Annotated in this window: 53 protein-coding genes, 1 tRNA gene and 1 riboswitch (2 of these 55 only partly in view); of the genes, 31 read left to right on the top strand and 23 right to left on the bottom strand. The window is 70.5% G+C overall.

All coding sequences use genetic code 11. From position 1 onward, the window contains the following. On the top strand, window positions 1–214 hold the 3' portion of the coding sequence (locus BLW82_RS21895; RefSeq protein ID WP_093500979.1) for an ATP-binding protein. The gene continues 425 nt to the left of window position 1, outside the view; the window shows 214 of its 639 coding nt (coding positions 426–639); the start codon falls outside the window, past its left edge; the stop codon is at window positions 212–214. A gap of 230 nt (window positions 215–444) precedes the next feature. Beyond that, entirely contained in the window at window positions 445–1,434 is a 990-nt protein-coding gene (locus BLW82_RS21890; RefSeq protein ID WP_093500977.1) for a DUF5926 family protein, read from the top strand. A gap of 260 nt (window positions 1,435–1,694) precedes the next feature. On the opposite strand, the gene BLW82_RS21885 is transcribed toward BLW82_RS21890, so the two are convergent. Beyond that, the gene (locus tag BLW82_RS21885; protein ID WP_093500975.1) at window positions 1,695–2,243 is read right to left on the bottom strand and encodes a hypothetical protein; all 549 of its coding nucleotides are present in this window, start codon (window positions 2,241–2,243) and stop codon (window positions 1,695–1,697) included. Between the two features lie 54 nt (window positions 2,244–2,297). Beyond that, entirely contained in the window at window positions 2,298–2,972 is a 675-nt protein-coding gene (locus tag BLW82_RS21880) for a bifunctional DNA primase/polymerase (protein ID WP_093500973.1), read from the bottom strand. Window positions 2,973–3,665: 693 nt separating this feature from the next. Here BLW82_RS21880 and BLW82_RS21875 point away from each other — a divergent pair. Beyond that, entirely contained in the window at window positions 3,666–5,051 is a 1,386-nt protein-coding gene (locus tag BLW82_RS21875; RefSeq protein WP_093500971.1) for a PP2C family protein-serine/threonine phosphatase, read from the top strand. A 133-nt stretch (window positions 5,052–5,184) separates the two neighbouring features. After that, on the top strand, window positions 5,185–6,654 hold the full coding sequence (locus BLW82_RS21870) for an aminopeptidase P family protein (RefSeq protein WP_093500969.1): 1,470 nt from the start codon (window positions 5,185–5,187) through the stop codon (window positions 6,652–6,654). Window positions 6,655–6,905: 251 nt separating this feature from the next. On the opposite strand, the gene BLW82_RS21865 is transcribed toward BLW82_RS21870, so the two are convergent. Next, window positions 6,906–7,481 carry a GNAT family N-acetyltransferase gene (locus BLW82_RS21865; protein ID WP_093500967.1) on the bottom strand — a complete coding sequence of 192 codons (576 nt, stop codon included), beginning with the start codon at window positions 7,479–7,481 and terminating at the stop codon, window positions 6,906–6,908. 38 nt (window positions 7,482–7,519) lie between these two features. Further along, on the bottom strand, window positions 7,520–7,969 hold the full coding sequence (locus tag BLW82_RS21860) for an ATP-binding protein (protein ID WP_093500965.1): 450 nt from the start codon (window positions 7,967–7,969) through the stop codon (window positions 7,520–7,522). A 248-nt stretch (window positions 7,970–8,217) separates the two neighbouring features. Between BLW82_RS21860 and BLW82_RS21850 the strand changes: the two genes are divergently transcribed. The 9 genes from BLW82_RS21850 (at window position 8,218) to BLW82_RS21810 (ending at window position 18,338) form a co-directional block, all read left to right on the top strand. Then, on the top strand, window positions 8,218–9,087 hold the full coding sequence (locus BLW82_RS21850; protein ID WP_093500961.1) for a hypothetical protein: 870 nt from the start codon (window positions 8,218–8,220) through the stop codon (window positions 9,085–9,087). Between the two features lie 233 nt (window positions 9,088–9,320). After that, window positions 9,321–10,061, top strand: a complete 741-nt coding sequence (locus BLW82_RS21845) for a YcnI family copper-binding membrane protein (RefSeq protein ID WP_093508186.1) — start codon at window positions 9,321–9,323, stop codon at window positions 10,059–10,061. Between the two features lie 112 nt (window positions 10,062–10,173). Next, window positions 10,174–10,830, top strand: a complete 657-nt coding sequence (locus BLW82_RS21840; protein ID WP_093500959.1) for an SCO family protein — start codon at window positions 10,174–10,176, stop codon at window positions 10,828–10,830. A 47-nt stretch (window positions 10,831–10,877) separates the two neighbouring features. After that, window positions 10,878–11,324, top strand: a complete 447-nt coding sequence (locus BLW82_RS21835) for a copper chaperone PCu(A)C (RefSeq protein WP_371131501.1) — start codon at window positions 10,878–10,880, stop codon at window positions 11,322–11,324. Window positions 11,325–11,337: 13 nt separating this feature from the next. Next, window positions 11,338–13,359, top strand: coding sequence for a copper resistance CopC/CopD family protein (locus BLW82_RS21830; RefSeq protein WP_093500955.1), 2,022 nt, complete (start codon window positions 11,338–11,340; stop codon window positions 13,357–13,359). An 8-nt stretch (window positions 13,360–13,367) separates the two neighbouring features. Next, window positions 13,368–14,648, top strand: a complete 1,281-nt coding sequence (gene efeB, locus BLW82_RS21825; RefSeq protein ID WP_093500953.1) for an iron uptake transporter deferrochelatase/peroxidase subunit — start codon at window positions 13,368–13,370, stop codon at window positions 14,646–14,648. Between the two features lie 152 nt (window positions 14,649–14,800). Then, window positions 14,801–15,736, top strand: coding sequence for a prephenate dehydratase (pheA, locus tag BLW82_RS21820; protein ID WP_093500951.1), 936 nt, complete (start codon window positions 14,801–14,803; stop codon window positions 15,734–15,736). 530 nt (window positions 15,737–16,266) lie between these two features. Further along, on the top strand, window positions 16,267–17,544 hold the full coding sequence (gene serS / locus BLW82_RS21815; RefSeq protein ID WP_093500948.1) for a serine--tRNA ligase: 1,278 nt from the start codon (window positions 16,267–16,269) through the stop codon (window positions 17,542–17,544). Continuing rightward, window positions 17,541–18,338 carry an HAD family hydrolase gene (locus BLW82_RS21810; protein WP_093500946.1) on the top strand — a complete coding sequence of 266 codons (798 nt, stop codon included), beginning with the start codon at window positions 17,541–17,543 and terminating at the stop codon, window positions 18,336–18,338. The genes serS and BLW82_RS21810 overlap by 4 nt, the downstream gene beginning before the upstream one ends. 36 nt (window positions 18,339–18,374) lie before the next feature. Here BLW82_RS21810 and BLW82_RS21805 read toward each other — a convergent pair. The 6 genes from BLW82_RS21805 to BLW82_RS21780 form a co-directional block, all read right to left on the bottom strand. Next, window positions 18,375–18,462: transfer RNA gene (locus BLW82_RS21805), tRNA-Ser, on the bottom strand. A gap of 279 nt (window positions 18,463–18,741) precedes the next feature. Next, window positions 18,742–18,960, bottom strand: coding sequence for an SGM_3592 family protein (locus BLW82_RS21800; RefSeq protein ID WP_093500944.1), 219 nt, complete (start codon window positions 18,958–18,960; stop codon window positions 18,742–18,744). Window positions 18,961–19,039: 79 nt separating this feature from the next. Next, on the bottom strand, window positions 19,040–19,759 hold the full coding sequence (locus BLW82_RS21795) for an ABC transporter permease subunit (protein WP_093500942.1): 720 nt from the start codon (window positions 19,757–19,759) through the stop codon (window positions 19,040–19,042). 10 nt (window positions 19,760–19,769) lie between these two features. Next, the gene (locus tag BLW82_RS21790) at window positions 19,770–20,681 is read right to left on the bottom strand and encodes an ABC transporter ATP-binding protein (protein ID WP_093500940.1); all 912 of its coding nucleotides are present in this window, start codon (window positions 20,679–20,681) and stop codon (window positions 19,770–19,772) included. After that, entirely contained in the window at window positions 20,678–21,583 is a 906-nt protein-coding gene (locus tag BLW82_RS21785) for an ABC transporter permease subunit (RefSeq protein WP_093500938.1), read from the bottom strand. The genes BLW82_RS21790 and BLW82_RS21785 overlap by 4 nt, the downstream gene beginning before the upstream one ends. Then, window positions 21,573–22,550 carry an ABC transporter ATP-binding protein gene (locus tag BLW82_RS21780; protein WP_093508185.1) on the bottom strand — a complete coding sequence of 326 codons (978 nt, stop codon included), beginning with the start codon at window positions 22,548–22,550 and terminating at the stop codon, window positions 21,573–21,575. The genes BLW82_RS21785 and BLW82_RS21780 overlap by 11 nt, the downstream gene beginning before the upstream one ends. Before the next feature lie 237 nt (window positions 22,551–22,787). Here BLW82_RS21780 and BLW82_RS21775 point away from each other — a divergent pair, with 237 nt between their 5' ends. From BLW82_RS21775 to BLW82_RS21750, 6 genes are all read left to right on the top strand, one after another. Then, the gene (locus tag BLW82_RS21775) at window positions 22,788–23,648 is read left to right on the top strand and encodes a M24 family metallopeptidase (protein ID WP_093500937.1); all 861 of its coding nucleotides are present in this window, start codon (window positions 22,788–22,790) and stop codon (window positions 23,646–23,648) included. Then, window positions 23,645–25,405 carry an SDR family oxidoreductase gene (locus tag BLW82_RS21770; RefSeq protein WP_093500935.1) on the top strand — a complete coding sequence of 587 codons (1,761 nt, stop codon included), beginning with the start codon at window positions 23,645–23,647 and terminating at the stop codon, window positions 25,403–25,405. Before BLW82_RS21775 ends, BLW82_RS21770 begins: the two co-directional genes overlap by 4 nt. 226 nt (window positions 25,406–25,631) lie before the next feature. Further along, window positions 25,632–26,591: a MerR family transcriptional regulator gene (locus BLW82_RS21765; protein ID WP_093500934.1), complete on the top strand. Its 960-nt coding sequence runs from the start codon at window positions 25,632–25,634 to the stop codon at window positions 26,589–26,591. 109 nt (window positions 26,592–26,700) lie between these two features. Next, window positions 26,701–27,276, top strand: coding sequence for an RNA 2'-phosphotransferase (locus BLW82_RS21760; RefSeq protein WP_093500933.1), 576 nt, complete (start codon window positions 26,701–26,703; stop codon window positions 27,274–27,276). A gap of 142 nt (window positions 27,277–27,418) precedes the next feature. Further along, window positions 27,419–28,321, top strand: a complete 903-nt coding sequence (locus BLW82_RS21755; RefSeq protein WP_093500931.1) for an LLM class flavin-dependent oxidoreductase — start codon at window positions 27,419–27,421, stop codon at window positions 28,319–28,321. 90 nt (window positions 28,322–28,411) lie between these two features. Further along, window positions 28,412–29,299 (top strand): HAD-IIB family hydrolase, encoded by an 888-nt coding sequence (locus BLW82_RS21750; protein WP_177233027.1) that lies wholly within the window; start codon window positions 28,412–28,414, stop codon window positions 29,297–29,299. Window positions 29,300–29,318: 19 nt separating this feature from the next. On the opposite strand, the gene cydD is transcribed toward BLW82_RS21750, so the two are convergent. From cydD to hisC, 4 genes are all read right to left on the bottom strand, one after another. Next, entirely contained in the window at window positions 29,319–33,080 is a 3,762-nt protein-coding gene (cydD, locus tag BLW82_RS21745) for a thiol reductant ABC exporter subunit CydD (protein ID WP_093500927.1), read from the bottom strand. Window positions 33,081–33,130: 50 nt separating this feature from the next. Further along, window positions 33,131–34,138, bottom strand: coding sequence for a cytochrome d ubiquinol oxidase subunit II (gene cydB, locus BLW82_RS21740; RefSeq protein WP_093500925.1), 1,008 nt, complete (start codon window positions 34,136–34,138; stop codon window positions 33,131–33,133). A gap of 18 nt (window positions 34,139–34,156) precedes the next feature. Then, the gene (locus tag BLW82_RS21735) at window positions 34,157–35,665 is read right to left on the bottom strand and encodes a cytochrome ubiquinol oxidase subunit I (RefSeq protein WP_093500923.1); all 1,509 of its coding nucleotides are present in this window, start codon (window positions 35,663–35,665) and stop codon (window positions 34,157–34,159) included. A 272-nt stretch (window positions 35,666–35,937) separates the two neighbouring features. Next, complete coding sequence (hisC, locus tag BLW82_RS21730; RefSeq protein ID WP_093500921.1) at window positions 35,938–37,017, bottom strand: histidinol-phosphate transaminase; 1,080 nt, start codon at window positions 37,015–37,017, stop codon at window positions 35,938–35,940. A gap of 470 nt (window positions 37,018–37,487) precedes the next feature. Between hisC and BLW82_RS21725 the strand changes: the two genes are divergently transcribed. From BLW82_RS21725 to BLW82_RS21715, 3 genes are all read left to right on the top strand, one after another. Beyond that, window positions 37,488–38,600 carry a LacI family DNA-binding transcriptional regulator gene (locus BLW82_RS21725; protein ID WP_093500919.1) on the top strand — a complete coding sequence of 371 codons (1,113 nt, stop codon included), beginning with the start codon at window positions 37,488–37,490 and terminating at the stop codon, window positions 38,598–38,600. 255 nt (window positions 38,601–38,855) lie between these two features. Then, window positions 38,856–39,944: a metallophosphoesterase gene (locus BLW82_RS21720; RefSeq protein ID WP_093500917.1), complete on the top strand. Its 1,089-nt coding sequence runs from the start codon at window positions 38,856–38,858 to the stop codon at window positions 39,942–39,944. Window positions 39,945–40,125: 181 nt separating this feature from the next. Next, on the top strand, window positions 40,126–40,995 hold the full coding sequence (locus BLW82_RS21715) for a hypothetical protein (protein ID WP_093500915.1): 870 nt from the start codon (window positions 40,126–40,128) through the stop codon (window positions 40,993–40,995). A 92-nt stretch (window positions 40,996–41,087) separates the two neighbouring features. Here BLW82_RS21715 and thiC read toward each other — a convergent pair whose 3' ends face one another. Next, window positions 41,088–42,890 carry a phosphomethylpyrimidine synthase ThiC gene (thiC, locus tag BLW82_RS21710; RefSeq protein WP_093500913.1) on the bottom strand — a complete coding sequence of 601 codons (1,803 nt, stop codon included), beginning with the start codon at window positions 42,888–42,890 and terminating at the stop codon, window positions 41,088–41,090. Beyond that, window positions 42,883–43,060, bottom strand: a riboswitch (TPP riboswitch). Its footprint overlaps the gene before it by 8 nt. Before the next feature lie 71 nt (window positions 43,061–43,131). Here thiC and BLW82_RS21705 point away from each other — a divergent pair. Then, a complete protein-coding gene (locus BLW82_RS21705) occupies window positions 43,132–44,736 on the top strand; it encodes a YibE/F family protein (RefSeq protein ID WP_093500911.1) in 1,605 nt (534 codons plus the stop codon). A 180-nt stretch (window positions 44,737–44,916) separates the two neighbouring features. On the opposite strand, the gene BLW82_RS21700 is transcribed toward BLW82_RS21705, so the two are convergent. From BLW82_RS21700 to BLW82_RS21685, 4 genes are all read right to left on the bottom strand, one after another. After that, window positions 44,917–45,354 carry an SsgA family sporulation/cell division regulator gene (locus tag BLW82_RS21700; protein ID WP_093500910.1) on the bottom strand — a complete coding sequence of 146 codons (438 nt, stop codon included), beginning with the start codon at window positions 45,352–45,354 and terminating at the stop codon, window positions 44,917–44,919. Window positions 45,355–45,452: 98 nt separating this feature from the next. After that, on the bottom strand, window positions 45,453–46,241 hold the full coding sequence (locus tag BLW82_RS21695) for an IclR family transcriptional regulator (RefSeq protein WP_256215905.1): 789 nt from the start codon (window positions 46,239–46,241) through the stop codon (window positions 45,453–45,455). Between the two features lie 211 nt (window positions 46,242–46,452). After that, window positions 46,453–46,665, bottom strand: coding sequence for a DUF5326 family protein (locus BLW82_RS21690; RefSeq protein ID WP_089100495.1), 213 nt, complete (start codon window positions 46,663–46,665; stop codon window positions 46,453–46,455). A gap of 165 nt (window positions 46,666–46,830) precedes the next feature. Then, window positions 46,831–47,148: a cupin domain-containing protein gene (locus BLW82_RS21685; RefSeq protein ID WP_093500906.1), complete on the bottom strand. Its 318-nt coding sequence runs from the start codon at window positions 47,146–47,148 to the stop codon at window positions 46,831–46,833. Window positions 47,149–47,207: 59 nt separating this feature from the next. Between BLW82_RS21685 and BLW82_RS21680 the strand changes: the two genes are divergently transcribed. From BLW82_RS21680 to BLW82_RS21660, 5 genes are all read left to right on the top strand, one after another. Next, complete coding sequence (locus BLW82_RS21680; RefSeq protein ID WP_093500904.1) at window positions 47,208–47,585, top strand: phage holin family protein; 378 nt, start codon at window positions 47,208–47,210, stop codon at window positions 47,583–47,585. Between the two features lie 7 nt (window positions 47,586–47,592). Next, a complete protein-coding gene (locus tag BLW82_RS21675) occupies window positions 47,593–48,084 on the top strand; it encodes a low molecular weight protein-tyrosine-phosphatase (protein WP_093500902.1) in 492 nt (163 codons plus the stop codon). Beyond that, the gene (locus BLW82_RS21670; protein ID WP_093500900.1) at window positions 48,081–49,211 is read left to right on the top strand and encodes a cystathionine gamma-lyase; all 1,131 of its coding nucleotides are present in this window, start codon (window positions 48,081–48,083) and stop codon (window positions 49,209–49,211) included. The genes BLW82_RS21675 and BLW82_RS21670 overlap by 4 nt, the downstream gene beginning before the upstream one ends. A 227-nt stretch (window positions 49,212–49,438) precedes the next feature. After that, on the top strand, window positions 49,439–50,344 hold the full coding sequence (locus BLW82_RS21665; protein ID WP_093500898.1) for a LysR family transcriptional regulator: 906 nt from the start codon (window positions 49,439–49,441) through the stop codon (window positions 50,342–50,344). Between the two features lie 86 nt (window positions 50,345–50,430). Continuing rightward, a complete protein-coding gene (locus BLW82_RS21660; RefSeq protein ID WP_093500896.1) occupies window positions 50,431–50,913 on the top strand; it encodes an NUDIX domain-containing protein in 483 nt (160 codons plus the stop codon). A gap of 4 nt (window positions 50,914–50,917) precedes the next feature. Here BLW82_RS21660 and BLW82_RS21655 read toward each other — a convergent pair whose 3' ends face one another. After that, window positions 50,918–52,375, bottom strand: coding sequence for a globin domain-containing protein (locus tag BLW82_RS21655; protein ID WP_093500894.1), 1,458 nt, complete (start codon window positions 52,373–52,375; stop codon window positions 50,918–50,920). 308 nt (window positions 52,376–52,683) lie between these two features. Next, a complete protein-coding gene (locus BLW82_RS21650) occupies window positions 52,684–53,316 on the bottom strand; it encodes an HAD family hydrolase (RefSeq protein ID WP_093500893.1) in 633 nt (210 codons plus the stop codon). Window positions 53,317–53,509: 193 nt separating this feature from the next. Between BLW82_RS21650 and BLW82_RS21645 the strand changes: the two genes are divergently transcribed. After that, the gene (locus BLW82_RS21645) at window positions 53,510–54,376 is read left to right on the top strand and encodes a GNAT family N-acetyltransferase (RefSeq protein ID WP_256215904.1); all 867 of its coding nucleotides are present in this window, start codon (window positions 53,510–53,512) and stop codon (window positions 54,374–54,376) included. Window positions 54,377–54,445: 69 nt separating this feature from the next. Here BLW82_RS21645 and BLW82_RS21640 read toward each other — a convergent pair whose 3' ends face one another. Together BLW82_RS21640 and BLW82_RS21635 are read right to left on the bottom strand one after the other, a co-directional pair. Next, a complete protein-coding gene (locus BLW82_RS21640) occupies window positions 54,446–54,865 on the bottom strand; it encodes a GlcG/HbpS family heme-binding protein (protein WP_093500890.1) in 420 nt (139 codons plus the stop codon). A gap of 43 nt (window positions 54,866–54,908) precedes the next feature. Further along, on the bottom strand, window positions 54,909–56,117 hold the full coding sequence (locus BLW82_RS21635; protein ID WP_093500888.1) for an MFS transporter: 1,209 nt from the start codon (window positions 56,115–56,117) through the stop codon (window positions 54,909–54,911). Window positions 56,118–56,258: 141 nt separating this feature from the next. On the opposite strand from BLW82_RS21635, the gene BLW82_RS21630 reads away from it, so the two are divergent. After that, the gene (locus BLW82_RS21630; RefSeq protein WP_093500886.1) at window positions 56,259–56,717 is read left to right on the top strand and encodes a MarR family winged helix-turn-helix transcriptional regulator; all 459 of its coding nucleotides are present in this window, start codon (window positions 56,259–56,261) and stop codon (window positions 56,715–56,717) included. A 9-nt stretch (window positions 56,718–56,726) separates the two neighbouring features. Further along, window positions 56,727–57,099: the 5' portion of a GNAT family N-acetyltransferase gene (locus BLW82_RS21625; protein ID WP_093500884.1), read on the top strand. It continues 80 nt past the right edge of the window; only the first 373 of its 453 coding nucleotides appear in the window; its start codon is at window positions 56,727–56,729; its stop codon lies off the right edge, out of view.

Raw genomic sequence — 57,099 nt, 5'->3', positions numbered from 1 at the left:
TCGCGGGCTGAACATCATCACGGCCCTGGCCGACGACTGGGGCGTGCGGGACGATGCCCGGGGCGAGGTGACCGTCTGGGTCGTGGTCCACAAGGACGTGCGCGGACCGGGCACCCCGGACCGCCGCGACGCCTTCGCTACGCGCGTCACGGCACCCCGCGTCCCGGAGATGACCGACCTGGACTTCGCGGACTCCTTCGACGACCTGGACTGAATCGTCGACGACCCGGACCGACGCGGCTCCGTCGACCTGGACCGAGCCCTCGGCGCCCCGGACCGGGCGGATGCGCGACGGTGCCTCCGTCGACAGGGTGACCGGCCGTCCGCAGGGTGACCGGCCGTACGGTCCGTGGCGGCGCCGTCGTCCACAGGTTCCCGTGGTCCGGGGCATGAACGGCTAGGCTCCCGCCCGTACGAGACGAGCCGTAACCGGGAGACACCCAGATGGCCAAGAAGCGACCCCAGACGACGGCCACGCGGCCGCAGCCCGGCGATGCAACCCACGCCGAAGGCGCTGATGTGAACTATCCGGTCGTCGGTGCCCGGGAGCCCTGCCCCTGCGGCAGCGGCCGCCGCTACAAGGCGTGCCACGGCCGGGCGGCGGCGCACGCGGCGACCGAGCTGGTGCACCGCCCGTTCGAGGGGCTGGCCGGCGAGGGCGACTGGGTGGCGCTGCGCGAACTGGTCCCCGCCGCCACCGTCGAGCTGACCCTGAAGGACGGTCTGCCCGAGGGCGTCCCCTCGGTCACGCTCGCCACCGTGCTGCCGATGGCCTGGCCGGCGCTCCGCCGCGACGACGGCACGGTCCTGCTCGGCCTGCAGAACGACACGGCCTCCGGCGACATCAGCCGCGACCTCGCCGACACGCTCCGGCGCGCCCTCACCGCCGAGCCGGGCACCCCGGTACAGGGCCGCCGCGCCCCTGCCGACAGCCCCCGGCTGCAGGACCTGCTCGACCCGAAGGGGCCGTTCGAGCCAGTTGTGCACGACGGCTTCGAGTTCTGGGTGCAGGACGCCGCGAACGCCACCCCGGACGTGACCGCCTCCCTGGAGCGGGCCAACGCGGCGGCCATCCCGACGGTGAAGCTGACCGGCGTCGACTCCGCCTACTGGTGCGAGACGCCCGAGAAGAACCACCTGCGGTGGGTCATGCCGTACCCCGAGGAGCAGCTTCTGGACGCTCTCGCGCGGCTGCACGCGGCGGGCCGGTCCGGCCTGGGCGAGGGGACCCGGCTGGTCGGCTCCTTCCGTGCCCACGGCCTCACCGTGCCGGTCTGGGACCTGCCGAGCGAGGTCGGCGCCGAGGACGTGGAGAAGCCTGCCGCCGAGTTCGCCGAGCGCCTCGCGACCGCGCTGGCCTCGACGGCACCGCTCACCGCGGACGAGCGACGGGCCCGCGGCGGACTCACCAACCGACAGGTCACGCTCAGCTGACGATCGGCGCGGGCACAGGGTCGCGGCTGACCGGTCGGTCAGCCGCCCCAGGCCCGTCGACTCCGGTGACTCCTGTCACAACTTCCCTACACGGCAAGCAAATGCGTGTCCGAATAGCCGAGATCGAATTTGCGAACCGCCGATCTCTTGTTACCGTCTCAGTAGCCCGGTTGCTGGTGCATCCCCCGTCGCCAGCAATCGGGCCTTTTCATGTCCGCGTCCGGTGTACGGACCGCAGTGGTCCGTCAACTCCCGTGCGACTACTGGGAGTTGCTCAGGACGGAGTCCCCGGCACCGCCGTCACCCGAGTTGCTCGCCGAGCGCAGCAGCAGCGGGCCGTCACCGTCGCGCGCCGCGAACTCCGTGACGGCCGTGTAGGCGTCCAGCGCGCCCCGGGTGTGCTCCCGGGGCGTCTCACAGGTGGCCGGCTCGTCGTCGGCGGCGGCGTCGGCGGCGCAGTGCGTCTGCACGGTGCGGCCGTTCGGGCCGAGGAGGCTCAGCACGCCCTCGAGGGCCGCGCCGGTGGCGTTGCGGTAGTAGGTGCGCGCCCAGGTGTCCGCGCCCTGGGCCATCACGCAGGTCTGCGCCTCGACGCCGTCGGGCGAGGTGAGTTCCGGACCGCAGCGGGCGGCCGTGGCGAGACCCAGGCCGAGCACCAGCGGGGACCGGACGGGCACCGGCAGCTTCTCGTCGTCGTGCCGGGCGGCGGGTACGGCGGCGTCGCCCACCTGTCCCGCGGACGCCACGGCCAGCGGCAGCGCTACCGCGCACACCATGACGCCCGCGAGGGCGAGGAGACGCACGTTCATGTGCGGAGGGTAACCAGGCGGACGCGACAAGCCGTGTTCGCGCGCCCGACACCCCTACAACTCGGGTGCGCTCACACCCGTACGGGTGAGGGCGTCGACCACGGCGTCCACCACGGCCTCCACATCGGGCACCCAGGGCTTGGCCGAGCCGGCCAGCGGGGCCCGCTCCCAGCGGATGGCACCCTGGCCGGTCTCGGAGGGCGGCAGGGCGAGATAGCCGCCCTCGCCGTGGAAGCGGAGCGAGCCGGGGACGAAGTCCTTGGCGTAGAGCAGCTCGCCCAGCTGCTCCATGGAGTACGGCTTGACGAGCAGCGCCCAGCGGGTGGGCGCGGCGACCACCGGGCCGAGGCGCATGCCGCGGCGGTCGAGGAGGGCAAGGGCGCGGGAGGCGGCGAGGGCCGGCAGGCTGACCGCGCAGGGTGCCTTGCCGCCGGCGGCGCCGGTGGCGAGGACGATCGGGGCCGTCGGCCGGTTCCCCCACCACCAGCGGACCATGCGCTCGTCCGTGGTGGCGGCGAGCAGGCCGGGGTCGAAGGGGTGTGCACCGGGCACCGTGCACTCGGGGTCGGGACACGCGCACCGGGCCCGCCCCTGAGGGTCGGGAGCCACGCCCGGGAGTACGGGCCACTGCCATTCCGTCGCGAAGGTCAGGGCCGCGCCGAGAAGCTCAGGCCCCTTGTCGTTCCGCCTGGACAGGAGCCTGCGTCGCCTTCCGAGGATCTCGCGCATGAGCGCTCGTTCCTTTCCGTTGCACCGCTGGCAACACCGTGGACCACATCACATCATGTGTCGATCACTTCACTGTGCGTACCTGTTGGCGCATCACACCCCTGCGCTGGGCAAGGGGAACCCCATCGGGGTCGAGCGGGGGCCGCGCCCGCGTTCACAAGAACTGCGTCGTACTGCTCGTACCGCGTACTGCACGTACTGCCCGTACTGCTCGCACTACGTCTCGTACTGCGTCTATCAAAAGCACGGCCACGGCGTGGGGGTGGCGAAGTCTGGCGTTTTGCCGTTCCGAGTGTTTCTCTCCGCCTCCGCCACGGGAGGATGGGGCACGGTCGTCGGTGGTTAAGACGCCCGGGTCCGTCGCCAGGTTCCGGGTGGTCCCCAACCACCCCTGGCCTTCACCGAGTACGTACCCATCACGACCGCTGTGACGCTCTGTGGAGCAAGGCCAGTCGACCGCAGTGAGCCGTTGCCCGAGTCAGTTTTAAGCCAACTTTGCTTTTGTGCAAGCGGTCCGGGAGAACCCGCCGAGAACACCTCAAGGGGCCCACGGACACCAGGAATCCCAGCAGGACAATGCTGGACATCCCCTCACGAGTGCGTGTACATGTGGAGACACCGCCGGCGGCGCAGAAAGACATGGGGGTTTGCGATGCTTTTGAGCAATACGCACAGGTCTGAAAGCCGGACGCGATGAACGCCCCGCACCCTCCGAAAGTGGCTGGAATCGATTCAACGGTCCCCACTCCCGCACACACTGTCGCGCCGGTTCCCCCCGCCCCGGCCGCACCTACGGTCCCGAAGGCCCCCGCCGCCCCGGCACCCGGCACCGTCCTCCAGGACCGGCTGGCCGGCTGGGTCTCCGACCTCACCACCCTGCACGAACTGACCGAACGGCTCGTCCGGACCGACGCGCTGGAACCGGCCCTCCACGAACTGCTGCGCGCCGGCGCCGCCCTGGTGGGCGCCCGGCGTGGGGTGGCGGCGCTGGAGCCCGCCGACGGGCTGGGCCCGCACACCACGCTCGGCCTCGGACTCGGCCGCGCCGACCTCGGCCACCTGGAGACGGTTCCGCGCGGCGCGCTGCCGTACGACACCGGCACCGCCGCCGAGACCGCGCACCCCGACCTGTTCGCCGAGGACGCCCTCGACCCGCGCCACCGCGAGGTCGCCGCCCGCCTCGGCTACGCCGCCAGCTACGCGCTCCCCCTCGGCACCTGCGCCGCCGACCGCCTCGGCGCGGTCGCCTGGCTGTACGACGAACCGGCCCAGCCGGACGAGCGCCGGCGCCACCTGACCGGCCTGTACGTCAGGCACGCGGCCGCGCACCTGGCCCGGCTGCTGGAGGTCGAGCGCACGCGCGCGTGCATGGCGACCATCGCGGAGGAACTGCTCCCGTCCCGGCTGCCCCGGGTGTCCGGCGTCCAGCTCGCCGCCCGGCACCGCACCGGCCCGCGCGGCGGCGGCGACTGGTACGACGCGCTGCCGCTGCCCGACGCCGCCCTCGGCCTCGCCGTCGGCTCCGTCACCGGCTCCGGGCCGAGCGCGGTCGCCGCGATGGGCCGGCTGCGCGCCTCGCTGCGGGCGTACGCCGTGATGGAGGGCGAGGACCCGGTCGCGGTCCTCTCCGACCTGGAGCTGCTGCTGCGGCTGACCGAGCCGGCCCGCTCCGCCACCGCCCTGTTCGCCTACTGCGAGCCCGCGCTGCGCAAGGTCACCCTCGCCGGGGCGGGGCACAGCCCGCCGCTGCTGATCGGGGAGCACCGCACGGAGTTCGCGGAGACCTCGGTGTCCGCGCCGCTCGGCATGCTCGCCTGCTGGGAGGCGCCCAGCGTGGAGATCGAGGCGGAGGCCGGCGAGACCGTGCTCCTCTACACCGACGGACTGCTGCACCGCACCGGCGACCCCATGGACCGCGCCTTCGCCCGGCTGCACACCGCCGCCGCGAGCGTCCCGCGCGCACTGCGCCACGACCCGGGCGCGATCGCCGACCACGTCCTGCGCACGGTGCTGCCGGGCGGCCTGGACGCGGCCGACAGCGATGAGGACGTGGTCCTGCTGGCGGCCCGGTTCGACTGACCGGTCAGTCAACAGGACGGTGCACGACGGAGGCGAACACACCTCACACGGCCGCGGGCCCACAGTGCCTGGGACGCCGTCCGGTACGACCGTACGATGGACGGGATCCACAGCAGTGTCGAGGAGGATAACCGTGTCCGACGAGCTGACCCCGGAAAATCCGGAGACCCCGGAGACCGAGCCGGAAGAGCCGATCAAGCAGCGCAAGAACGGCCTGTACCCGGGCGTGTCCGACGAGCTCGCCGAGAGCATGAAGTCCGGCTGGGCCGACACGGAGCTGCGCGATCTCCAGCCCGTCGAGCAGGCCGGGCACACCGCCCGCCGCCGCGCCGAGCTGTCCGCCCGCTTCCCGGGCGAGCGCCTGGTGATCCCGGCCGGCAACCTGAAGACCCGCTCGAACGACACGGACTACCCCTTCCGGGCGTCCGTCGAGTACGTCTACCTGACCGGCAACCAGACCGAGGACGGCGTACTCGTCCTGGAGCCGAAGGACGACGGTCACGTGGCCACCGTCTACCTGCTGCCCCGCTCCGACCGCGAGAACGGCGAGTTCTGGCTCTCCGGCCAGGGCGAGCTGTGGGTCGGCCGCCGCCACTCCCTCACCGAGTCCGAGGCGCTCTACGGCATCCCCGCCGCCGACGTGCGCGAGCTGGCCGACAAGCTGCGCGAGGCCACCGGCCCGGTGCGGGTGGTCCGCGGGTACGACGCCGGCATCGAGGCCGCGCTGACCGACAAGGTCACCGCCGAGCGCGACGAGGAGCTGCGGGTCTTCCTCTCCGAGGCCCGGCTGGTCAAGGACGACTGGGAGATCGGCGAGCTGCAGAAGGCCGTCGACTCCACCGTCCGCGGCTTCGAGGACGTCGTGAAGGTCCTCGACAAGGCCGAGGCCACCAGCGAGCGCTACATCGAGGGCACCTTCTTCCTCCGCGCGCGCGTGGAGGGCAACGACATCGGCTACGGCTCCATCTGCGCGGCCGGCCCGCACGCCTGCACGCTGCACTGGGTCCGCAACGACGGCCCGGTGCGCTCCGGCGACCTGCTCCTGCTGGACGCGGGCGTCGAGACGCACAGCCTCTACACCGCCGACGTCACGCGCACGCTGCCGATCAGCGGCACGTACAGCGAGATCCAGAAGAAGATCTACGACGCCGTGTACGACGCCCAGGAGGCCGGCATCGCGGCGGTGCAGCCGGGCGCCAAGTACCGCGACTTCCACGACGCCGCGCAGCGGGTGCTGACCGAGCGGCTCGTCGAGTGGGGGCTCGTTCAGGGGCCGGTGGAGCGGGTGCTGGAGCTGGGTCTGCAGCGCCGGTGGACGCTGCACGGCACCGGGCACATGCTCGGGCTCGACGTCCACGACTGCGCTGCCGCGCGGACCGAGACGTATGTGGAGGGCGTCCTGGAGGCGGGGATGGTGCTGACCGTCGAGCCGGGGCTGTACTTCCAGGCCGACGACCTGACCGTGCCGGAGGAGTACCGGGGTATCGGCGTCCGGATCGAGGACGACATCCTGGTGACGGCCGACGGGAACCGGAACCTGAGCGCGGGGCTGCCTCGGCGGTCGGACGAGGTCGAGGCCTGGATGGCTTCGCTCAAGGGCTGACGTGTGAGGTGAATGGCCGGGTACCAGAGGGGGTCCCCGGCCATTCGTCTGTCCGCGGGTTGTGTGCGGTTGCCCGCGCAGTTCCCCGCGCCCCTGGAGGGGCGCTCCAGTCGGGGCGCCGCAGAGAAGGCGGGGCGTCCGAGAACAACGCTTCGGCCGGCGGGCCCGAACGCCCCTTGTCAGGGGCGTGGGCAGGGGCCGGCAACGGCCTGTGAACGCCCGGGAGGCTGAACCAGTCGGGAAGCCACTGGTCACAGCGCCGGGACGCGGTTGTGCAGGATCCGCTGGAACAGCCGGCTGTCCCGCCATTCTCCATTGATGTGCAGATACTGCGGGGCGTCCCCGATCGTCTCGAACCCGCATTTCTTCAGCACGCGTTGGGACGTCGTGTTCTCGATCAGCGTGGACGCCTCGATCCGGTGAAGTCCCACCACGTCCCGGGCGATCTCGCAGACCCGTTCCAGCGCCGCGGTGGCCAGACCGCGGCCCTGCTGATCACCGGCCACCCAATAACCGACGTAAGAACTGCAGAAAGGACCGAGGGAAATTCCGGAAAGGGTGATAGCCCCGACGATCCGGCCGTCCTCGGCCGACTCCATGAGGCAGGGGGCCACGAGACCGTCCGCGGCCTGCCCGAGCAGGCCTTCGATGCGTTCGGCCTGGCCGTCGACGGTGAAGAAGGACTCGGGTCTGACCGGTTCCCAGGGTTCGAGATGACGTCTGCTGCCGACGTATGCGGCGCACAGCGCTTTCGCGTCGCCGACGGCAATGGGACGCAATATCACGCCGGGGACGAGCAGGCTTTCTTTAATCTTCCTGAGAATCATGCGCGCACCCTAGCGCGGGTGTTATGCCGGGGCGAGAGTCATGCCGAAAGCAGGGAAGGATCTTTCTTCCACTTGAGGATCTTGTCGAAGCTGACCACGGTGCCGCCGCGGCCCGGCTTGTTGCCGATGTGGACGTGATCCGCGAGTTCTCTGATGAGACAGAGGCCTCTCCCGTTCTCGGCGTCGGGACGGGCGGGCCTGATGTCCTGGGTACGGGCGAACCCCGGCGCGAGCCCCGGGCCCGAATCGGCCACTTCGATACGGCACTTCTCGCCGTCCAGGTACGCGGTGACCCGGTACGCCTCCGAGGTACGGCCGGCCCCGCCGTGCTCGACGGCGTTCGCACAGGCCTCGCTGAGGGCGACGGAGAGGTCGTAGGAGATGTCGGGGTCGACGCCCGCCGTCTCCATCGTGCCGATCAGCAGTCGGCGGGCGAGCGGCACGCTCGCGGCCTCACGCCGCAGATGGAGTGACCACCAGATGCTCATGCTCCAGCCTCCCGGCCGCGGCTCGACATACCGATACCTATTGCCACCCGTGCCCGGGTGTAAGCACTCCGTTGATGTGAGAACGCCCATCCGGGGGATGCGCGGGTGGATGTTTCGGTGTATGAGCGGGTGGTTCGCCACAAGGATGATCTTTCGGTTCTTTCTCCCCGTCACCGCCCTCGGGCGCAACGGAATCTTCCGGACCTGACGTCCAACGGGTGCGGGTCCAGTGGGATGATGAGCGCGCCATGACTGCCCCCCACCCGCGCGCGGCGCGCACCGGAAGCGGACTGCGGCTCCTGCGGGCCGCGGTGTTCGCCGCGCTCTGCGTCGTGCTGGCCGCGGCGGGGCACACCCTGGCCTCCTGCGCGACCGTTCCGCTGTGGACGCTCGGCGCGGGCTTCCTGGGCACCCTGGCGCTCGTCGCCCCGCTGACCGGCCGGGCCCGTTCGCTGCCGGGGATCGTGGCCCTGCTCGCGGTGATGCAGACCGTCCTCCACACGCTGTTCGGACTCGGTCAGCACGGCGGTTCCGCGATGTCCGGCGGCTCGATGTCCGGATCGTCCATGTCATCGATGCCGTCCATGTCGTCGATGTCCATGAGCGACACCACGCTGGTGGAGCGGGCCGCACGACTGGTGTGCGGGGCCGGGGCCGCGCAGATCAGCCCCGCCCACGCCTACAAGATCCTCACGGACGCGCATCTCAGCACCTCCGCTCCGGCCACCGGCACGAGCGGGGCGGCCCATGCCGCGGACGCCACCGGGGCCTCCGGCTCGCTGTTGCCCTCCGTGCCCATGCTGCTGGGACACGTTCTCGCGGCCGTAGTGGCCGGGTGGCTGCTGCGCCGGGGCGACCTGGCGCTGCTGCGGCTGATCCAGTTGTCGGCCGATTCGGCGCACGGGGTCGCCGAGGGGGCGCTGATCCGTGCCCTGCGCGGGGCGCTCGCGCTCGGGCGCGCCCTGTGCGCCGGGCTCGTGGCCGTGCCCGAGGCGCCCGCGCGTGACCGTCGCGGCGCCTGGGACATACCGCAGGCCCCGCGCACCGTCGCGCTCCAGCACTCCGTGATCCGGCGCGGGCCGCCGGTGGCCGCCGCCGTACTCGTTCTCGCCGCCTGACACGACGCGACCAGAGCACTCCCCGGGGTCTGCCCGGATCCGGAGGGGCCTGCCGCCGTCGTGCGGCACGCGCGCGTGCGCTTTCCGACAGCCGCTTTCGACCTCCTGCTGTCCAACGTCGACTTGCGGCTCTCAGCTCGCCACGCGCCCCCTCAACGACAGAACTCACTCGGAGTGGAGTGCTCCCTGCCATGAAGGCTTCCGTCATGACCGCCATGTCCGCCGTGTCCGCCATGAAGGCCTCGCGCGTCGTCGCCGTCGCCGCCGTCACGGGTACGGCCGTACTGGCCGTCTCCTCGCCCGCGTTCGCACACGTCAGCGTGCAGCCCGAGGGCACCGCCGCCAAGGGCGGCTACGCGGTCATCGACTTCAAGGTCCCCAACGAGCGCGACAACGCCTCGACCACCAAGATCGAGGTCAACTTCCCCGCCGACCACCCGATCGCGTCCGTGATGCCGCAGCCGATGGCCGGCTGGAAGATCGACGTCACCAAGTCCAAGCTGGCCAAGCCGCTGGAGATGCACGGCGAGAAGATCGACCAGGCGGTCGCCAAGGTCACCTGGACCGCCGAGGACAAGGGCATCGAGCCGGGCTACTTCCAGAAGTTCCCGCTCTCCGTGGGCGCCCTGCCCGAGAACACCGACGAACTGGTCTTCAAGGCCGTCCAGACGTACTCCAACAAGGAGGTCGTCCGGTGGATCGAGGTCCAGCAGAAGGGCCAGGACGAGCCGGAGAACCCGGCCCCGGTCCTCACGCTGTCCGCCGCCACCGATGATCACCACGGCTCGACAACGGCGGAGGACACCGCGGCCAGGACCGAGACCACGGCCTCCTCCGACGACTCGGGCTCCTCGAGCGGCACCGACACCACCGCCCGCGTCCTCGGCGTCGTCGGCATCGCCGTCGGCGCGGCCGGGGTCGCCTACGGCGTCCTCGCCGGTCGCCGCCGGTCCACCACCGGCACCGAGGCCTGAGTTCCGCGTCCGTAACGCGCACGGGGGGTCGTGCGACGCTGTGACAGCTGTCGGTCAGCTGTCGTACGGCCCCCCGTGCGCGCCGGATCTCTCACATCTGGGACATTTTCGTATGCGCAAGAAGACGTTCGCCGCGGCCGCACTGCTCGCCGCCGCCACCCTGACCCTCTCTGCCTGCGGCAGCGGCGACAACGACGCGAAGTCACCCGTCACCGTGGTCTCCGGGGACACCTCGAACAAGGCCGCGACCATCCTGGACACGCCGTTCGAGAAGCCCGATCTGGTGCTCACCGACACCCAGGGCAAGAAGTACGACCTGCGCGCGGAGACCAAGGGCAGGCCGACGCTGATCTACTTCGGCTACACGCACTGCCCCGACGTCTGCCCGCTGACCATGAACAACCTCGCGGTCGCCAAGAAGGCGCTGTCCAAGGCCGACCAGGCGAAGCTGCGGGTCGTGTTCGTCACCACCGACCCGGCCCGCGACACCCCGTCCGAGCTCGGCAAGTGGCTCAAGGGCATCGACCCGAGCTTCGTCGGGCTGACCGGCGACTTCGCCACCATCCAGGCCGGCGCCCGCACCCTCGGCATCTCCATCGAGCCGACCCACAAGGACAAGAAGACCGGCAAGGTCGTCTCGGTGCACGGCACCCAGGTCATCGCGTTCTCGCCGAGGACCGACGGCGGATACGTCCTGTACGGCGAGAACGCCACCGTCGACGACTACACCAAGGACCTCCCCAAGCTCATCAAGGGGGAGAACCCGTGAAAGCCAGGAACGCCGGGAACCCCGGCAACCCCGGGAAACGCCTCGCCCTGACCGGGATAGCCGTCGCGGGGGCGCTCGCCCTCGCGGGCTGCGGCGGCTCGGGGGCCTCGGGCTCCTCGGGGGCCGAGCTGTCCGTCGGCGCCTCCTACATGCCCCAGCCGGTCTCCGCCGACATGGCCGCCGGATTCCTGACGATCACCAACAGGGGCGGCACGAAGGACGAGCTCACCTCCGTCACCAGCGACTCCGCCGGTGAGATCACGATGCACGAGACCAACGGCGGGGCGATGGAAGAGGTCCACTCCTTCGAGGTGCCCGCACACGGTCAACTCGTGTTCAAAAGTGGTGGCAACCATCTGATGTTCGAGAAGCTGAAGCACCGCCCGGAACAGGGCGACACGATCACCTTGAAACTCAAGTTCGCCGAATCCGGTCCGCTCACCGTCGAGATGCCGGTGAAGTCCGCCACGTACAACCCGTCGACCGGACACTGAGGGAGGACCGACCTTGATGCGGACCATCACCCCCCGCCTGCGCACCGTGGTGCTGCTGTTCCTCGCCGTCACCGGCGCGCTGCTGGCCGGCGCCGGGCCGGCCTCGGCACACGCCGCGCTGACCGGCAGCGACCCCTCGCAGGGGGTGGTGGTCACCAAGGCGCCCGACCAGGTCTCGCTCACGTTCTCCGAGAACGTGTCGTTGAACAACAACTCGATCCGGGTCCTCGACCCCCAGGGCAAGCGGGTCGACCTGGCCAAGCCCGACAACCTGAGCGGGACGACGTACGGCGTGCAGCTCAAGAGCGGGCTGGGCAAGGGCACGTACACCGTCGCCTGGCAGGTCGTCTCGGCGGACAGCCACCCCGTCGCCGGTGCCTTCACCTTCTCCGTCGGGGCGCCCTCCAAGACCGTCGCCTCGGTCGGGGACCAGGAGGCGGGCGGCGGGGTCGTCGGCTGGCTCTACGGCTTCGGGCGGTACATGTCCTACGCCGGGTACATCGTTCTCGTCGGCGGCGCCGCCTTCGTCCTCGGCTGCTGGCAGCGCGGATCCGGGGTACGGGCCATGCAGCGCCTGGTCGTCGTCGGCTGGCTGACGCTCACCGCGGCCACCCTCTGGCTGCTGCTCCTGCGCGGCTCCTACACGACCTCCGGCAGCGTCGGCGACATCTTCGACCTGAACCTCCTCGGCCAGGTGCTGCAGACCAAGCCCGGGGCGGCCCTGGTCTCCCGGCTGCTGCTGCTCGCGGCGGCCGCCCTCTTCATCGCCGTGCTGTTCGGCGCCTACGACAAGCGCGAGGACGAGGAGAAGCGCGACCTGACCTTCGGGCTGGCCGTCGGCGGGGCCGTCGTGGCCGCCGGACTCGCGGCGAGCTGGGCCATGGCCGAGCACGCCTCCACCGGGCTCCAGCCGGGCATCGCGATGCCGGTCGACGTCATCCACCTGCTCGCCGTCGCCGCCTGGCTGGGCGGGCTCACCGCCCTGCTGGTCGCCCTCTACCGGGCGCCCGCCGACACCCCGGTCGAGTCCGCCGCCGTACAGCGCTTCTCCCGGCTCGCCTTCGGGTCGGTGCTCGCGCTGGTCGCCACCGGCGTCTACCAGTCCTGGCGCCAGCTCGGCTCCTGGTCGGCGTTCACCGACACGGCGTACGGCGAGCTGCTGCTGGTCAAGATCGGGCTCGTGGCCCTGCTCGTCGGCATCGCGTCCATCTCGCGACGGTGGACGGGGCGGCTCGTGGCCGCGGGGGTGACGGAGGCCGTCGAAGAGACCGGGGAGGAAGAGCCGGAGGAGTCAGAGGAGTCGGAGGCGAAGGAGACGGTCAAGGCGTCTGCTGCCACGAAGGAGGCCTCCGGCAAGGCCACCAGGTCCGGCACCGGTGTTCCCGCCGTCTCGGCCGTATCGAGTGGCACCGGTGTCCCGGGCAGGGCCACGGCCACCGGCGACGACCCCGAGCGGGCCGCCCAGCTCGCCCGGCAGCAGTCCGCCATGGAGACCGCCCGCCAGAAGCGGCTCCGGGACGGCGACCCGCATCGCTTCGGCCTGCGCCGCTCGGTGCTGGCCGAGGCCGGGGTCGCCGTCGCCCTGCTCGCGGTCACGACCGTGCTGACGCAGACCGAGCCCGGCCGTACCGAGCAGGACGCCAAGGCCGCCACCGCGGCCGCCTCGTCCTCTTCCGCGTCGAACTCGTCGTCGGGCGCGCTGACCCTCGACATGTCCTTCGACACCGGCGGCAAGGACGGCAAGGGCGTCGTCCGCGTCGACCTGGACCCCGCGACCGTCGGCAGCAACGAGATGCACGTCTACGTCCAGCGTCCCAACGGGCGGGCCTTCGACATCCCCGAGGTGAAGGTCGCCTTCACCCTCGATGCCAAGAAGCTCGGTCCGATTCCGGTCACCCCCGACCACATCACCACCGGACACTGGGCGGCCAACGGGGTGCAGATCCCCATCGCCGGCGACTGGAAGGTCTCCGTCACCGTGCGGACCTCCGACATCGACCAGGTGACCGTCTCCAAGAGCGCGCAGATCGGCTGAACCGCACCATGCCCGAACAGTCCCAGTCCGTCACCGAGGACCGCACCGCAGCCGCCGAGGCTCCCCCGGCCGGGGGCGTCAGCCGTCGTGCACTGCTCGGCACCGCAGGAGCCACCGGGCTCGTACTCGGCGCGGCGGGCGCGGGCGTCGGCTACGCGGCCGCCCCCGCCCAGGCCACCCCGCTCAGCTCGGTCGGCTCCGGCCGGGCGATGTTTCACGGGAAACATCAGCCGGGCATCACGGAGGGCCTCCAGGCGCGCGGCCATCTCGTCGCCTTCGACCTGGCGGCGGGCGCGGGCCGTACCGAGGCCGCCGCGCTGCTGCGCCGCTGGTCGACGACGGCCGAGCGGCTGATGGCGGGCGAGCCGACGACGCAGGACGACACGTACGTGGCCCGAGACGCGGGCCCCTCGGCGCTGACGGTCACCTTCGGCTTCGGCAACAGCTTCTTCACCCGTACCGGCCTGGAGAAACAGCGGCCCTCCTCGCTGGACCCACTGCCCGACTTCTCCTCGGACCACCTCGACAGGTCGCGGAGCAACGGCGACCTGTGGGTGCAGATCGGCGCCGACGACGCCCTGGTCGCCTTCCACGCCCTGCGGGCGATACAGAAGGACGCGGGCAGCGCGGCGAAGGTCCGCTGGCAGATGAACGGCTTCAACCGCACCCCGGGCGCCACCGCGCACCCCATGACGGCCCGCAACCTCATGGGCCAACTGGACGGCACCCGCAACCCGAAGCCGACGGACTCGGACTTCGACCGGCGGATCTTCGTACCGGCGACCGGTTCGAGCGACCCCGCGTGGATGGCGAACGGCTCCTACGCCGTCGTACGCCGGATCCGCATGCTCCTCGACGACTGGGAGAAGCTGTCGCTCGCGGCCCAGGAGAACGTGATCGGGCGCAAGAAGTCGAACGGGGCGCCGCTGACCGGGGGCACCGAGACGACGGCGATGGACCTGGAGAAGGCCAGGGCGGACGGGGAGTACGTCGTCCCGATCAACGCGCATGCCCGGATCACCCGGCCCGACCAGAACGGGGGCGCGGCGATCCTGCGGCGCCCGTTCTCGTACCACGACGGCATCGACGCGGCCGGGACGCCGGACGCGGGGCTGCTCTTCGTCTGCTGGCAGGCGGACCCGCTGCGCGGGTTCGTGCCGCTGCAGCGGAAGCTGGACCGCGGGGACGCGCTCTCGCAGTACATCCGGCACGAGGCGAGCGGTCTGTTCGCGGTGCCGGGCGGTGCGGCCGCCGGGGAGTACGTGGGGCAGCGGCTGCTGGAGGGGTGACATCCGCCTGTCGCAGCGATACCCGAGTGGTTACTGATCACTAAGTGGTTTCTGATCACTATTGGTACGTTTCCGGGTTTCAAACCACCCGGTCGAGTGGATCCGATGAGACAAGTGAGCCGCGTCTCCCTGCGCCCATTAGGGTGAGGGACATGCCAGCGAGCTATGCGTATCTCGGTCCCGAAGGCACCTTCACCGAAGTCGCCCTGCGCACGCTTCCGGAGGCCGCCACCCGGGAGCTCATCCCGTACGTCTCCGTCCAGTCCGCGCTGGACGCCGTGCGCAACGGTGAGGCCGAGGCCGCGTTCGTGCCGATCGAGAACTCCGTCGAGGGCGGGGTCACCACGACCCTCGACGAACTGGTCGCCGGCAGGCCGCTGATGATCTACCGCGAGGTGCTGCTGTCGATCACCTTCGCGCTGCTGGTCCGCCCCGGCACCAAGCTCTCCGAGATCAAGACGGTGACCGCCCATCCGGTCGCCCAGCCGCAGGTCCGCAACTGGCTGCGGGCCCACCTCCCGGACGCCGTCTGGGAGTCCGCCGCCTCGAACGCGGACGGTGCCCGCCTGGTCCAGGAGGGCCGTTACGACGCGGCCTTCGCGGGTGAGTTCGCGGCCGAGCGGTACGGCCTGGAGGCCCTGGAGACCGGGATCCATGACGCGGAGAACGCGCAGACCCGGTTCGTCCTGGTCGGCCGCCCGGCCCGGCCCGCGGCCCCGACCGGCGCGGACAAGACGTCGGTGGTGCTCTGGCAGAACGACGACCACCCCGGTGGGCTGCGCGACCTGCTCGGCGAGTTCGCCACCCGGGGCATCAACCTCATGCTGCTGCAGTCCCGGCCGACCGGCGCCGGCATCGGCAACTACTGCTTCTGCATCGACGCCGAGGGCCACATCTCCGACCGGCGGGTGGCGGAGGCACTGATGGGGCTGAAGCGGATCTGCCGCCAGGTGCGGTTCCTCGGCTCCTATCCGAGGGCGGACGTCGGACCGGGCGAGACCGTGGGGCCCACGCTGGCGGGGACGTCGGACGAGGAGTTCGTGGCGGCCTCGGACTGGGTGGCGCGCTGCCAGGACGGCCGTTTCTAGCCGGTCGTACCCTCATATCTTCGTTATCCACAGGGGTTATCCACAGGTGCCCATCTCGACCTGGGGACAAGTCGACAGTGACGCATGAGCCTGTCGACAAATCGGCCCACAAGCCGTCGGCCCGGCACCACCCACCCGCATCACCCTTCGTCCACTCGTTTCCCATGGTTCATCTTTTGGAGCGACGCCTTTCCACTCGAAAGACGGCGTTGTCCCGGTTTGATGCGGGAATTCCTCTCTTCACGCCCCGCGCGCGGAGTGATCGATTCCGGAGTCCACACCTCATCCACACACCCTGTGGATAACTCTCGGGAGGGCGCGGGTTCCTGTGGACAACCAAGCTGCCAAGTCCCGGCCTCCACAAGGGAATCCAGTCAACCGCAGGCCGCACGTTTGCCCCGTCCCGGGGAGTGAGACACTTTCTATTGACACACTCGGCAATTCCCCCATAGCGGAACCTAAGCCGCGATTCGGAACGCGGGTGAATAGTGATTCGTGGGCGGCGACCCCACACCGGTAGCCTTGGGTCCGTGATTGACCTTCGCCTGCTCCGTGAGGACCCCGACCGTGTGCGCGCCTCCCAGCGCGCCCGTGGAGAGGACGTCGCGCTCGTCGACGCCCTGCTCTCCGCCGACGAGCGGCGCAGGTCCTCCGGCGTCCGCTTCGACGAGCTGCGCAACGAGCAGAAGTCGCTCGGCAAGCTGATCCCCAAGGCCTCCGGCGACGAGAAGGCCGAGCTGCTGAAGAAGGCCGGTCAGCTCGCCGCCGACGTCAAGACCGCCGACGCCGAGCGCGACGCGGCCGACGCCGAGACCCATGAGCTGCTGCTCCGGCTCGGCAACCTCGTCCACCCCGACGTGCCCGTCGGCGGTGAGGAGGACTTCGTCACCCTCGAGGAGCACGGCGTGATCCGTGACTTCGGCGCCGAGGGATTCGAGCCCAAGGACCACCTGGAGCTGGGCCAGCTGCTCGGCGCGATCGACGTCGAGCGCGGCGCCAAGGTCTCCGGCTCCCGCTTCTACTTCCTGACCGGCGTCGGCGCCCTGCTCGAGCTGGCGCTCGTCAACGCGGCGATCGCCCAGGCCACCGAGGCCGGCTTCACGCCGATGCTGACCCCGGCGCTGGTCCGCCCGCAGTCCATGGCGGGCACCGGCTTCCTCGGCCAGGCGGCCCAGGACGTCTACCACCTCGACAAGGACGACCTCTACCTGGTCGGCACGTCCGAGGTCCCGCTCGCCGCGTACCACATGGACGAGATCATCGAAGCGGAGCGCCTGCCCCTCCGCTACGCCGGTTTCTCCCCCTGCTTCCGCCGCGAGGCCGGCTCGCACGGCAAGGACACCAAGGGCATCTTCCGCGTCCACCAGTTCGACAAGGTGGAGATGTTCTCCTACGTCGCCCCCGAGGACTCGGAGGCGGAGCACCAGCGGCTGCTGGCCTGGGAGAAGCAGTGGCTGACCTCGCTGGAGCTGCCGTTCCGCGTCATCGACGTCGCCACCGGTGACCTCGGCGCCTCGGCCGCCCGCAAGTTCGACTGCGAGGCGTGGATCCCGACCCAGGGCAAGTACCGCGAGCTGACCTCGACGTCGGACTGCACCGAGTTCCAGTCCCGCCGGCTGTCCATCCGGGTCCGCGACGGCAAGCAGGTCAGGCCGCTGGCCACGCTCAACGGCACGCTGTGCGCCGTACCGCGCACCATCGTGGCGATCCTGGAGAACCACCAGCAGGCCGACGGCTCGGTGTACGTGCCCGAGGTGCTGCGCCCGTACCTGGGCGGCCGGGAGGTCCTGGAGCCGGTGTCCCGGTGAGCTTCCCCTACGGGCTGATCGCCACCGACCTGGACGGGACGCTGCTGCGCTCCGACGAGTCGGTCTCCCCGCGCACCCGTGAAGCGCTCGCCGCGGCCACCGCGGCGGGCGCCGCGCACATCGTCGTCACCGGCCGCGCGGTCCCCTGGACCCGGCACATCCTCGACGACCTCGGCTACGAGGGCCTCGCCGTCTGCGGCCAGGGCGCGCAGGTGTACGACGCCGGAGCGCACCGCCTCCTCACCTCCGTGACGCTGGACCGGCAGCTGGCCGGGGTCGCCCTCGCGAAGATCGAGGCGGAGGTCGGTCCGCTGTACCTGGCGGCGAGCCGTGACGGTCTCGACGGCGACGTGCTGGTGGGGCCGGGGTACGCGGTGACGGGTCATCTCCCGTCGACCCCCTTCACGGACGTCGCCGACCTCTGGGCGGCGCCGCTGAACAAGATCTACATACAGCACCCGCAGCTGTCCGACGACGAACTCGCGGAAGCAGCCCGGCAGGCGGCCGGCGGGTTCGTCACGGTGGCCATGGCGGGCGAGGGCATCGTGGAGCTGCTCCCGCTCGGTCTCTCGAAGGCAACGGGTCTCTCCCTGGCCGCGCGTCGGCTGGGCCTCAGGTCCACCGACACGATCGCCTTCGGCGACATGCCGAACGACATCCCGATGTTCGCCTGGGCTGCTCGGGGGGTGGCCATGGCCAACGCCCATGAGGAGCTGAAGGCCGTGGCCGACGAGGTGACGTCTTCCAACGAGGAGGACGGGATCGCGGTGGTCGTGGAGCGTCTGCTGGGCTGAGGCCCGTCCTTTGTCTCTGCACGCTCACAAGTTCTGCGGAGGATGCACGAATCGAACGTGCGCGGGCGTTTCAGGCCCGACCTTGGCTTAGCAAGCCAGTGCCTTACCACTCGGCCAATCCTCCGGGTGGGCGGCCCACGCGAGAGCGACGTCGCGTGCTCGAAGCGGCCGCCCCGGGCAGCTACACGGCGATCCGCCGACGGCTGCCCTGACGGGAGCGGGACGTACTGTCGTGCATGGACATCGTCCGGCTCCTCTCCCGGCTCATGGGCTGACACAACAACTGTGCCCTTGAGCCGAGTTGGCCGCCACCGATTAAAGGAGGCCCGCCGAGGCGCCCCTTCAGGGCCGCGGGGAACCGCGCGACCGGCCCCCACCGGCCCCCGCAGCTACCCCCGCAACCTCACCGGCGCCACCACTTACGCCGCCCCTTGCTGAAGAACCACCCAGCCGGCGGCTCGTCCGAGCGCCACGGCTGCGGCTCGGGTTTCTCGGCCTTCCAGCGAGCCGCAAGCATCCGCGCCCGCGCGGACGGCTCCGACGCCCCCGCGGACCGTATGAACTCCTCGTCAAGGACGACGCCGTCCCAGTCTGCGTCGGCGTCCCGGAAACCCTCGGCCATCCCCGTTCCTCTCCACGGAACATCGCCTTTGCCCAGTGTGCCCGGGCCCAAGTGAAGCCCCCGTCAATAAAGCGGGCGTCTACTCCTCGCCCGCCAGCGTCAGCGAGCGCAGCTTCTGGCCGGCGTACCAGGTGGCCAGGACGGTCACCACGACCAGCAGCACCGTGCCCGTCGTCAGGGAGACGTCGGACGTGACCAGGTCGCCGCCGGTCACCTTGTGGGCGACCGCCAGGGACCACTGCTGGACGCTCAGCGTCCGCGCTCCGGGCACCAGGGAGCCGAACAGGGCCTCCCAGACCAGGGCGTAGACGAGCCCGAAGACCACCGCGTGCCGCGACACCGTGCCGAGCAGCAGGAAGAGCGCCGCGTAGGCGATGGAGGCGACCAGGGCGGCGACCGTGTAGGCGACGGCGATCTGCTGGCCGTTGCCGTTGAGGATGAAGCCCGCGATCAGCGTCGGCAGGGCCGAGAACACCATGGTCACGGCGATCGCCACGATCAGCTTGGTGAAGATGATCGTCGGCCGTTTGATCGGCTTGGACAGCAGGTACACCACCGAGCCGTCGTCGATCTCCGGGCCGATCGCGCCCGTGCCCGCGATGACGCCGATGATCGGCACCATGGTGGCGAGCCCGAGGCCGCCGAGCAGGTCGGCGGCCGTCTGGTCGTCGGCGCCGGCGAGGCCGCGGACGACGACGGAGATCGCGATCAGCAGCAGGGGCAGCGCGCCCAGGATGAGGGCCCGACGGCGGCCGAGCAGGGCCCGGTAGGTGAGCCGGGCGACTGTGGGGTCGTACATCTTGGGCCTCCTACGCCGCGACCAGATACGAGAACACGGATTCGAGGGACTCGTCGGACGGCGAGACCGTGAGCAGCCGGATGCCGTGGTCGCGGGCGACCTTGGGCAGCAGGGCGGTGAAGCGGCCGAAGTCGACGGCCTGGATGCGCAGCGCGCCCTCGGCGAGGTCGACCTCGATGCCCGAGGTGGACGGGTCGGCGATGAGGGCGGCCGCGAGGGCGCGGTCGTCGCTGGAGCGGACCAGATAGCGGTGCGGGCGGTCGGTCATCAGGCGGCGGATCTTGCGGAAGTCGCCGCTGGCCGCGTGCCGTCCGGCGACCACGACCTCGATGTGCCAGGCGAGCTGCTCGACCTCTTCGAGGATGTGGGAGGAGAACAGGACCGTGCGGCCCTCGTCTCCCATCCGCCGCAGCAGTTCCATGAGCTGCATGCGCTGGCGCGGGTCCATGCCGTTGAAGGGCTCGTCGAGAAGGAGCAGCGACGGGTCGTGGACCAGGGCGGACGCCATCTTCACGCGCTGGCGCATGCCCTTGGAGTACGTCGAGATCTTGCGGTCCTGCGCGTACTCCATCTCGACGGTGGCGAGGGCCTTCTGGGCGGCCTTGGCGCCGAGACCGTGCAACTCGGCGTTGGCGACGACGAATTCGCGGCCGGTGAGGAAGTCGTACATCGCCTCGCGCTCGGGGACGATGCCGATGTGCCGGTAGATGGCCTCGTTGCGCCAGGTCGGCTGCCCGTCGAGGGTGACCGTGCCGGTGGAGGGGGCGAGGAAGCCGCCCATCATGTTGATGAGGGTCGACTTTCCGGCGCCGTTGGGGCCGAGGAGGCCGGTGACGCCGGGGCCGATGGTCATGGTGATGTCGTTGACGGCGACCACGTTGCCGAACCAGCGGGAGACGTGGTCGATGGAGAGCGTGGTCACAGTCCCACCTTCTTGTAGCGGCGCAGCAGAAGGCCGTAGCAGGCGGCGATCAGGCCGAGGACGACGAGCAGGTACACCGCGCCCTGGGCGTGGGAGGGGCCGTCGCCGCCCGGGAAGGTGTTGGTGCCGCCGAGCAGCGCGGTGCTCAGGCCGCCGATCAGGGTGACCGGCGAGAACAGGCCGATCCACGGGATCGCACCGGTGCTGCCCTGGGAGTCGGCGATGGCCTGGAGGGTGGAGACCGCCCCGTAGGAGATGGTCAGTACGGCGATCACGGCGGCGATGCCGAAGCCGCGGCGCGGGGTGACCGACGCGATGACCAGGCCGATGCCGGCGAAGAGGAGGGAGAGCAGGGCCACCGAGACCAGTCCCTGGCCGAACCCCTTGCTCTGGTGGGCGAAGTCCATCTTGGCGAGCAGGGCGCCGACGTACAGCACGACCAGCGGGGCGCCGGTCAGGATGAACATCGCGGACGCCAGGGCCGCGAACTTGGCCTGGACGTAGTCGGCGGTCTCGATGGGCCGCGAGAAGTACAGCGGGATGGTCTTGAAGCGCAGGTCGCGGGAGACCGCCTGGGGGGCCTGCGAGGCGACGTACAGGCTGATGACGGCCTGCATGATGATCGCGTACCGCGTGTAGGTGACCGGCAGGTCGTGCGCCTTGGTGGCGACGGCGACCGCCACCATGATGGCCGCCGGCACGCACATCACCGCGAACAGCAGCATGGGCAGCACCTTGGACTTCACCGAGCGGCCGAGGCCGTAGGAGCCGCGCAGGGTCTGCGAGTAGAGGGACAGGCGGGCGTACCCACGGCCCAGGCGCGGGCCGTCGTAGCCGCGGTAGCCGATGTCGTGGATGCGGGACTGGTCGCCCGGTCCTGCGATGGGCTGGTCAACCGCCATGGACGGTCGCCTCCTTCCGCTGCTCGTCGTCCCGCTGCTCGTCGCTGGCGAAGACCTCGGAGATGTGGTGCCGGCGCTGCTCCATGCGCACCAGGCCGAGGCCGAGGTCGGCGACGACGTCGCGGACGAGGTCGTAGGTCTCCTCGCCCTGGGCGGTGAGCAGCAGGATGTGTCCGGCGCCGGGGAGGCCGCCGCCCTCGGCGTTCGTCTCCACCCCGCGCGCCTGGAGCGCGTCGCGCACCGCGCGGGTGCCGTCCGGGTGCTCGTCGCTGTCGGTGACCTCGATGGCGAGGGTGGTGGTGGACTGCGTGAAGTCGGTGGTGGAGCTGGAGCGCAGCAGCTTGCCGCCGTCGACGACGACCACGTGGTCGCAGGTGCGTTCCAGTTCGCCGAGCAGGTGCGAGGTGACCAGGACCGAGATGCCGAAGTCGGTGTGGATGCGGCGGATCAGGCCGAGCATCTCGTCGCGGCCGACCGGGTCGAGGCCGTTGGTCGGCTCGTCGAGGAAGACCAGCTGCGGATCGTGCACCAGGGCCTGGGCGAGCTTCACGCGCTGCTTCATGCCGGTGGAGTAACCGCCGATGGGGCGGTACCGCTCCTCGTAGAGCCCGACGTGGCGCAGGGTGTCGGCGGTGCGCTCGCGGGCGGCGGCGGGCGGCAGGCCGGACATGCGGGCCATGTGCACGACGAACTCGGTGGCCGAGACGTCGGGCGGCAGGCAGTCGTGCTCCGGCATGTAGCCCACGCGCTCGCGGATGGCGGCGCCCTTGGTCGCGACGTCGAGGCCGAGCACTTCGGCGCGGCCCTCGGTCGCGGGGGACAGACCCAGCAGGATCTTGATCAGGGTGGACTTGCCGGCGCCATTGGCACCGACGAGCCCGGTCACACCGGGTCCGATGTCCACGGACAGCCGGTCGAGCGCGGTCACCCGGGGGAACCGCTTGCTCAGGCTTTCGGTCGCGATCACAGTCACGCCATAGAAGGTAGTGACCCGCGCCACTGGGGTCGTCAGACCCTGGAGCCGTCTTCACGTCACTCTCGAGTATTACGGGGCCCTAGGGGATCCCCTGCCTGAGAGCTACTCAGAGTTATCCACAGGCCGCACCCCGGCCTATTGACGTCGCCTCTAACAACTGTCACATTCACCAGTGTCAAGTTACGGGCACGTACCGCAGTCGACGGAGACGGGGACGGGACGGGGCGGATGACGACGGCAGTGGCATCGGCAGTGGCATCGAAGGAAGAACGCGCCACGGAGCTCGGGGGTTTCCGGCGGGTGCAGCGGCTCGCGTACGAGTGCGCGGAGGCGGTGGCGGCCCGGCTGGTGCCGGGGATCACCGAGCGCGAGGCGGCCCGGATGCAGCGCGAGTGGCTGCGCGCCCGGGGCGTGCGGGACTGGTTCCACCTCCCCTTCGCCTGGTTCGGCGACCGCACGGCGTTCACGGACTTCCGCATACCGCTGCAGTTCTTCCCGACCGACCGCCGGCTGGCGCCCGGCATGCCGTTCATCCTGGACCTGGCCCCGGTGTACGAGGGTTACACGGCCGACATCGGCTACTCGGGCTCCCTCGGCCCCAACCCCGTGCAGGACCGGCTGATGACCGACCTGGAGGCGCACCGGGAGCTGATCCTGCGCGAGGTGCGCGAGCGGCGCCCGCTGCGCGAGATCTACGAGGACGTGGACCGCCTCATGGTCCGCCAGGGCTACGCCAACCGGCATCGCGCGTACCCCTTCGGCGTGATCGCCCACAAGGTGGACCGGGTGAAGCAGCGCCGCTGGTCGCCGCACCTCTTCGGGTTCGGCACCCAGTCCCTGAAGGGCCTCGCGGCCGACGCGCTGCACGGCCACCGCGAGGGCTGGTCCCCTCTGTGGTCGCCGTACCGCTTCTCCGACCACCCGCCGCAACCGGGCCTGTGGGCGGTCGAACCGCACCTCGGCTTCCGCGGCACGGGGGCCAAGTTCGAGGAGATCCTCGTGGTCACCGACTCCCGGGACCCCGAGCAGAGCGCCTTCTGGCTGGACGACGATCTGCCGCACGTGCGGCGCTGGGCGGAGGACAAGTGAGCGGGATCGAAGGCGCGCGCGAGCGCCGGGTGCGTACCGGCGGCGTCGACCTGTGCGTGGCGGAGCTGGGCGACCCGGCGAACCCGACGGTCGTCCTCGTCCACGGCTACCCGGACAGCAAGGAGGTCTGGTCCGCGGTCGCGGCCCGCCTCGCCGAACGCTTCCACGTCGTCCTGTACGACGTCCGCGGCCACGGCCGCTCCACCGCCCCCAAGCCGCTGCGCGGCGGCTTCACCCTGGCCAAGCTCACGGACGACTTCCTCGCGGTGATCGACGAGGTGAGCCCGGACCGACCGGTGCACCTCGTCGGCCACGACTGGGGCTCGGTGCAATCCTGGGAGTTCGCCACGGTGGGGCGCACGGAGGGCCGCATCGCCTCCTTCACGTCGATGTCCGGTCCGTCCCTGGACCACTTCGGGCACTGGATCGACGCGCGCGTGCGGCGCCCGACCCCCCGCCGGGTGGGCCAGCTCCTCGGCCAGGGCGCCAAGTCCTGGTACGTGTACCTGCTGCACACCCCCGCCCTGCCCGAACTGGCCTGGCGCGGCCCCCTCGGCAAGGCCTGGCCGGGGATCCTGCAGCGGGCGGAGAGGCTCCCGGCGGGGGACTACCCCACGTCCTCCCTGCCCTCGGACGCGGCACACGGCGCCTGGCTGTACCGCGACAACGTACGGGCCCGGCTGCGCCGCCCGCGCGAGGACGCGTACGCGCACGCGCCCGTGCAGCTCATCACGCCCCTCGGCGACGCGTTCCTCTCCGAGCGGCTCTACGACGACCTGGAGCGCTGGGTGCCCCGGCTCACCCGCCGCACCCTGCCGGACAAACACTGGATCCCGCGCACCCGGCCGGACCAGGTCGCGGCCTGGATCGAGGAGTTCGTGAGATCCGTGGAGGACGGCCCGGGGTCGGAGCCGAAGCCCGCCGACCGCCACGCCCAGCGGTTCGGGGGTCAGTTGGTGCTGGTCACCGGCGCGGGCAGCGGCATCGGCCGGGCGACGGCGTTCGCGTTCGCCGAGGCGGGCGCGCGGGTGGTGGCGGTGGACCGGGACGCGGAGGCGGCGGCCCGCACCGCCGAGCTGTCCCGGCTGGTCGGCGCGGCGGACGCCTGGGCGGAGACGGCCGACGTCTCCGACGAGCAGGCCATGGAGAAGCTCGCGGAGAAGGTCCACCGCGAGTACGGCGTCCTGGACGTGCTGGTCAACAACGCGGGCATCGGCCTGTCCGGCTCCTTCTTCACGACGACGACGGAGGACTGGCGGCGCGTCCTGGACGTCAACCTCTGGGGCGTGATCCACGGTTGCCGCCTCTTCGGGGCCCGGATGGCGGACCGCGCCCAGGGCGGCCACATCGTGAACGTCGCGTCGGCGGCGGCCTACCTGCCCTCCCGTGCGCTGCCTGCCTACAGCACCTCCAAGGCGGCGGTGCTGATGCTGTCCGAGTGCCTGCGCGCCGAACTCGCCCCGCAGCGCATCGGGGTGACGGCGATCTGCCCCGGCCTCATCAATACGAACATCACGTCGACGGCCCGCTTCACCGGGGTCGACGAGGAGGAACAGCGCCGTCGGCAGAAGCGCTCCGCCCGGCTGTACGGGATGCGCAACTACCCCCCGGAGAAGGTCGCTTCGGCGATCCTGGAGGCGGTGGAACACAACCGCGCGGTGGTACCGGTCACACCGGAGGCGCGCGGGGCACGGGTGCTGTCGCGGCTGGCGCCGGGGGTGCTGCGAAGGATCGCGCGGGTGGAGCCCAAGCTGTAGCCGTGCCCCCTACGGGGCTGCTCAGCTGCGGGCAGTCGAGCCGCCGGGGCGGCACGGGCGGGCGCAGCCACACCCTGCCAAGCGCCGGCAAGCGTCCCCACCCCCACCCCGGCCCCAGCTCCCGCCCAGCCTCACCAGCCTCACCTACCGCACCAGCCGCACCTGCCGCACCTGCCGCACCTGCCGCACCTGCCGCACCTGCCGCACCTGCCAAGGAGCACCCCACGTGACCGACCCCCCGGCCACCCCCACCTACCGCATCGAGGACCTCGCCCGCCTCTCCCGCACCACCGTCCGGACCGTCCGCGCCTACCAGGACAAGGGCCTCCTCCCCCGCCCCGAACGCCAGGGCCGCGCCAACCTCTACTCCGACGTCCACCTCACCCGCCTCCACCAGATCGCCGACCTCCTCTCCCGCGGCTACACCCTCGCCTCCATCAAGGAGTTGCTCGACGCCTGGGACACCGGCCGCGGCCTGGCCGGCGTCCTCGGGCTCGTCACCGAGGCCGAGGGCCCATGGACCGACGAGGAACCGGTGCGCCTGACCCGCGCCGAGCTGGACGACCGCTTCGGCGGCTCCCCCGACGACGCGGCCGTGGCCGAGGCCGTGGCACTGGGCGTACTGGAGCCGGTGGCCGACGACCCCGGCTCCTTCCTCGCCCCGAGCCCCCAAGAGCTCTCCGTGGCGGCCGAGTTGTACGCGGCCGGCGTCCCGCTCTCCGCGATCTCCGAGCACCTGCGGGAGTTGAGACTTCAGGTTGAGCACATAGCCGCCCGTTTCCTGGAGTTCACCACCGAGCACGTCTTCGCCCGCTACCTCGACGACCCCGGCCACCGCACCGACGCCGACGCGGCCGAGGCGGCTTCGCTGGTACGCCGCCTGCGCCCCCTGGCCCGGCAGACGGTGGACGCCGAACTGGCCCGCGCGATGCGCCTGTTCGCCACCCGTGAGGTGCGTCGCCGGCTCGTCGCGGGGGAACCGCCGAAGGCCTCGGACGAGACCCGTGGCGTCCCTCTCCCCGCCGAGACGGTTCAGGCCGTCCGGCGCCTGGTTGGCCCGGACCGCATCGCCGAATTCATCGCTCTTGCCGCCGAACGCGAGGTCGACGCACGGCACTTGGATGCCCTGGCCGCAGATCACAGCTCAGTTAACGATCTTGACGAAACACCGCGAACTGCCCGGTAGTTGTCCACAGCTCTGCCAATTTCCTTGTGGATAACCGCACTTGGTTGTGGATCAAACCTGCGGCGGAAAATATCTGCGTGATCCGCGTCCCGCCCGGCACGCTGATGGCATGAACGCGAGACACAACGACCGGACACCGGACGAGCGGCGCACTGTGAAGGTGTCGAAGTACCTCTCGAAACACCTGCGCCACCAGCCCGAACGTCTCGGGCTCAGCCTGGACGAGGCGGGCTGGGTGGAGATCGACACGCTGCTCGCGGCGGCAGCGGCGCACGGTTTCCCGGTCAGCCGCGAGGAACTGGACCACGTCGTCGCCGCCAACGACAAGCAGCGGTTCGCCGTCGAAGGCACCCGGATCCGCGCCAGCCAGGGCCACAGCGTCGACGTCGACCTAGGACTGCCCCCCGCGACCCCGCCGCCGTACCTCTACCACGGCGCCGTGGCCCGGAACCTGGACGCGATCCGGAGCGAGGGCCTCAGACCGATGAACAGGCACGACGTGCATCTCTCGGCGGACCGGGAGACCGCGACGCGGATCGGTGCCCGGCGCGGACGCCCCGTCGTGCTGTCGGTGGACGCGGCCGCGATGCACCGGGACGGGCACGTCTTCCAGATCAGCGCGAACGGGGTGTGGCTGACGCGGGCGGTTCCGCCGCGTTACCTGCGCTTCCCCGAATCCCACTGACCCCGGCCCCGCTGGTCGTACCGCTGCCCGGAGACCGCACGTACCGGGAGCAGGTGGCCGCGTACCTGCTCACGCCGTGGCCGAGCAGCCTCATACGGTGAGCGTTTCGGCCGTTCCGGCGGGTCCCTTTAGTCTCGGACGCATGAGTCTGCGTCTGAGCACCGTGATCCTCCCGTACCGCCGCTGGAGCGAGGGCGGCGCCGCCGCCTGGACGCGGGCCGAGGAACTGGGTTTCCACACCGCCTACACCTACGACCACCTGTCCTGGCGCAGCTTCCGGGACGGCCCGTGGTTCGGGGCGATCCCGACGTTGACCGCCGCCGCGTCCGTCACCGACCGACTGCGCCTCGGCACCCTTGTCACCTCGCCGAACTTCCGGCATCCGGTGCCCCTCGCCAAGGAACTGATCTCCCTCGACGACATCTCCGGCGGTCGCGTCACCCTCGGCATCGGCGCGGGCGGCAACGGCTTCGACGCCACCGCGCTGGGCCAGGAGCCCTGGACCCCGCGCGAGCGCGCCGACCGGTTCGCCGAGTTCGTGCCGCTCCTCGACCGACTGCTCACCGAGGACTCGGTGACGTACGAGGGCGAGTTCTACTCGGCCCACGAGGCGCGCGACATCCCGGGCTGTGTGCAGCGGCCCCGGCTGCCCTTCGCGGTCGCGGCCACCGGCCCGCGCGGACTGAAGCTGGCCGCGCGGCACGGTCAGGCGTGGGTGACCACCGGCGACCCGAAGCTGTACGAGAACGGCACCCCGGAGCAGTCGGTCGAGGCGCTCCGCGGTCAGCTCGGAAAGCTCGGCGAGGCCTGCGCGGCGATCGGCCGGGACGCGGCGGAGCTGGACAAGGTCCTGCTCACCGGCTTCACCCCGGACCGCGGCCGTCCCCTGGAGTCCCTGGACGCCTTCGTGGACTTCGCCGGCCGCCACCAGGAGCTGGGCTTCACCGAGCTGGTGATCCACTGGCCCATTGCCGAATCGGACTTCGCGGCCGACCAGAAGGTCTTCGAGCAGATCGCCATGGAGGCCCCGGCCCAGCTCGGCTGAGTCCCCCCGGCAGGGCCGGGGCACGGCAGGGGGCGCCTCGGAGTCATCTGTGTCTCATCTGTGCGCCCGCCCGCACGGCCGTGCGGGCATATGCGCGAGAATGGCGCGGTGACCTCAGCGACCCGACAGCCCGAGACCCCTGCCTTCGCGACCCCGCCCCGGCTGATCGCCACCGATCTGGACGGAACCCTGCTGCGCGACGACAAGTCGGTCTCCCCGAGGACGGTCGCCGCGCTGGCCGCCGCCGAGGAGGCGGGGATCGAGGTCTTCTTCGTCACCGGCCGCCCGGCCCGCTGGATGGACGTCGTCAGCGACCACGTCCACGGCCACGGCCTGGCGATCTGCGGCAACGGCGCGGCCGTGGTCGACCTGCACGGCGGCCCCGGCGCCCACCGCTTCGTGAAGGTGCGCGACCTGGCCCGGGAGAACGCGCTGGACGCGGTACGACTGCTGCGCGAGGCCGCGCCCGGCACCGTGTACGCGATCGAGCAGACCTACGGCTTCCACCAGGAGCCGGCCTATCCCAAGCTGCACCTTGAGATACCGGACCACCTGCTCGCCGCCGAGGAGATCCTCGCGGCCGACGGGCCGAGCGCCGGCGAGCCCGTCCTCAAGATCCTCGCTTTCCACCCCGACCTCGACCCCGACGCCTTCCTCACCCTCGCCCGCCTCGCCGTCGGCGACCGCGCCACCGTCACGCGGTCCAGCCCGAGCGCCCTGCTGGAGATCAGCGGCCCGGGTGTCTCCAAGGCCAGCACGCTCGCCCAGGAGTGCGCCGAACGCGGCATCTCGCACACGGAGGTCGTCGCCTTCGGGGACATGCCCAACGACGTCGAGATGCTGACCTGGGCCGGTCAGTCGTACGCCATGGGCAACGCCCACCCCGCCGCCGTCGCCGCCGCCTCGGGACGCACGGTCGCCAACAACGAGGACGGGGTGGCCGTGGTGATCGAGCGGCTGCTGGCCGCCCGCGCCTGAGGCCGCCCGCCGCGCCGGGCTATCCCGCTCCCACCAGAGAGTCCGCCGCCGCCTCCCGCTCCGCCATGTCGCGCAGCGGTCCGGCCACGGCGGCCAGTTCCGCATACCTCCCGCGCTGCACCACCCGGCCCGCGTCGACGACGACCACCTCGTCCACGGCTTCCAGGCCCGCCAGCCGGTGCGTGACGAGCAGTGTCGTACGGCCCTCGGTGGCGGCCAGCAGGTCCGCGGTGAGGGCGTCCGCCGTGGGCAGGTCGAGATGCTCGGCCGGCTCGTCCAGCACGAGCACCGGGAAGTCGGCGAGCAGCGCCCGGGCGAGGGCCAGCCGCTGCCGCTGCCCGCCGGACAGCCGTGCCCCGTGCTCGCCGACCAGGGTGTCGAGTCCGTCGGGCAGCCCGTCCACCCAGTCGAGCAGCCGGGCCCGGCCCAGCGCCTCCCGCAGGTCCTCCTCGGTGGCGTCCTTCCGGGCGAGCAGCAGGTTCTCGCGCACGGAGCTGTCGAAGAGGTGCGCGTCCTGGGCGCACAGCCCGACGAGCCGCCGTACGTCGTCGCTGTCCATGCCGTACGCGTCCACGCCGGCCAGCGTGTAGGAGCCCGCGTCCGGGTCGAGGAACCGCAGCAGGACCTGGGCGAGGGTCGACTTGCCGGCGCCGGATGCACCGACCACGGCGACCCGGCGCCCCTCGTGCAGGGTGAGGTCGACCCCCCTGAGGGCGTCCCGTGACTGCCCCGGGTACCGCGCCGTCAGGCCCTTCAGCACGACGGGGAAGGGCGCGGCGGGCGCCTGACGCGGCCGCTCCGGCTCCCGCACGGGCTCGGGAGCGTCCAGCACCTCGTAGATGCGCTCGGCGCTCCTGCGCACCCGCTGGCGGTGCCGCACGGCCGCGGGCAGCCCGAGTACGGCCTCGAAGGCGGCCAGCGGAGTGAGTACGACGACCGCCATCGCCACGCCGCTCAGGCGGCCGTCGGCGACCGCCCGGGCACCCAGCAGCGCGGCGGCCGCGACGGTCAGACCGGTCAGCAGCGCGGTCAGCCCGTCGCCGAGCGCGGTGGCCGTGGCCCCGCGCGAGGCGATCCGGGTGAGCGTGCCGTCGGCCCGCCGGGCCTCGTCGGTGCGGGCCGGCAGCGCGCCGGCAACGGTCAGTTCGGCGGTGCCGGTGAGCAGATCGGTCACCCGGGTGGCGAGCAGCCCGCGGGCCGGTGCCAAGCGGTGCTCCGCACGCCGGGCCACGGCCGAGGTCACCACCGGAACACCGGCACCGGCCGCCAGCAGCCCCACCGCGAGCGCGGCCCCGGCCTCGGGCAGGAGCCAGGCCGTGAAACCCACGGCCCCGGCCGAAACCGCCACCGCGGCCCCGACCGGAAGCAGCCACCGCAGCCAGTAGTCCTGCAGGGTGTCCACATCGGCGACCAGCCTGCTGAGCAGATCCCCCCGCCTGGTCGTCCGCAGCCCGGCAGGCGCGAGCCGCTCCAGCCGCCGGTACACGGCGACCCGCGTGTCGGCCAGCATCCGCAGCACGGCGTCGTGCGACACCAGCCGCTCGCCGTACCGGAACACGGCCCGCCCGATCCCGAAGGCCCGCGTGGCCGTCACGGCGACCATCAGGTACAGCACCGGCGGCTGCTGCGAGGCCCGCGAGATCAGCCACCCGGAGGTCGCCATCAGCCCGACGGCACTGCCGAGCGCCAGCGCCCCGAGCAACAGCGCGAGCAACAACCGCCCCCGCCGGGCCCCAGAGGCGGCACGCACCCGCCCGAGAACACCCCGGCGCCCCACAGCCACCGAGTCCACGGTGCCGCCTACAACCCGCGCGAACTCCTCCGACCGCACACCCTCCAACCCCCCGAGCCGATCACCGCCCTCACCGACCGACTCCCCAAGCCGCCCCGCAACGTCCCCTTCCACCTGACCGAGCCGCCCCGCAACCGCCCCTTCCACCACCCCGAGCCGCCCCACGCCCTCGCTTGCCGGCCCACCGAGCCGTGCCGCGCCTTCGCCTATCGGCTGGCCGAGCCCATCCGCGACCTCACCTATCGCCTGATCGAGCCCATCCGCGACCTCACCTTCCAACTGACCGAGGCGGGTGGTGGGTGGGCAAAGGTCCTGGGGGTCCAGGGGGCGGAGCCCCCTGGGAGCCTCGCCGCCGGAGAGCCGCACCACCCGGTCCGCCACCGACAGCAGCGCCGGCCGATGCACCACCAGCAACACGGTGCGCCCCTCGGACAGCCTCCGTACCGCCGCCACCACCTCCCCCTCGGTCGCCCCGTCCAGCGCAGCCGTCGGCTCATCCAGCAACAGCACGGGCCGATCGGCCAGAAACGCCCGCGCCAGCGCCAGCCGCTGCCGCTGCCCCGCGGACAGACCTGCCCCGTCCTCACCGAGAACCGTCTGCGTCCCCTCCGGCAGCGCGTCCACGAACTCCAGCGCCCCGGCGTCCCGCAGCGCCCCCCGGACGGCGTCGTCGTCCGCGTCGGGACGCGCGAGCCGTACGTTCGCGGCGATCGTCCCGGCGTACACATGCGGCCGCTGCGGCACCCAGGCGATCCGCGACCGCCACTCCGCCAGGTCGACGTCGGCGAGATCGGCGTCTCCGATCCGCACCAGCCCCCGCGTCGGCCGCACGAACCCCAGCAGGACGTTGAGCAGGGTCGACTTGCCCACCCCGCTCGGACCGACCAGCGCGACGGTCTCCCCGGGTTCGACCGTGAACGACACATCGGTCACGGCGTCCGCCGAGCGCGCCGGATAGCGGACCGTCACGTCCTCGAAGGCGAGGGTCGTGGCGGAAGGCACCGCACCCGCCCCCGACGCCGGCACCGGCGTCTCCAGCACCGCGAAGATCTCCTCCGCGGCCGCCAGCCCCTCCGCCGCCGCGTGGAACTGAGCTCCCACCTGCCGCAACGGCAGATACGCCTCGGGCGCCAGCACCAGGATGACCAGCCCGATGTACAGATCCATGTCACCGTGGACGAGCCGCATGCCGATCGTCACGGCGACCAGCGCCACCGACAGCGTGGCGAGCAGCTCCAGCGCGAACGAGGAGAGGAACGCGATCCGCAGCGTCCGCATGGTCGCCTGCCGGTACTCACCGGTGATCCGGCGGATGGACTCGGCCTGCGCCTTGGCCCGGCCGAACACCTTCAGCGTGGGCAGCCCGGCCACCACGTCCAGGAAGTGGCCGGAGAGCCGCGACAGCAGCCGCCACTGACGTTCCGTCCGGGATTGGGTTGCCCAGCCGATCAGGACCATGAAGAGCGGGATCAGCGGCAGGGTTCCCACGATGATCGCCGCGGAGACCCAGTCCTCGGTGACGACCCGCGCCAGCACCGCGACCGGCACGACCACCGCCAGTCCCAGTTGCGGCAGGTAGCGCGAGAAGTAGTCGTCGAGGGCGTCGACCCCACGCGTGGCGAGAGTGACCAGAGACCCGGTCCGCTGACCGCTCAGCCAGCCGGGGCCGAGTGCCACCGCACGGTCGAGGAGCCGGCCGCGTAGCTCGGACTTGACCGCCGCGCTCGCTCGGTGCGCGGCGAGTTCGGTGAGCCAGGAGACCAGTGCCCGGCCGACGGCCACGACCGCCAACAGCACGAGTGGGGTGCGGAGTTCGGAGACGGAGTGACCGTGCCGGAAGGCGCCGACCACCACGTCGGCGATGAGCATGGCCTGGGCGATGACCAGCCCGGCACCGACGGCGCCAAGGCCGACCACGGCCACCAGGAAGAGGCGGGTGGCACGGGCGTAACGCAGCAGACGGGGATCGATTGGTTTCACGTGAAACATGCCCTTCGGCCCGGAGTGGGTGTTTCACGTGAAACACCCACTCCTCGGACTCAGTGCGCGGCTTCGGTCGCGATGTGTTGCGTACCGATCCGCTTGCGGAACACCCAGTAGGTCCACCCCTGGTAGAGCAGGACGAGCGGCGTGGCGATCGCCGCGAGCCACGTCATGATCTTCAGGGTGTACGGACTCGACGAGGCATTGGTGACCGTGAGACTCCAGTCCCCGTTGAGCGACGACGGCATGACATTCGGGAAGAGCGACAGGAAGAGCATCGCCACGGCGGCCACGATGGTCACGCCGGACAGGGCGAACGCCCATCCCTCGCGGCCCCGCAGATTGGCTCCGAGGGCGGCCACAAGTGCGGCGACCGCCACGATCAGTGCCACCAGGCTCTTGCCGTCGCCACTGGCGGCCTGGGTCCACACCAGGAAGGCCAGCGCCAGCGCCGCGGTGAGGACACCGACCTTGGTGGCCAGCTTCCGCGCCCGTACCCGGATGTCACCGACCGTCTTGAGCGCGGTGAACACCGAGCCGTGGAAGGTGAACAGGGTCAGCGTCACCAGTCCGCCGAGCAGAGCGTACGGGTGGAACAGGTCCGAGACGGTGCCGACGTACTCGAAGTTCCGGTCGATCTTGACGCCGTGCGCGATGTTCCCGAAGGCCACGCCCCACAGGAACGCCGGGATCAGCGAGGTCCAGAAGATCGCGGTCTCCCAGTTGCGCTGCCATTTCTCCTCGGGCCGCTTGGCCCGGTACTCGAAGGCGACGCCCCGGACGATCAGGCAGACCAGGATGACCAGCAGGGGCAGGTAGAAGCCGGAGAAGAGCGTGGCGTACCACTCGGGGAAGGCGGCGAAGGTCGCGCCGCCCGCGGTGAGCAGCCACACCTCATTGCCGTCCCAGACCGGGCCGATCGTGTTGATCAGCACCCGCTTCTCCAGGCGGTCGCGGGCGAGCACCTTGGTGAGGATGCCGACCCCGAAGTCGAATCCCTCCAGGAAGAAGTAGCCGGTCCACAGGACGGCGATCAGGACGAACCAGACGTCGTGAAGTTCCATGACTGCGTCTCCCTCGGCCTAGTACGAGAAGGCCATCGGCTTGTCGGCGTCACGGGCCTCGCCGCCGATCTTCGCGGGCGGGTTGAGATCATCCTCGGTGAGCTCGGGCGGGCCGGCCTTGATGTACTTCACGAGCAGCTTGACCTCGACGACGGCGAGGACGGCGTAGAGCGCGGTGAAGGTGACCAGCGAGATGAGGATCTCGGTCTGGGAGACACCGGGGGAGACCGCGTCGCGGGTCTGCAGAACGCCGTAGACGACCCAGGGCTGGCGGCCCATCTCGGTGAAGATCCAGCCCCAGGAGTTGGCTATCAGCGGGAAGCCCAGCGTCCATATCGCCACCAGCCAGTACAGCCTGCCGAGCTGAGGACTGAGCGCCTTGCTCCTGAAGAGGACCAGGTTCGGCACCTCGTCCTCACCGACCCGCAGGTGCTGCGGCAGCATGAACTTCTTGCGGGTCAGCCAGAGTCCGGCGAGGCCGATGGCGAAGGACGCCATGCCGAAGCCGATCATCCAGCGGAACGCCCAGAAGGTGACGGGGATGATGGGCCGGTAGTCGCCGGCGCCGTACTTCTGCTGCTCGGCCTTGTTGGTGTCGTTGATGCCGGGGACGTACGAGTTGAAGCTGTCGTCGGCCAGGAAGGACAGCAGGCCGGGGACGGAGAACTCGACGGTGTTGTGGCCCTTGCTGACGTCTCCGTAGGCGAAGATCGAGAAGGGCGCCGGCTTCTGGCCGTCCCACAGGGCCTCGGCGGCGGCCATCTTCATCGGCTGCTGTTTGAACATGACCTTGCCGAGGGTGTCGCCGCTGATCGCGGTGAGCATGCCGGCGATGACGACGGTGACCAGGCCGAGCCGCAGCGAGGTCTTCATCACGCTGATGTGCTTCTTGCGGAACAGGTGGAAGGCGGCGATGCCGACCATGAACGCGCCACCGGTCAGGAAGGACGCGGACAGCGTGTGGAAGGCCTGGGCCAGCGCGGTGTTCTGGGTGAGGACGGCCCAGAAGTCGGTGAGTTCGGCCCGCCCCTTCGCCTTGTCGATCTTGTAGCCGACGGGGTGCTGCATCCACGAGTTGGCCGCGAGGATGAAGTACGCGGACAGGATCGTGCCGATGGAGACCATCCATATGCAGGCCAGGTGGATCTTCTTGGGCAGCTTGTCCCAGCCGAAGATCCACAGCCCGATGAAGGTGGACTCGAAGAAGAAGGCGATCAGTGCCTCGAAGGCGAGCGGGGCGCCGAAGATGTCGCCGACGAAGCGCGAGTAGTCGGACCAGTTCATGCCGAACTGGAATTCCTGCACGATGCCGGTGACCACACCCATCGCGATGTTGATCAGGAAGAGCTTCCCCCAGAACTTGGTCGCCCTGAGGTACTTCTCCTTCTCCGTGCGCACCCAGGCGGTCTGCAGGCCGGCCGTGAGCGCGGCCAGTGAGATCGTCAGCGGGACGAACAGGAAGTGGTAGACGGTGGTGATGCCGAACTGCCAGCGCGCCAGTGTCTCCGGCGCCAGAGCCAGGTCCACGTCGTCAGTCTCCTTACGTCGCCGTGGTACAGCGGCATGTGCCCCCGTTTGTCACGTACATCACGGAGCAAACGGGACACGCTTGTGAATGCATTCACATTCACAAGCCATTATGGCGCACTCACTCTCGAACATCGAAGGGGGGTCGCACTTGGGCCGTCCGGCCCCTCCGGAACATGCGAACGGGGCCGCTCGGCCCTCGTTCCGGCCGCGCGACCCCGCACACCTGACACCCTTCGGCCGCGCGGTGACCTCCGCGCGGCCCGCGGACGCTAGTGCTCCTTGCGGAACGCCTCCGTCACCTTCAGGAAGATGTCGTTCGCCTCGGTCTCGCCGACCGTCACCCGCACGCCCTCGCCGGGGAACGGCCGCACGACCACACCGTGCTCCTCGCAGAGCTGCGCGAAGGCGGTCGTACGCTCCCCCAGCCGCAGCCACACGAAGTTGGCCTGGGTCTCGGGCACCGTCCAGCCCTGGCCGCGCAGCGCCTCGACCACCCGCTGCCGCTCGCACACCAGCGAGCCGACCCGGCCCAGCAGCTCGTCCTCGGCCCGCAGCGAGGCGATCGCCGCCTCCTGGGCGAGCTGACTCACCCCGAAGGGAACCGCCGTCTTGCGCAGCGCCGCGGCCACCGGCTCGTGCGCGATCGCGAAGCCGACGCGCAGCCCGGCGAGGCCGTAGGCCTTGGAGAAGGTCCGCAGCACACAGACGTTCGGCCGCTCACGGTAGATCGCGACGCCGTCGGGGACCTCGGGATCGCGGATGAACTCCCGGTAGGCCTCGTCCAGGACCACCAGCACGTCGTTCGGCACGCGGTCCAGGAACCGCTCCAGCTCGGCCCGCTTCACGACCGTACCGGTCGGGTTGTTGGGGTTGCAGACGAAGATCAGGCGGGTGCGGTCGGTGACGGCGGCCGCCATCGCGTCCAGGTCGTGTACATCGCCGGGCGTGAGCGGCACCTGGACCGACTGGGCACCGCTGATCTGCGTGATGATCGGATAAGCCTCGAAGGACCGCCACGCGTAGATCACCTCGTCGCCGGGTCCGCTGGTGGCCTGGACCAGCTGCTGGGCGACACCGACCGAACCGGTGCCGGTGGCCAGGTGCCCGAGCGGCACGCCGAAACGGTCCGAGAGCTCGTTCACCAGCCCGGTGCACGCGAGGTCGGGGTAGCGGTTGAAGGAGGCGGCGGCCGCGGTGACGGACTCCATCACTCCGGGCAGCGGCGGATACGGGTTCTCGTTGGAGGAGAGCTTGTACGCGACCGGGCCGCCGGCCGCCGCCGGCTTGCCCGGCTTGTAGGTGGGGATACCCTCCAGCTCGGCGCGCAGCTTGGGGCTCGTCTCGCTCACCGCAGTCCTCCTCGCGACCACCGGCGGACCGTCCACGCCTCCGGCATCCAATACTGCTCACCTTATGAGGATTCGGCGCCGCCGCGTACAGGGGAAGAGAGCGCGAAGAACCGGACCGGCACGGCGGCGGGCGGGCGAGGAGCCGGAACGCCGAGCCTCATCCGTACCACCGGCATCACGGGCATCACCGCACGAAGGCGCATTTGTCGGGGGCGCGCCCTACATATATCTACGCGCCGGTGGCTCGCGCCGTAGCGCGCATCACCCGTGCAGGTGAGTTGAGACCTCTTCGAAACATCGGGCACTTGGCAGGCCCATCCGTGCCGACAAGTCACGTCTTACCATTGGATCGTTCAACTGACTTTCTTTCTAAGGCAGTTGACCTAAATTGACCTTGCAGAAACGTGCCTGTCAACGCGTGCATATGCGTCCGCACTACCCCACCGCATGAGCCCTACTATCGGCTCGCCATGACAGCAGCAGGGAAGCACCAGGTGAGCCGCGCGGAAACCTCTCGGCGAGGCAGCCGGCCGGGCCGGGCGGGCATCAGAGACGTGGCCGCCGCCGCCGGAGTCTCCATCACGACCGTCTCCGACGCCCTGAACGGCAAGGGGCGGCTCCCGGACGCCACCCGCCGCCACGTCAGAGAGGTCGCGGACCGGCTGGGGTACCGCCCCTCCGCCGCCGCCCGCACCCTCCGTACCGGCAAGTCGGGACTCATCGGCCTGACCGTGACGACGTACGGGGATGAACCTTTCACCTTCACCGAGTTCGCGTACTTCGCCGAGATGGCGCGGGCCGCCACCTCGGCCGCGCTCGCCCGCGGCTACGCCCTCGTCATCCTGCCCGCCACCTCACGGCACGACGTGTGGTCGAACGTCGCCCTGGACGGCACGGTCGTCATCGATCCCTCCGACCAGGACCCGGTGGTCAGCGAACTGGTCCGGCAGGGCCTCCCGGTGGTCTCCGACGGCCGCCCCGCCGGCGCGCTCCCGGTCACCGCCTGGGTGGACAACGACCACGAGGCCGCCGTACTCGGCATCCTCGACCACCTCGCCGACGCCGGTGCCCGCCGGATCGGTCTGCTCACGGGCACCACGACGGACACGTACACGCACCTGTCGACCACCGCCTACCTGCGCTGGTGCGAGCGCGTCGGCCAGGACCCGGTCTACGAGGCCTACCCGGCCCACGACCCGTGCGCCGGCGCCGTCGCCGCCGACCGGCTGCTGGCCCGTCCGGACCGCCCCGACGCCGTCTACGGGCTGTTCGACCCCAACGGCACCGACCTGCTCGCCGCCGCCCGCCGCTACGGGCTGCGCGTCCCCGACGACCTGCTCCTGGTGTGCTGCAGCGAGTCGACCGTCTACGCCAACACCGAGCCGCCCATCACCACGCTCTCCCTGAAGCCGCGCCGCATCGGCACGGCGGTGGTGCAGCTGCTCATCGACGCGATCGAGGGAGTCGAGTCGGACCAGCCGGTCGAACAGGTGATACCGACCGAGCTGATCGTGCGTACCTCCTCCCAGCGACGCGCGCAGCGCACCACGGTCAGCCCGCCACGGGCACCGGAGGAGGAGTAGCACGGACACGCCGAGCACGGGGCGGCGCGGCTGCCGGTCGTCGCCGGACGGCGGCCGGCAGCCGGGCGACGGGTGGTCGAACCCCTGCCCAACCGGGGCGAAAGCCACCCTGAACTGGAGTCCTGCCCGGATTCACCACCCCTGGGTCATCACACGGCGCGACGGGCATTCCTATGATGGGCCCACGACACCGCGGGCCGCTGCGACCAGGCAGTCCGAAGCGGTGCAGATGCGGCGCGATGGTGGAGGGGTCTGATGACTCAGGGGGCCGGTCAGGGACCCGAGGCGGAGCGGACGGCGACGTTGCGCGACTTCCGGGTGCCCGGGTACGTCAACGAGACCGGTCCGTACGCCGCCAGCATCCACCCCGGCGACGTCGCCCCGCCCCTCGACGACATGTACCCCGAGGGGTATCCGGACGGGTACACGCCCACCCAGCGCGACCTCCCGGTCATCAACCGCGGCGACACGCTCCAGGTGCCCGTCGAACCGGCCGCCGTCCCGGCCGCGCAGTCCGCGGACGGTTCCGGCCCGCTGTACGTCGTCGGTGACGTGCACGGCTACATCGACGAGCTGGCCGCCGCACTGCAGGAGCAAGGTCTGACCGACGCGGACGGGCACTGGTGTGCGGGTACCGCTCGGCTGTGGTTCCTCGGCGACTTCACCGACCGGGGTCCCGACGGCATCGGCGTCATCGACCTGGTGATGCGGCTGTCCGCCGAGGCGGCCGCGGCCGGCGGCTACTGCAAGGCACTCATGGGCAACCACGAGCTGCTACTGCTCGGCGCCAAGCGGTTCGGCGACACCCCCGTCAACTCCGGCGCGGGCACCGCCACCTTCCAGGCGGCCTGGCTGCTCAACGGCGGCCAGAAGACCGACATGGACCGGCTCCAGGACCACCACCTGCAGTGGATGGCCCGCCTGGACGCCGTCGAGGAGGTCGACGGCTACCTGCTGGTCCACTCCGACACCACGGCCTACCTCGACTACGGCGACTCGATCGAGGCGGTCAACGACACCGTCCGCGAGACCATCACGCGCAACGACGCGGACGAGGTGTGGGACCTCTTCCGCAAGTTCACCAAGCGCTTCTCCTTCCGCGACGAGGGGGGTGCAGACGCCGTCCGTTCCCTTCTCGATACGTACGGCGGTACCCGCATCGTTCATGGGCACAGCCCGATTCCCTATCTGCTGGGCGAAGTCGGCTCCGAGGAGGGCGAGGAGGGCACCGGCCCCGTTGTGGAGGGACCGCACGTCTACGCCGACGGGCTCGCCATCGCCATGGACGGCGGCGTGACCATGGCCGGAAAGCTGCTGGTGAGGCAACTCCCGCTGAACCCCTGAGGGTTGGGCGGGCGGTTTCATCCCCCCGATGTCACACACGGGCCACCCCCAATTTCCGGCAACCCCCTGTCACCGCGTGCCGTAACGGCTCTACCATCGGTTTATCCGTAGCAGGCTCCCCTCCGTTTCTGCCCGACGGCTCGCCGGCGTGCGAGCCACCAGCCCTACGGAGCATCGGGGGATGCACATGAACAGCGTTCCGCAGCACCTGCACAGCGAGGACCGCCAGGAATACGAGCGGATCCTCGACGAGGCGCTGCGCTCCGCCCCGTACCGTCCCGAACTGGCTGGCATAGGCCGGCACTTGAACACCGAACAGCTGCGCACCATGGCGCTCAACGCCACCGCACTGATCACGGCGGCCGCGGCGACCGAGTACCAGCACTATGTGAAGGTCCGCGAGGAACTGCGCAATCCGGCGCGGTCCACCCCGGCCGCCGTCCAGGACTCCGGCTCCGCAGAGCCGGACGCGGACGGCGCGATGGGGCTCGCCACCACCCTCGGCGAGGCCGCCGAAACCACCGGTGCGGGAGGCTTCGCCCTCGCCCTGGTGCTGGCACCGGTGCTCGCCGGCACCGCCGCCGCGATCTTCCTGCTCGTCGGATACGTCCTGAAGATGCTGGACCCCGCCCCGGCGTTCGCCCAGACCATGCTCACCGCGGGCTGGGTGTTCGGCGTCGTGACCGCGGCCGCCATCGTCATGGCCGGCGCGGGACTGCTGCTCACCGCACTGCGCAACAGCCCCTCGCTGGAGGCCGGAGCCTACGGCGAGCCCGGCGGGGAGGTGGCCAAGGCCCGGGAGGCCTGGCGGGACGCCGTGCTGGAGCGCGGCATCCTGCCCTTCCTGCGGGAAGCGCTGACCGCCGACTCCGGCACGGCCGGACTGCGCCGTACCACCCCGTCCGGCCCGGCGGGCCGGATGCCGCGTCTCGGATACGACCGCCCCGGCTTCAGCACCGACGACGGCGCCGCACCCGCCCCCCGCCCGAGCTTCACCAGCCCGGACTACACCAGCCCGGACTTCGGAGGCCCGGAACACCAGCCGGAATAGCCCAGCTTGCGCCCCCGCCCAGGGGGCGCAGGCCGGACACCCGGCCCACGCGAACCTGCGTCCCGAACCTCCGCACGCTCTCCGGCCCGCCGTCACTCCGCGATCGGCAGATACACCCGGTTTCCCGCGGCCGCGAACTCCTTGGACTTCTGCGCCATACCCGCCTCGACCTCGGCCTGACCGCCACCGTGTTCACGCCGGATGTCCTGCGAGATCTTCATCGAGCAGAACTTCGGCCCACACATCGAGCAGAAGTGGGCCGTCTTCGCCGGCTCCGCCGGAAGCGTCTCGTCGTGGAACTCGCGGGCCGTGTCCGGGTCCAGGGCGAGGTTGAACTGGTCCTCCCACCGGAACTCGAAGCGTGCGTCGGACAACGCGTCGTCCCACTCCTGCGCGCCCGGGTGGCCCTTGGCCAGATCGGCGGCGTGGGCTGCGATCTTGTAGGTGATGACGCCGGTCTTGACGTCGTCGCGGTTGGGCAGGCCCAGGTGCTCCTTGGGCGTGACGTAGCAGAGCATCGCCGTGCCCCACCAGGCGATCATCGCGGCACCGATGCCGGAGGTGATGTGGTCGTACGCCGGCGCGACGTCCGTGGTCAGCGGGCCGAGCGTATAGAACGGAGCTTCATCGCAGATCTCCTGCTGAAGGTCGATGTTCTCCTTGATCTTGTGCATCGGGACATGGCCCGGGCCCTCGATCATGGTCTGTACATCGAAACGCCTGGCGATCCGGTTGAGTTCCCCGAGCGTGCGCAACTCCGCGAACTGGGCCTCGTCGTTAGCGTCCGCGATGGATCCCGGGCGCAGTCCGTCGCCCAGGGAGTAGGTGACGTCGTAGGCGGCGAGGATCTCGCAGAGTTCCTCGAAGTTCTCGTACAGGAACGACTCCTTGTGGTGCGCGAGGCACCAAGCCGCCATGATCGAGCCGCCGCGCGAGACGATGCCGGTCTTGCGGTTGGCGGTGAGCGGCACGTACGGCAGGCGCACGCCCGCGTGGACGGTCATGTAGTCCACACCCTGCTCGGCCTGTTCGACGACGGTGTCCTTGTAGATCTCCCAGGTCAGTTCCTCGGCCTTTCCGTCGACCTTCTCCAGTGCCTGGTAGAGCGGCACCGTGCCGATGGGGACGGGGGAGTTGCGCAGCACCCACTCGCGGGTGGTGTGGATGTTGCGGCCGGTGGAGAGGTCCATGACCGTGTCGGCACCCCAGCGGGTCGCCCAGGTCATCTTCTCGACCTCCTCCTCGATGGAGGAGGTGACCGCGGAGTTGCCGATGTTGGCGTTGACCTTCACCAAGAACCGCTTGCCGATGATCATCGGCTCGATCTCCGGGTGATTGACGTTGGCGGGGAGTACGGCCCTGCCCGCCGCGATCTCCTCGCGGACCACCTCGGGAGCGACGTTCTCTCGGATGGCCACGTACTCCATCTCCGGAGTGATCTCGCCCCGGCGGGCGTACGCGAGTTGCGTCACCGCCTCGCCTCCCCGGCCGCGGCGCGGCTGGCGCGGGCGGCCCGGGAAGACCGCGTCCAGGTTGCGCAGGCCCCCGCGCGGCGAGGTGTGCTTGATTCCGTCGTCCTCGGGACGGACGGGCCGGCCCGCGTACTCCTCGGTGTCGCCGCGGGCGACGATCCAGTTCTCCCGCAGCGGCGGCAGGCCCCTGCGGACGTCGGTCTCGACGAGCGGGTCGGTGTACGGACCGGAGGTGTCGTAGAGCGTGACCGACTGCCCGTTGGTGAGATGCACCTGACGGACCGGCACTCGTAGGTCGGGGCGGGAGCCCTCGACATACCCCTTGTGCCAGCCGATGGACTGTCCGGCCTCCGGGGACGGTTCACCCGTAATGGGCTGTTCGTCCTGGCTGAAGGCAGGCGTGCGTGCGTCCTTGTTGGTCATGAGACCTACTCCCTACGCCGGCATTACCCGGTAACAGGTTCGGCGGTCGACGCAGCGGCTTCCGTCGGGCGGCGTTTCATGTGAAACATCACTTGTTCCACGTGAAACATCGCGAATACGGAGGTCAGCGCCCTCTCAGCCCGGTGCTCCGAGCTCCCGCGTGTGCAAAGGTGCCTCCACGCTAGCGTCAATTCGGGCGCGGTGAACAGAGGGCCCCTGCCGTTCTTGCGATGATCGGGCGGTGACCTCGACACAGCAGCACCCCTATCCGCCCCCCGACCCGCGGCGCGGCAACGGCGCCCCGCAGGGTGGTGGACCCGGCCACGGGGGCCTTGGTGCCGGCGACGGACACATCCACGGGCAGGGCGAGCAGTACGACCACGGGCAGGCCCTCAGCCATGCCCACCGTCACGACAACGGCCATGCCCACGGCCACGGTGAGACCCAGCACCATTCGTCCCACGGCCGGACTCACGGCTATTCACCCGCCCCGGGCCCCGACCAGGGCGGCTCCGGGCCAGGCGGCGGTCACGGCCACTCGCACGGGCACAGCCACAGCCACGGCCCCGCCGCCCCCGTCTCCAAGCACCTGCGGAAGGTCATCGCAGCGATCCTCATCCCCTTCACCGCCGCGGTCGTGGTCGGCCTGGTGGTCCTGTGGCCCGGCGGCGCCCCGCCGCACGAGCGCACCGGTGTCGGCTTCGACCGCCAGACCCAGGCGGCGACGGTCACCAAGGTCGTCTCGGTCAGCTGCAAGTCGGTCAACGCCTCCGGAGGCGGCTCGACCGGCGACACCTCGACCTCCGACGGCACTTCCTCGAAGGAGGAGGGCGGCACGTGCAAGAAGGCCACGGTCCGGGTCGACGCCGGCAAGGACAAGGGACGTACCTTCACCGAGATCGTGCAGCCCGACCAGTCGCGGCAGTTGCACGAGGGCGAGCAGGTCGTGGCCGCGTACGAGCCCTCCGCACCCAAGGACCTGCAGTACTCGGTCACCGACGTGAACCGGAAGTTCCCGATGGCGCTGCTGGCCGGGATCTTCGCGCTCGCCGTCGTGGTGGTGGGGCGGCTGCGGGGTGTGATGGCGCTGGTCGCGCTGGCCGTCAGCTTCCTGGTGCTGACCATGTTCATCCTGCCGGGGATCCTGCAGGGCTCGAATCCGCTGCTGATGGCCGTGGTCGGGTCGAGCGCCATCATGCTCATCGCCCTGTACATCTGCCACGGTCTGTCGGCCCGGACCTCGGTGGCGGTGCTCGGCACGCTGGTCTCACTGTGCCTGATCGGACTGCTCGGCTCGGAGTTCATCGACTGGGCCGCGCTCACCGGCAACACCGACGACAACACCGGCCTGATCCACGGCCTGTACCCGTCGATCGACATGAGCGGCCTGCTGCTGGCCGGTGTCATCATCGGTTCGCTGGGGGTCCTGGACGACGTGACGGTGACTCAGACCTCCGCCGTCTGGGAGCTGCACGAGGCCAATCCGACGATGGGCTGGCGCGGGCTGTACCGGGCGGGCATCCGCATCGGCCGCGACCACATCGCCTCCGTCGTCAACACCCTCGTGCTGGCCTACGCGGGCGCCGCACTGCCCCTGCTGCTGCTCTTCTCCATCGCGCAGAGCAGCGTGGTCACGGTCGCCAACAGCGAACTGGTGGCCGAGGAGATCGTGCGCACGCTGGTCGGCTCGATCGGCCTGGTCGCCTCGGTGCCGGTCACCACGCTCCTCGCCGCCCTGGTCGTCTCGGCCGACCGGCCGGGCGCCGAGGCGGCCGTGTCCACGGAGACCGCACCGGCCGGGCCGGCCGCCGCGCGCGGCGGGCGGGGGCGGCGCCGGAAGCGGTGAGCCGCAGTGGACGGCCCGGGAGAAGGCCGTCCACGAGGTGGGGGCGCGAGTCGTGCGCCGGCGCGGCAGGGGTAGCGTTCCGCCAAGAGCCGCCCGTTGGCGCCCAGGGACACGCAGAAGCGTTCCTGCGCGTCCTCACACTGCCCGGACGAGCGGCGCGCGGCTGCGTGCCGTAACGCTTCAGCCGGTGCTCGGTTCCTCGGCCAGGATGCGGTCCAGAGCCTCGTCGAGGTGGGCGTCGAAGTCGGCGAGCGAACCCTCCTGGCCTAGCGGTACCAGCTTGTCCGTGCGGTCCAGGAAGGCCACCAGCGGGGGCGCGGAGGAACGGAACACCGCCTGGTCGCCACCGACCTGAAGCCGGATCAGCACCTCGCCCAGCACCTCGGAATCGGCGGGTGCGATGTGCACGTCGCCCTCCCCGCACGGCCGCCCCACCCCGTCGATCAGCAACTCCCGGCCGAAGGCCCAGGTCACCGGGGCGTCCCCGGGCAGGTGGAAGGTGAGCCGGACGGCATAGGGATCACAGGTCTCGTAGCGCAACTCCACGGGGATGCGGAAGGAGAGCTCCTCCGAGACGAGAAAGCTCATCATGACTTCTGCTTGTACGGACTCGCGCATTGCCTACCCCGTCATATGGCACCGACTGGCCGGGATTTATCCCTTGATGGTGGTCAAATCTTGCTGAAAGTACACGGGAGATCACAAGGAGTGAGTTTTCAGATACTGATAGCGATAGCCAGCGACCCCAGGTGGCGGCCCACTTCTGCCTGCAACTGCCGGACGGCGGGCAGCAGCCGGTCGGCCTGGTGGAGAGGGAGCGAGATGGCGATCGTGGCGGCCGTGGTGCCGACGGTGAGGGGGATCGCCGCGCACACCGTCCCCAGCGTGTACTCCTGGCGCTCCACCACAGGCTCCATCCGCCGCGCGCGCTCCAGTCGGCGCAGCAGCGTCTGGTCGTCACGGACCGTGTACGGGGTGAGGTGGCGCACGGGATAGCGGCGGAGATGGTCACGCCGGACGTCCTGGTCCAGCTGCGACAGGAGACACTGGCCGACGGCGTGCGCGTGCCCGGTCTCGCGGAAGTCGGCCCATTCCTCGACCGCCGGGATGGCCGGGGAGTCGGAGACGCTCATGACCTCGATCTCGCCGTCCCGGTACATGGCGTAGTACACCGGGACACCGATCGAATCCCGCCAGTGGGCGAGGGTGTCGACCACCGCGCTGCGACGTTTCTGCTGCGCTCCGCTGCTGCTCAGCCGCTCCGCCGCCTCACCGAGGAAGAACAGCCCCTTGTCGCGGCGCAGATAACCCTCGTGGACCAGGGTGCGCAGCAGGTGGTAGGCGGTGGGCAGGGCGAGCCCGGTCTCCCGGGCGAGTTGTTTGGCGGGTGCGCCGTGTTCGTGTCCGGCGACGCACTCCAGCAGGCGCATGGCGCGCTGCACGGAGCCGATGAGGGTGGCCGAATGCGGCTGTGCGGAGTCGGCCGGGGAGGCCGGCCGCTGCACGGGGGGTGTACCGGAACTGCGTTGGGTCGGGGGCGGGGGGTGTTCCGTGGGTACGGAGGTGGCGTCAAGCGTGGCCAAGGGTCACTCCCGGAGCGCGAGGGGGTCAGCGACTCTAACCGTCCGCCGCCGCTCCCGGTCGACCCCTGCGGGAAACTTCCCTCCCCCGAGGGAACCGGTGATTCCTGTTACCGGCCACCGATTCCCACGGTCCTCACCAGTCGCTCTTCGATGAGGAGTTCGACATGAACTTCCGCACGATGTAGATCAGTCCGCCGACCAGCGCCACGAAGATCAGAAGCTTGAAGAGGAGGAAGACCACCCAGCTGATCACGGCCGTGATCAGACCGCCGAACACCACCAGCGCGATGACCGGCACCGCGATCCACTTCACCCACCACGGCAGACCTGTGAAGATCTCTCGCATTGCCCTGTCCTCCGCTTCCTCGTGCGCTCCGGCACGTACGGTCTCGTGCGTCCCGCACGATGCGATGTCCTGCACTTGATGCTAGAGCCGCGAAGGGGCCGTGCGGGGGCCCTGGATCCCTTGTCCTCCCCTGACTCGTCCCCTAGGGAACCCCGAGACCCGGGGTCAGGCCTCGGGCGGAGAGAAGACGACCAGAACCCGCAGATCCTCGCTGACGTGATGGAACTTATGAGCCACCCCGGCCGGCACGTACACCACGCTGCCCCGCGCCACCTGCGTGGTCTCCATGCCGACGGTGATCGCGGCACGGCCGCTGACGACGAAGTAGACCTCGTCCTGGTTGTGCGGCTGCTGCGGGTCGTGCGAGCCGGCGTCGAGGGCGTAGAGGCCGACCGACATGTTCCGCTCCCGCAGGAACTGCAGGTAGGCCCCGTCGTTGGCGGCGCGCTCCGCCTCCAGTTCGTCCAGCCGGAATGCCTTCATCGCCTTCGCCGCCCTCGCCCCACTGCTCGTAACCGATCTCTTCTGCCACGATCAGACACATGAAGAATTTCGTAGTCAAGACGATCGCCAACGCGGGCGCCCTGGCGGTCGCCGTGTGGCTGCTCGACAAGATCACCCTGACCGGCGACAGCACCACCAAGAAGGTCTGGACGCTCATCCTGGTCGCCCTGGTCTTCGGCCTGGTCAACTTCCTGGTCAAGCCGGTCGTGAAGATCCTGACCTTCCCGCTGTTCATCCTCACGCTCGGCCTGATCACCCTGGTGGTCAACGCGCTGATGCTGCTGCTGACGTCGTGGGTGTGCGACAAGCTCGACCTGAGCTTCCACGTGGAGGGCTTCTGGACGGCCGTCCTCGGCGGTCTGATCATCTCGGTCGTGTCCTGGGCCCTCAACATGATCCTTCCCGACACGGACTGAGCTCCCGATGACCTACCGCGTCTGCTTCGTCTGCACCGGCAACATCTGCCGCTCCCCGATGGCCGAATCCGTCTTCCGTGCCCGCACGGCCGAGGCCGGGCTCGACGACCGCGTCGAGACCGACAGCGCCGGCACCGGCGGCTGGCACGAGGGCGACGGCGCCGATCCGCGCACCGTCCGCGTCCTGGAGGAGCACGGCTACGACAGCGAACACACCGCCCGCCAGTTCCAGGCGTCCTGGTTCGCCCGCCTCGATCTCGTGATCGCCCTCGACTCCGGACACCTCAAGTCCCTGCGCCGCCTGGCTCCCACCGAGGAGGACGCCCGCAAGGTGCGGCTGCTGCGCTCGTACGACCCGGCCGCCGCCGACGACCTGGACGTGCCGGATCCGTACTACGGCGGTCTGGACGGCTTCGAGGAGTGTCTTGAGATGGTGGAGGCGGCGAGCGTGGGCCTGCTCGCCGCGGTACGGGCCGAAGTGGAGGGAACGGCGGCATGAGCGAGGCAGCCATGGGCGAGGGCACGCGCGCGGTACGAGCGGGTCTGCCCGAGCCGGTCAAGAACGAGCCGACCCTGCCCGGGCCGGTCTTCGCCGCGCACTTCCATCTGCCCGGTGAGGTGAGCGGGCCGTACGCCTACGGGCGGGACGAGAACCCGACCTGGACCCATCTGGAGCGGGCGATCGGCGAGTTGGAGGCACCCGGCGAGGACGTGGAGACGCTGGTGTTCGCCTCCGGAATGGCGGCCATCGGGGCGGTGCTCTTCTCCCAGCTGCGCGCCGGTGACGCGGTCGTCCTGCCCTCCGACGGCTACCAGGTGCTGCCTCTGGTCCGCGCCCAGCTGGAGGCGTACGGCATCGAGGTGCGCACCGCGCGGACCGCCGGCGACGCCCAGCTCGGCGTCCTGGACGGCGCGAAGCTGCTGCTGATCGAGTCGCCGTGCAATCCCGGGCTGGACGTCTGCGACATCCGGCGGCTCGCCGAGGCGGCGCACGCGCGTGGCGCCCTGGTGGCCGTCGACAACACCCTCGCCACCCCGCTCGGCCAGCGGCCGCTGGCACTGGGCGCCGACTTCTCCGTAGCCAGTGGCACCAAGCAGCTCACCGGCCACGGGGATGTCCTGCTGGGGTACGTCGCCGGGCGCGACGCGGAGGCCATGGCCGCGGTACGCCGCTGGCGGAAGATCATCGGGGCGATCTCCGGGCCCATGGAAGCCTGGCTGGCCCATCGCTCCCTCGCCACCCTCCAGCTGCGGGTGGATCGGCAGAACGCGACCGCCCTGCTGCTCGCGGAGGCGCTGCGCGGGAGGCCCGAGGTGACCGCCCTGCGCTACCCGGGGCTGCCCGACGACCCGGCACACAAGATCGCCTCGCAGCAGATGCGCCGCTACGGCTCGGTGCTCTCCTTCACGCTGCCCACGCGTGCGCGTGCCGAGCGTTTCCTCGAGTCCCTGCGACTGGTCGACGACGCGACGAGCTTCGGCGGGGTACGTTCCTCGGCCGAGCGGCGGCGGCGCTGGGGCGGGGACGCCGTACCGGACGGCTTCATCCGGCTCTCGGTCGGGGCCGAGGATCCCGAGGATCTGGTGGCCGATGTGCTGCGCGCGCTCGACGAGTCGGACCGGTGACCGGATTACGGACGCCACCACGGGTCCGGCTACGCATAACGGACGGTCCGAGCCTCCCCCCTCGTGGCTCGGACCGTCCCGGTTCTCGCGCGCCAAGAACCGCGCGACCAAGGCTAGTTGACTCTGCGTCAGTGTCCAATCACTGTAGCGACAGAGACCTATCGACTTATTTATAGTTGGGGGCCTGCCGAGGGCCCGAAAGGGCAGGCAGAACGGGAGGGTGTGCGATGGATCTGGCCTTGCTGCGCACCTTCGTCACCGTGCACCGGGCCGGCTCCTTCACCCGCGCCGCCGCCCTGCTCGGCCTCTCGCAGCCGGCCGTGACCTCCCAGATCCGGACACTGGAACGGCAACTGGGCCGGCCGCTCTTCCTGCGCCAGGCCCGCGGGGTGACCCCCACGACGATTGGCGACGAACTCGCCCACAAGGCCGCTCCGCACCTCGATGCCCTCGTGGAGATAGCGGAGCGCGGTCTCGACGACGACTCCTCGGTGCGTACCCTGCACCTCGCAGGCCCGCCCGAGTTCACCGCCGAGCGCGCCCTTCCCGCTCTCGCGGAGCTGGCCGGGGACGGCGGCCAGGGTTTCGCCCTGCGCGCCTCGTTCGGCAACGCCGAGGACACCCTGGAGGGGCTGTCAGCCGGTCACCACGACCTCGCCATCAGCACCGTCCGGCCGCGCGGCCCCCTGCTCACCGCGACCGCTCTCTGCGACGAGGAGCATGTACTGGTCGCCGCTCCGCGCTGGTCCGCGGAGATCGGCGCCGGCGCCGTGGCCGACAAGGGCGCGGCCGCTCTGGAGAACCTCCCGGTCGTCGAGGTCCACGAGTCGCTGCCGTTCGTCTCGCGCTACTGGGGCTCCGTCTTCGACACACGCCCTGCCGCCTCGGGCACGGTCGTGGTACCGGATCTGCGCGCGGTCCTCGCCTGTGCGGTCGCGGGTGCCGGCCTGGCCGTGCTGCCCCGCTATCTGTGCACGGCCGCCCTGGAACGCGGTGAGGTCGTGGCACTGCACGATCCCGCGGTACCCCCACTTCGGACGTACTTCCTTGTGGTGCGCACCGGCACGCTCGCCATGCCGCATGTGGCACGAGCGCACGAGTGGCTGCAGCACGCGTCTGCGGAATGGGCCTGAGCGCGTTCCGCGGAGTTGACGCAGTGCGGCCGTGCCGTGGCGCTTCGCGATGTTTCACGTGGAACCAGCTGGGCCACATTTCTCCCATGACCGTCCGACCCGTGGTCAAGCGCACCGCCCGTGCCGTTCTCCTGGACGGCGACGACCTGATTCTGATCAAGCGCACCAAGCCCGGTGTCGATCCCTACTGGGTTACGCCTGGTGGCGGGGTCGAGCCCGAGGACACCACAGTCGTCGACGCCCTGCACCGCGAGGTGGACGAGGAGCTCGGCGCCAAGATCACCGACGTAGTGCCCTGCTTCGTGGACACCGTGGAGCACATCGGTGACAGCGGCAGCACGACCGGTGTGAAGGTGCAGCACTTCTTCGTCTGCCGGCTGGAGTCCATGGACCCGGCGCTGCGGCACGGCCCCGAAGTCGACGAGCCCGCCGGCGAGTACGAGATCGTGCGCGTCCCCTTCACCCGCGTCGGGATCGCCTCCGTCCATCTCGTACCGCTGTCGCTGCGGCACTACCTGGACGGCAACATCGAGGGTGTGCGGGCCATGCACGCTCCCGATCTCGGGTGACGGGTCAGTCGCCGGCTACGACCAGTTCCTCGACCGAGTCGTGCCGGATGCGGTGCGCGGGGATGCCGGCGGCCCGTAGCGCGGTGATCCCGTTGCGGATCATGCCTGGCGGGCCGGACAGACAGGCGTCGTACTCGGTCCACGGGCCGTAGCCGCGGATGGCGTCGGGGAGCTGGAGGTGCGCCCGCTGGTCGACGACGGCACGGACCGTGAGCCAGGAATGGCTCTGCTGGAGCCGGAGCAGGGTGTCGATGTCGTACAGGTCATGGTCGGTACGGGCGCCGTAGAACACCTCTACCGGGCGGCGCGAGCCGCGTTCGGCGAGGTCCTCGACCATCGCCTTGACGGGTGCGATGCCTGTGCCGCCGCCCAGGCAGAGCAGTCCGTTGCCCCGCGTGTGGTCGACGGTCATCGAACCACCGGCCGGGCCGAGGCGGACGACGTCACCCGGGCGGGCGCGGTGCACCAGCGAGTTGGAAACCCAGCCCGCCGGGACGGCCTTCACATGGAACGTGAGCAGGCCGTCCGAGCGGGGAGCGGAAGCGAAGGAGTAGTGCCGCCACACTCTCGGCCACCAGGGTGTCTCCAGGCTCGTGTACTGCCCGGCAAGGAAGGGGTACGGCTGGTCCGGACGGAGCGTGAGCACGGCGACGTCCGCGGTCCTGAGCTCGTGGGCGACGACCTCCGCGTGCCACCACGCCGGGGCGCGCAGTTCGTCCGTGGCCGCGGCGTCGATCATCACCTGGGACATCGTCGTGTACGCCCGCACCCAGGCCGCCTCCGTCTCGCGGTCCCAGCTGCCCGTGGCGTACTTGCTCAGTGCGCCGATGAGGCATTCGCCGACAGCGGGATAGTGCTCGGGCCGGGTGCCGTACTTGCGGTGGCCGCGACCCAGGTTCTGGAGGTACTCGACCAGGACGGACGGGTTGTCGATGTGCTCGGCCGCGGTGAGCAGCGCCTTCAGCAGCCGGTCCCGTTGCGTGTCCATGGCGGCCGGGAAGAGCGAACGCAGTTCCGGGTGGCGGACGAAGAGCAGTGCGTAGAAGTACGAGGTGACCTTGTCGGCGATGGGACCGATCTCGGCCATGGTGCCGCGGATGCGGATCGCGTCCGGGGAGGCGGCCTGCGGCTGCTGTGTGCTGCGCTGTGGCGGGACGCGCTGAGCGGGGGATTCCGGTGCGGGGTGCCCGGGCGCGGAAGCGAAGGAGCCTGGTGCCGCATGCTGTCCGGCGGGCGGGGGCTGAACCGCTCCCTGACGGCGCGCCGGCTCTGCCGCCGACCGTATTCGCTCCCGGGGCTCCCCAGGCACGAGAGGGGGGCTCTGGGGCGGTTCCTGCCCACCTCCCGGCGCACCGGCCGGAGGCCCGGCGGATAGATCGACCGCGGGCCTGTCGTGGGACGTGGACCAGTTGCCTCCACCGGCCCCGTCGTTGCCCGCCGCCGTGGTGGTCGGAGCGTCCATGGTGTGCCCTCGCCTCGAACATCTTGCGGTCGGTCTGCACACTTCTCTCGGAAGGTGCCTGCTTTCCCCCGGATGACGGCTAGCTCTCCCCGGTCGGGCCCGGTGGCCGACACGACCACATTCAACCCGCGATTCCCCCGTGTACGGACAAGTAAGGCGAGAGTGTGACATGGGCCGCAATCACTCCCGCAGGGAGCGCCCGGCCCCGGACGTTAACCGGAGTCGACCCTACCGGCCGCCGCCGCGCACACAAGTCCCCCCTGTCTCCCCCGTGAAACCGGCAACGGGCGAACCATCGGTTCCCTCAATTACCGGGCGCCCCACGTCAATTCATAGGCATCCCACAAATCCCGTCCCGTGTAGGAGTACGTCGCCAGACCGGCGAGATGTCCGTCCGCATTGACCGCCACGGACACCGGGACCACGCCGAACAAGTCCCGGTCCGAGATCGAGTCGCCGTAGGCCACGCAGTCCGCCCGACCGACCCCGAACTGCTCGCACAGGCGGTCGGCGATCGTCACCTTGGCCGCGGCGGTGAGGACCCCCGTCGGGTCCACCGGCTCGGCGAACGGCACCGCCGGGAAGCGGGATCCGAAGGCCGCGTGGGCTCCCCAGTCCAGCAGACGTTCCACGAAGAACGAGGGCGAGAGCGAGACCACCGCACAGTAGTCCCCCGATCCCCTGATCTCGGCCCAGACGTCCCGGATACGGGCCAGCCACGGCGCCCCGTCGAATGCAGCCGTCACCTGGGCTTCGGTCAGCTCGGCCCAGAGGGTGTACACCCGCGCCGCGTACTCCGGCGGATCGATCCGCCCTGCCGAAATCGCCCGGTCAAGCTCGATGGTCTCTGCTTCCAGGCCGAGCTGACGGGATATCTCGACGGGTGCGGAGGTGCCGTGCAGCAACGTGCCGTCGAGATCGAAGAGGTGAAGTCTCGCCATGGACCCGAGGCTATCGGGCGGCCTCCATGGCCCCTTGCTGCGGCGGCGCTGGGGGCCGTACGGCGCTGTTTCACGTGAAACGCCCGGCACCCTGTCCGGAGACTGAGCCACGTACTACGACATGGCCAAAAGCACGTGTCTCCGGCCTGAAACGGGTGGACGCCGGGGGTGCCGGTCGGCAAGCCTGACCTGCGTGTCAACTCCTTCCGACGGTCCCCTGCCCATCCGCCGACTGACGCCACGCGATCTGAGCGCCTGCGCCGACTTGTCCGAGGATCGGGGGTGGCCCCGTGAGGAACACAAGTGGCGCTTGCTCCTCACAGCCGGGAAGGGATACGGCATCGACGACCCCGGCGGAGGCCTCGTCGCCGCCTGTGTCATCACGGAGTACGGTCCGGGGGAACGCCCGCATCTCGGCGCGGTCGGCATGGTCCTGGTCGCCGAACGGCATTCCCGCCAGGGCATCGGGCGCCGTCTGATGCGACACATCGTCTCCGTGAGGGGAACGACTCCGCTGACCCTGTACGCGACGCCTTACGGGCGGCCGCTCTATGAGGAGTTGGGATTCAAGGTCACGGGCCGTTCGGAGATGCTCTACGGACGTTTCACCCCGGATGGGCGCGAGCCGCGGGTGGTGACCCGGGCGGCCACCGCCGAGGACCTCGGTTCCATCCTCCGGCTGGACGAGGAGGTGTTCGGTGCCGACCGCACCCTGCTCATCACTCGGCTGCCCGCCTTCTCGGACCTGCTGCGGGTCGCCGTGGACGACGGACGGATCGTCGGATACGCGGCCGCCTGGCCCAACATGGACACACATGTCGTCGGACCGCTGATCGCGCGGGACACGGAGACGGCGAAGTCCCTGATCACCTCGCTCGCCGCCCGTACCGACCGCCCGCTCCGCACCGACATCGACGTCCGGCACGAGGGACTGCTGGCCTGGGCGAAGACCCGTGGGCTGGTCTCCGTCGCCGAGAACTCGGTGATGACCTACGGGATCACGGAGTTGCCGGGGGACTGGACACGGCGGTTCGCGCCGCTGACGGTCGCGGCGGGCTGAGCGGCCTTCGACCACGGCGGACGCCGGCTTCCCCGGGGGAGCCGGCGTCCGCCGCCGAGCGAGGTGCTGTCAGGCGAGTGCAGCCACGGCGGCGGAGGCGAAGCCGTGGTCCTGGTCGGGCGCACCGCCGCCGACCCCGATCGCCCCGATGAGCCGGCCGTCACGCCGGACGGGAACCCCGCCCGCGATGAACAGCAGCGGCCTGTCGAGCGCCGTGGGCAGGGTGTGGAAGAGACCGCCCGGCTGCACGGCGTCGACGAGATCGGCGGTGGGTGTGTTCAGCTGGAGTGCCGTGTACGCCTTGCGGGTGCTGGTCTCGCCGGAGATCAGCACGGCACGGTCGTCCCGGCGGAAGGCCAGCAGATGGCCCCCGGCGTCCAGGACGGTGACGCTGACGGTGACCCCGGCGGCCTCGGCGGCACGGCGCGCCTGGGTGACCAGGAACTCGGCGTCCTGGATGGTGAGCGGGGCGACGGTGGTGGTGCTCATGGTTCTCCTTGGTTGGTGCTGACATGGTGGGAGATGCGGGCGGTCAGTGGTGGACCGACGCCCGCTGTCCCGCGGGCGTGCCGCCGGTGACCACCGCGCCGGCGGCGCTGTCGCGGCGCTCCAGCGCGGCTGACAGGAGGGCGAGGACGAGTGCGGCCGCGGCAAGGGCGGCGCCGACCCAGTTGGGGGAGGTGTAGCCGAAGCCTGCGGCGATCACCATGCCGCCGAGCCACGCGGACAGGGCGTTGCCGAGGTTGAAGGCACCGATGTTCACGGCGGAGGCCAGGGTCGGAGCGCCGTGTGCCTGGTCCAGGACGCGCTTCTGGAGCGGCGGGACGGTGGCGAAGCCCAAGGCGCCGATCAGGGCCACAGTCACGGCGGCCGCGATCTTGCTGTGTGCGGTGAGCGTGAAGAGGGCGAGGACGACGGCCAAGGCACCCAGGGACACGTACAGCATGGGCATCAGGGCGCGGTCGGCGAACTTTCCGCCGACCAGGTTGCCGCCGACCATGCCGAGGCCGAAGAGGACCAGCAGCCAGGTGACGGAGCCGTCGGCGAAGCCGGTTACGTGCGTCATCATCGGCGCGATGTAGGTGATGGCCGCGAAGACCCCGCCGAAGCCGAGGACGGTCATCGCCATGGCGAGCAGGACCTGGGCGTTCTTGAAGGCGGCCAGCTCGTGCCGTAGGTGCACACCCTGCGGCTTGGGCAGCTCGGGGACAAGCTTGGCGATACCGGCCAGGCCGACGACGCCCAGGGCGGCGATGAGCCCGAAGGTGACGCGCCAGCCGGCGTGCTGTCCCACGAACGTGCCCAGCGGAACGCCTATGACGTTGGCGACGGTGAGGCCGGTGAACATCATCGCGATGGCCCCTGCCTTCTTGCTCGGGGCGACCAGTTCGGCCGCCACGACCGAGCCGATGCCGAAGAAGGCCCCGTGGGCGAGGGAGGCGACCACTCGGCCGATGAGCATGACGGCGAAGACGGGGGCCATGGCGGTGAGCAGGTTGCCGGCGATGAAGAAGCCCATCAGCAGCATCAGCATCCTCTTGCGAGGAACCTTCGTGCCCAGCACGGTCATCAGCGGGGCGCCGATGACGACGCCGAGCGCATAGCCGGTGACAAGCAGACCGGCGGTCGGTATGGAGACCCCGAAGTCACCCGCGACCTCGGGCAGCAAGCCCATGATCCCGAATTCGGTCGTTCCGATTCCGAAGGCCCCGATCGCGAGGGCCAGAAGCGCGAGAGGCATGGAGGTAGGACCTTCCAGACGATTGCAGGTGCGCTTTGCGTGCGTCCACAATAGTTGCAGACGCGGGCTATATGCAAGCGAGGGATATTGCGGGCCTGCTCTATCCTGGATTCAGCCGCTCCGGGACGGAGGAAAACGCCAATGACAGCGACGGACCCCGCGCTCACCGCCCTCGCCCAGGGCTGGTGCGCCCTCTCCCTGCTCCACGGGAGGATCGAGGCACACATCGAGCGCGCCCTTCAGGCCAAGCACGACCTGAGCGTGCGCGAATACTCCCTGCTCGACGTGCTCAGCCGACAGCACGACGGCGAAGGGGGCCATCTGCAGATGAAGCAGGTGGCCGACGCGGTCGTACTCAGCCAGAGCGCCACCACCCGGCTGGTCACTCGCCTGGAGGACCGCGGGCTCCTGGAGCGCTACCTCTGCCCGACCGACCGACGTGGCATCTACACCAACGTCACGGAGGCAGGTCTGCGGCTGCTGGAAGAGGCTCGTCCCACCAACGACACGGCACTGCGCGGGGCACTCGACGAGGCGGCCAGAAATCCGGAACTGGCTCCCCTGGTCCGGGCCGTGGAGGCACTGCACGTGCCCGCTTAGGCTGTCGGTATGGGAGACCTTGACATACGTACCGCGGTCGCCGACGACGTCCCGGCCATCGTCGGCATGCTCGCCGACGACCCGCTGGGCGCCCGGCGGGAGACTCCGGACGACCTGGCGCCCTATCTGAGCGCCCTGGAACGGCTCAGCGCCGATCCCAACCAACACCTGGTCGTCGCCGTCCGAGAAGGCCACGTCGTCGGCACGCTGCAGCTCACGATCATCCCTGGACTGTCGCGGCGGGGCGCCACCCGGTCGATCATCGAGGGTGTGCGCATCCACGCCGATGAACGCGGCAGCGGACTGGGCACCCGTTTCATCGAGTGGGCCATCGACGAATCCCGTCGCCATGGCTGCCAGTTGGTCCAGTTGACCTCGGACA

Source organism: Streptomyces sp. Ag109_O5-10 (assembly GCF_900105755.1).
In the GTDB taxonomy this organism is placed as follows: Bacteria; Actinomycetota; Actinomycetes; order Streptomycetales; family Streptomycetaceae; genus Streptomyces.
The sequence above is the reverse complement of the archived record's forward strand: the minus strand, read 5'-3'. Positions and strand labels throughout refer to the sequence as shown.

Coding starts and splice junctions, on each gene's coding strand:
- BLW82_RS21760 (WP_093500933.1), top strand. CDS start 26,701: ATGAACGCGAGACACAACGACCGGACACCGGACGAGCGGCGCACTGTG.
- BLW82_RS21635 (WP_093500888.1), bottom strand. CDS start 56,117: ATGCCTCTCGCGCTTCTGGCCCTCGCGATCGGGGCCTTCGGAATCGGA.
- BLW82_RS21880 (WP_093500973.1), bottom strand. CDS start 2,972: ATGCGCGAGATCCTCGGAAGGCGACGCAGGCTCCTGTCCAGGCGGAAC.
- BLW82_RS21785 (WP_093500938.1), bottom strand. CDS start 21,583: ATGGCGGTTGACCAGCCCATCGCAGGACCGGGCGACCAGTCCCGCATC.
- cydD (WP_093500927.1), bottom strand. CDS start 33,080: ATGTTTCACGTGAAACCAATCGATCCCCGTCTGCTGCGTTACGCCCGT.
- BLW82_RS21655 (WP_093500894.1), bottom strand. CDS start 52,375: ATGGACGCTCCGACCACCACGGCGGCGGGCAACGACGGGGCCGGTGGA.
- BLW82_RS21665 (WP_093500898.1), top strand. CDS start 49,439: ATGGATCTGGCCTTGCTGCGCACCTTCGTCACCGTGCACCGGGCCGGC.
- BLW82_RS21685 (WP_093500906.1), bottom strand. CDS start 47,148: ATGAAGGCATTCCGGCTGGACGAACTGGAGGCGGAGCGCGCCGCCAAC.
- BLW82_RS21680 (WP_093500904.1), top strand. CDS start 47,208: ATGAAGAATTTCGTAGTCAAGACGATCGCCAACGCGGGCGCCCTGGCG.
- BLW82_RS21755 (WP_093500931.1), top strand. CDS start 27,419: ATGAGTCTGCGTCTGAGCACCGTGATCCTCCCGTACCGCCGCTGGAGC.
- BLW82_RS21890 (WP_093500977.1), top strand. CDS start 445: ATGGCCAAGAAGCGACCCCAGACGACGGCCACGCGGCCGCAGCCCGGC.
- BLW82_RS21725 (WP_093500919.1), top strand. CDS start 37,488: ATGACAGCAGCAGGGAAGCACCAGGTGAGCCGCGCGGAAACCTCTCGG.
- BLW82_RS21775 (WP_093500937.1), top strand. CDS start 22,788: ATGACGACGGCAGTGGCATCGGCAGTGGCATCGAAGGAAGAACGCGCC.
- BLW82_RS21795 (WP_093500942.1), bottom strand. CDS start 19,759: ATGTACGACCCCACAGTCGCCCGGCTCACCTACCGGGCCCTGCTCGGC.
- BLW82_RS21640 (WP_093500890.1), bottom strand. CDS start 54,865: ATGAGCACCACCACCGTCGCCCCGCTCACCATCCAGGACGCCGAGTTC.
- efeB (WP_093500953.1), top strand. CDS start 13,368: ATGCCCGAACAGTCCCAGTCCGTCACCGAGGACCGCACCGCAGCCGCC.
- thiC (WP_093500913.1), bottom strand. CDS start 42,890: ATGACCAACAAGGACGCACGCACGCCTGCCTTCAGCCAGGACGAACAG.
- cydB (WP_093500925.1), bottom strand. CDS start 34,138: ATGGAACTTCACGACGTCTGGTTCGTCCTGATCGCCGTCCTGTGGACC.
- BLW82_RS21690 (WP_089100495.1), bottom strand. CDS start 46,665: ATGCGAGAGATCTTCACAGGTCTGCCGTGGTGGGTGAAGTGGATCGCG.
- pheA (WP_093500951.1), top strand. CDS start 14,801: ATGCCAGCGAGCTATGCGTATCTCGGTCCCGAAGGCACCTTCACCGAA.
- BLW82_RS21675 (WP_093500902.1), top strand. CDS start 47,593: ATGACCTACCGCGTCTGCTTCGTCTGCACCGGCAACATCTGCCGCTCC.
- BLW82_RS21715 (WP_093500915.1), top strand. CDS start 40,126: ATGCACATGAACAGCGTTCCGCAGCACCTGCACAGCGAGGACCGCCAG.
- BLW82_RS21860 (WP_093500965.1), bottom strand. CDS start 7,969: ATGAGCATCTGGTGGTCACTCCATCTGCGGCGTGAGGCCGCGAGCGTG.
- BLW82_RS21875 (WP_093500971.1), top strand. CDS start 3,666: ATGAACGCCCCGCACCCTCCGAAAGTGGCTGGAATCGATTCAACGGTC.
- BLW82_RS21700 (WP_093500910.1), bottom strand. CDS start 45,354: ATGCGCGAGTCCGTACAAGCAGAAGTCATGATGAGCTTTCTCGTCTCG.
- BLW82_RS21630 (WP_093500886.1), top strand. CDS start 56,259: ATGACAGCGACGGACCCCGCGCTCACCGCCCTCGCCCAGGGCTGGTGC.
- BLW82_RS21720 (WP_093500917.1), top strand. CDS start 38,856: ATGACTCAGGGGGCCGGTCAGGGACCCGAGGCGGAGCGGACGGCGACG.
- BLW82_RS21750 (WP_177233027.1), top strand. CDS start 28,412: ATGCGCGAGAATGGCGCGGTGACCTCAGCGACCCGACAGCCCGAGACC.
- BLW82_RS21840 (WP_093500959.1), top strand. CDS start 10,174: ATGCGCAAGAAGACGTTCGCCGCGGCCGCACTGCTCGCCGCCGCCACC.
- BLW82_RS21670 (WP_093500900.1), top strand. CDS start 48,081: ATGAGCGAGGCAGCCATGGGCGAGGGCACGCGCGCGGTACGAGCGGGT.
- BLW82_RS21660 (WP_093500896.1), top strand. CDS start 50,431: ATGACCGTCCGACCCGTGGTCAAGCGCACCGCCCGTGCCGTTCTCCTG.
- BLW82_RS21845 (WP_093508186.1), top strand. CDS start 9,321: ATGAAGGCCTCGCGCGTCGTCGCCGTCGCCGCCGTCACGGGTACGGCC.
- BLW82_RS21850 (WP_093500961.1), top strand. CDS start 8,218: ATGACTGCCCCCCACCCGCGCGCGGCGCGCACCGGAAGCGGACTGCGG.
- BLW82_RS21885 (WP_093500975.1), bottom strand. CDS start 2,243: ATGAACGTGCGTCTCCTCGCCCTCGCGGGCGTCATGGTGTGCGCGGTA.
- BLW82_RS21650 (WP_093500893.1), bottom strand. CDS start 53,316: ATGGCGAGACTTCACCTCTTCGATCTCGACGGCACGTTGCTGCACGGC.
- BLW82_RS21865 (WP_093500967.1), bottom strand. CDS start 7,481: ATGATTCTCAGGAAGATTAAAGAAAGCCTGCTCGTCCCCGGCGTGATA.
- BLW82_RS21800 (WP_093500944.1), bottom strand. CDS start 18,960: ATGGCCGAGGGTTTCCGGGACGCCGACGCAGACTGGGACGGCGTCGTC.